This is a genomic window from Arthrobacter sp. efr-133-TYG-120 (assembly GCF_030209785.1).
Classification (GTDB): Bacteria; Actinomycetota; Actinomycetes; order Actinomycetales; family Micrococcaceae; genus Arthrobacter.
In genome coordinates, this window is sequence record NZ_JARVRI010000022.1 from 1 (window position 1) to 51,335 (window position 51,335).

Annotated in this window: 48 protein-coding genes and 1 tRNA gene; 35 read left to right on the forward strand and 14 right to left on the reverse strand. The window is 64.1% G+C overall.

From position 1 onward, the window contains the following. Positions 1-288 precede the first annotated feature (288 nt). The 24 genes from QRN51_RS13580 (at position 289) to QRN51_RS13695 (ending at position 25,716) form a co-directional block, all read left to right on the forward strand. Positions 289-1,395 carry a BMP family lipoprotein gene (locus QRN51_RS13580; protein ID WP_172465512.1) on the forward strand — a complete coding sequence of 369 codons (1,107 nt, stop codon included), beginning with the start codon at positions 289-291 and terminating at the stop codon, positions 1,393-1,395. A gap of 163 nt (positions 1,396-1,558) precedes the next feature. Next, a complete protein-coding gene (locus QRN51_RS13585) occupies positions 1,559-3,109 on the forward strand; it encodes an ABC transporter ATP-binding protein (RefSeq protein ID WP_284990383.1) in 1,551 nt (516 codons plus the stop codon). Further along, positions 3,102-4,475, forward strand: a complete 1,374-nt coding sequence (locus QRN51_RS13590) for an ABC transporter permease (RefSeq protein WP_370872297.1) — start codon at positions 3,102-3,104, stop codon at positions 4,473-4,475. Before QRN51_RS13585 ends, QRN51_RS13590 begins: the two co-directional genes overlap by 8 nt. Further along, positions 4,472-5,983, forward strand: a complete 1,512-nt coding sequence (locus QRN51_RS13595; RefSeq protein WP_284990384.1) for an ABC transporter permease — start codon at positions 4,472-4,474, stop codon at positions 5,981-5,983. Before QRN51_RS13590 ends, QRN51_RS13595 begins: the two co-directional genes overlap by 4 nt. 2 nt (positions 5,984-5,985) lie before the next feature. Continuing rightward, a complete protein-coding gene (locus QRN51_RS13600; RefSeq protein WP_284990385.1) occupies positions 5,986-6,396 on the forward strand; it encodes a cytidine deaminase in 411 nt (136 codons plus the stop codon). Then, positions 6,393-7,703: a thymidine phosphorylase gene (locus QRN51_RS13605; RefSeq protein ID WP_284990386.1), complete on the forward strand. Its 1,311-nt coding sequence runs from the start codon at positions 6,393-6,395 to the stop codon at positions 7,701-7,703. The genes QRN51_RS13600 and QRN51_RS13605 overlap by 4 nt, the downstream gene beginning before the upstream one ends. A 65-nt stretch (positions 7,704-7,768) precedes the next feature. Further along, the gene (locus QRN51_RS13610) at positions 7,769-8,419 is read left to right on the forward strand and encodes a DedA family protein (RefSeq protein ID WP_059387978.1); all 651 of its coding nucleotides are present in this window, start codon (positions 7,769-7,771) and stop codon (positions 8,417-8,419) included. A 234-nt stretch (positions 8,420-8,653) separates the two neighbouring features. Next, a complete protein-coding gene (locus tag QRN51_RS13615) occupies positions 8,654-9,343 on the forward strand; it encodes a DedA family protein (RefSeq protein ID WP_059387979.1) in 690 nt (229 codons plus the stop codon). Positions 9,344-9,371: 28 nt separating this feature from the next. Continuing rightward, on the forward strand, positions 9,372-10,526 hold the full coding sequence (locus QRN51_RS13620; protein ID WP_059387977.1) for an adenosine deaminase: 1,155 nt from the start codon (positions 9,372-9,374) through the stop codon (positions 10,524-10,526). A gap of 88 nt (positions 10,527-10,614) precedes the next feature. Further along, a complete protein-coding gene (locus QRN51_RS13625) occupies positions 10,615-11,253 on the forward strand; it encodes a MazG nucleotide pyrophosphohydrolase domain-containing protein (protein WP_284990389.1) in 639 nt (212 codons plus the stop codon). 93 nt (positions 11,254-11,346) lie between these two features. Then, positions 11,347-12,627, forward strand: coding sequence for a phosphopyruvate hydratase (gene eno / locus QRN51_RS13630; RefSeq protein ID WP_284990390.1), 1,281 nt, complete (start codon positions 11,347-11,349; stop codon positions 12,625-12,627). A gap of 157 nt (positions 12,628-12,784) precedes the next feature. After that, a complete protein-coding gene (locus QRN51_RS13635; protein ID WP_059387976.1) occupies positions 12,785-13,507 on the forward strand; it encodes an FtsB family cell division protein in 723 nt (240 codons plus the stop codon). A 68-nt stretch (positions 13,508-13,575) separates the two neighbouring features. Further along, the gene (locus QRN51_RS13640) at positions 13,576-14,280 is read left to right on the forward strand and encodes a DUF501 domain-containing protein (RefSeq protein ID WP_284990391.1); all 705 of its coding nucleotides are present in this window, start codon (positions 13,576-13,578) and stop codon (positions 14,278-14,280) included. Then, entirely contained in the window at positions 14,277-15,242 is a 966-nt protein-coding gene (locus tag QRN51_RS13645) for a Ppx/GppA phosphatase family protein (protein WP_284990392.1), read from the forward strand. Before QRN51_RS13640 ends, QRN51_RS13645 begins: the two co-directional genes overlap by 4 nt. Before the next feature lie 16 nt (positions 15,243-15,258). Further along, the gene (locus QRN51_RS13650; protein WP_284990393.1) at positions 15,259-16,647 is read left to right on the forward strand and encodes a S8 family serine peptidase; all 1,389 of its coding nucleotides are present in this window, start codon (positions 15,259-15,261) and stop codon (positions 16,645-16,647) included. Between the two features lie 71 nt (positions 16,648-16,718). After that, a complete protein-coding gene (locus QRN51_RS13655; protein ID WP_284990394.1) occupies positions 16,719-18,164 on the forward strand; it encodes an NAD(P)/FAD-dependent oxidoreductase in 1,446 nt (481 codons plus the stop codon). 131 nt (positions 18,165-18,295) lie between these two features. Then, positions 18,296-19,216, forward strand: coding sequence for an N-acetyltransferase (locus QRN51_RS13660; protein WP_284990395.1), 921 nt, complete (start codon positions 18,296-18,298; stop codon positions 19,214-19,216). Positions 19,217-19,258: 42 nt separating this feature from the next. Continuing rightward, positions 19,259-19,332, forward strand: a tRNA-Leu gene (locus QRN51_RS13665). Positions 19,333-19,573: 241 nt separating this feature from the next. Continuing rightward, positions 19,574-20,803 (forward strand): branched-chain amino acid ABC transporter substrate-binding protein, encoded by a 1,230-nt coding sequence (locus tag QRN51_RS13670; RefSeq protein ID WP_059387974.1) that lies wholly within the window; start codon positions 19,574-19,576, stop codon positions 20,801-20,803. A gap of 78 nt (positions 20,804-20,881) precedes the next feature. Next, the gene (locus QRN51_RS13675) at positions 20,882-21,901 is read left to right on the forward strand and encodes a branched-chain amino acid ABC transporter permease (protein WP_059387973.1); all 1,020 of its coding nucleotides are present in this window, start codon (positions 20,882-20,884) and stop codon (positions 21,899-21,901) included. Next, the gene (locus QRN51_RS13680; RefSeq protein ID WP_084784379.1) at positions 21,898-23,097 is read left to right on the forward strand and encodes a branched-chain amino acid ABC transporter permease; all 1,200 of its coding nucleotides are present in this window, start codon (positions 21,898-21,900) and stop codon (positions 23,095-23,097) included. The genes QRN51_RS13675 and QRN51_RS13680 overlap by 4 nt, the downstream gene beginning before the upstream one ends. Continuing rightward, complete coding sequence (locus QRN51_RS13685; protein WP_059387972.1) at positions 23,094-23,981, forward strand: ABC transporter ATP-binding protein; 888 nt, start codon at positions 23,094-23,096, stop codon at positions 23,979-23,981. Before QRN51_RS13680 ends, QRN51_RS13685 begins: the two co-directional genes overlap by 4 nt. After that, positions 23,968-24,681 (forward strand): ABC transporter ATP-binding protein, encoded by a 714-nt coding sequence (locus QRN51_RS13690; RefSeq protein ID WP_284990397.1) that lies wholly within the window; start codon positions 23,968-23,970, stop codon positions 24,679-24,681. The genes QRN51_RS13685 and QRN51_RS13690 overlap by 14 nt, the downstream gene beginning before the upstream one ends. Before the next feature lie 132 nt (positions 24,682-24,813). Next, a complete protein-coding gene (locus QRN51_RS13695; RefSeq protein ID WP_284990398.1) occupies positions 24,814-25,716 on the forward strand; it encodes a Bax inhibitor-1/YccA family protein in 903 nt (300 codons plus the stop codon). 73 nt (positions 25,717-25,789) lie between these two features. On the opposite strand, the gene QRN51_RS13700 is transcribed toward QRN51_RS13695, so the two are convergent. The 3 genes from QRN51_RS13700 to galT are packed head-to-tail and all read right to left on the reverse strand — an operon-like array spanning position 25,790 to position 29,380. Further along, the gene (locus QRN51_RS13700; protein WP_284990399.1) at positions 25,790-27,028 is read right to left on the reverse strand and encodes an acetyl-CoA C-acetyltransferase; all 1,239 of its coding nucleotides are present in this window, start codon (positions 27,026-27,028) and stop codon (positions 25,790-25,792) included. A 52-nt stretch (positions 27,029-27,080) separates the two neighbouring features. Next, complete coding sequence (gene galK / locus QRN51_RS13705) at positions 27,081-28,250, reverse strand: galactokinase (protein ID WP_284990400.1); 1,170 nt, start codon at positions 28,248-28,250, stop codon at positions 27,081-27,083. Further along, the gene (galT, locus tag QRN51_RS13710) at positions 28,247-29,380 is read right to left on the reverse strand and encodes a galactose-1-phosphate uridylyltransferase (protein ID WP_284990401.1); all 1,134 of its coding nucleotides are present in this window, start codon (positions 29,378-29,380) and stop codon (positions 28,247-28,249) included. The genes galK and galT overlap by 4 nt, the downstream gene beginning before the upstream one ends. Before the next feature lie 102 nt (positions 29,381-29,482). Here galT and QRN51_RS13715 point away from each other — a divergent pair, with 102 nt between their 5' ends. From QRN51_RS13715 to ilvA, 3 genes are read left to right on the forward strand one after another with little or no spacing between them, the layout of a single operon-like run. Continuing rightward, a complete protein-coding gene (locus QRN51_RS13715; RefSeq protein ID WP_284990402.1) occupies positions 29,483-30,433 on the forward strand; it encodes an aldose 1-epimerase family protein in 951 nt (316 codons plus the stop codon). Positions 30,434-30,474: 41 nt separating this feature from the next. Continuing rightward, positions 30,475-31,800 (forward strand): AI-2E family transporter, encoded by a 1,326-nt coding sequence (locus QRN51_RS13720; protein ID WP_284990403.1) that lies wholly within the window; start codon positions 30,475-30,477, stop codon positions 31,798-31,800. Between the two features lie 3 nt (positions 31,801-31,803). Continuing rightward, a complete protein-coding gene (gene ilvA, locus QRN51_RS13725; protein ID WP_284990405.1) occupies positions 31,804-33,042 on the forward strand; it encodes a threonine ammonia-lyase in 1,239 nt (412 codons plus the stop codon). Positions 33,043-33,191: 149 nt separating this feature from the next. Here ilvA and greA read toward each other — a convergent pair whose 3' ends face one another. Both greA and QRN51_RS13735 read right to left on the reverse strand, forming a co-directional pair. Continuing rightward, positions 33,192-33,686, reverse strand: a complete 495-nt coding sequence (gene greA, locus QRN51_RS13730; protein WP_184736437.1) for a transcription elongation factor GreA — start codon at positions 33,684-33,686, stop codon at positions 33,192-33,194. Positions 33,687-33,839: 153 nt separating this feature from the next. Further along, positions 33,840-34,298 (reverse strand): DUF4307 domain-containing protein, encoded by a 459-nt coding sequence (locus QRN51_RS13735; protein WP_284990406.1) that lies wholly within the window; start codon positions 34,296-34,298, stop codon positions 33,840-33,842. Between the two features lie 127 nt (positions 34,299-34,425). Between QRN51_RS13735 and mca the strand changes: the two genes are divergently transcribed. The 3 genes from mca (at position 34,426) to QRN51_RS13750 (ending at position 38,000) form a co-directional block, all read left to right on the forward strand. Then, entirely contained in the window at positions 34,426-35,331 is a 906-nt protein-coding gene (mca, locus tag QRN51_RS13740; RefSeq protein WP_284990407.1) for a mycothiol conjugate amidase Mca, read from the forward strand. A 70-nt stretch (positions 35,332-35,401) separates the two neighbouring features. Next, entirely contained in the window at positions 35,402-35,794 is a 393-nt protein-coding gene (locus QRN51_RS13745; protein WP_284990408.1) for a hypothetical protein, read from the forward strand. Next, positions 35,772-38,000 (forward strand): thioredoxin domain-containing protein, encoded by a 2,229-nt coding sequence (locus QRN51_RS13750; protein WP_284990409.1) that lies wholly within the window; start codon positions 35,772-35,774, stop codon positions 37,998-38,000. The genes QRN51_RS13745 and QRN51_RS13750 overlap by 23 nt, the downstream gene beginning before the upstream one ends. Before the next feature lie 14 nt (positions 38,001-38,014). On the opposite strand, the gene trhA is transcribed toward QRN51_RS13750, so the two are convergent. Continuing rightward, positions 38,015-38,656 (reverse strand): PAQR family membrane homeostasis protein TrhA, encoded by a 642-nt coding sequence (trhA, locus tag QRN51_RS13755; protein WP_284990410.1) that lies wholly within the window; start codon positions 38,654-38,656, stop codon positions 38,015-38,017. 243 nt (positions 38,657-38,899) lie between these two features. Between trhA and QRN51_RS13760 the strand changes: the two genes are divergently transcribed. Continuing rightward, positions 38,900-39,661, forward strand: a complete 762-nt coding sequence (locus tag QRN51_RS13760) for an isoprenyl transferase (protein WP_059387964.1) — start codon at positions 38,900-38,902, stop codon at positions 39,659-39,661. Between the two features lie 371 nt (positions 39,662-40,032). Then, entirely contained in the window at positions 40,033-41,307 is a 1,275-nt protein-coding gene (gene phoH2, locus QRN51_RS13765; protein ID WP_370872299.1) for an RNA 5'-3' helicase PhoH2, read from the forward strand. Between the two features lie 191 nt (positions 41,308-41,498). On the opposite strand, the gene QRN51_RS13770 is transcribed toward phoH2, so the two are convergent. Together QRN51_RS13770 and QRN51_RS13775 are read right to left on the reverse strand one after the other, a co-directional pair. After that, positions 41,499-42,143, reverse strand: coding sequence for a GNAT family N-acetyltransferase (locus QRN51_RS13770; protein WP_284990412.1), 645 nt, complete (start codon positions 42,141-42,143; stop codon positions 41,499-41,501). Positions 42,144-42,321: 178 nt separating this feature from the next. Beyond that, a complete protein-coding gene (locus QRN51_RS13775; protein ID WP_284990413.1) occupies positions 42,322-43,092 on the reverse strand; it encodes a hypothetical protein in 771 nt (256 codons plus the stop codon). A gap of 59 nt (positions 43,093-43,151) precedes the next feature. On the opposite strand from QRN51_RS13775, the gene QRN51_RS13780 reads away from it, so the two are divergent. Together QRN51_RS13780 and QRN51_RS13785 are read left to right on the forward strand one after the other, a co-directional pair. Further along, positions 43,152-43,709: a prepilin peptidase gene (locus QRN51_RS13780; RefSeq protein ID WP_284990414.1), complete on the forward strand. Its 558-nt coding sequence runs from the start codon at positions 43,152-43,154 to the stop codon at positions 43,707-43,709. A gap of 164 nt (positions 43,710-43,873) precedes the next feature. After that, positions 43,874-44,347, forward strand: a complete 474-nt coding sequence (locus QRN51_RS13785; RefSeq protein WP_284990415.1) for an NUDIX hydrolase — start codon at positions 43,874-43,876, stop codon at positions 44,345-44,347. Here QRN51_RS13785 and QRN51_RS13790 read toward each other — a convergent pair. From QRN51_RS13790 to QRN51_RS13815, 6 genes are all read right to left on the reverse strand, one after another. Further along, positions 44,335-44,535, reverse strand: a complete 201-nt coding sequence (locus tag QRN51_RS13790) for a hypothetical protein (protein WP_059387958.1) — start codon at positions 44,533-44,535, stop codon at positions 44,335-44,337. The two genes, QRN51_RS13785 and QRN51_RS13790, sit on opposite strands and share 13 nt — an antisense overlap. Positions 44,536-44,652: 117 nt before the next feature. Then, entirely contained in the window at positions 44,653-46,389 is a 1,737-nt protein-coding gene (locus tag QRN51_RS13795; RefSeq protein ID WP_284990416.1) for an MDR family MFS transporter, read from the reverse strand. Then, positions 46,386-47,054, reverse strand: coding sequence for a TetR/AcrR family transcriptional regulator (locus tag QRN51_RS13800; protein WP_284990417.1), 669 nt, complete (start codon positions 47,052-47,054; stop codon positions 46,386-46,388). Before QRN51_RS13800 ends, QRN51_RS13795 begins: the two co-directional genes overlap by 4 nt. A 132-nt stretch (positions 47,055-47,186) precedes the next feature. Next, complete coding sequence (locus QRN51_RS13805) at positions 47,187-48,623, reverse strand: class II fumarate hydratase (RefSeq protein ID WP_284990418.1); 1,437 nt, start codon at positions 48,621-48,623, stop codon at positions 47,187-47,189. A gap of 97 nt (positions 48,624-48,720) precedes the next feature. Beyond that, complete coding sequence (locus tag QRN51_RS13810; protein WP_059387956.1) at positions 48,721-49,335, reverse strand: carbonic anhydrase; 615 nt, start codon at positions 49,333-49,335, stop codon at positions 48,721-48,723. Between the two features lie 9 nt (positions 49,336-49,344). Next, positions 49,345-50,064 (reverse strand): DUF4245 domain-containing protein, encoded by a 720-nt coding sequence (locus tag QRN51_RS13815; RefSeq protein WP_284990419.1) that lies wholly within the window; start codon positions 50,062-50,064, stop codon positions 49,345-49,347. 204 nt (positions 50,065-50,268) lie between these two features. On the opposite strand from QRN51_RS13815, the gene glpX reads away from it, so the two are divergent. After that, on the forward strand, positions 50,269-51,288 hold the full coding sequence (glpX, locus tag QRN51_RS13820) for a class II fructose-bisphosphatase (RefSeq protein ID WP_171983398.1): 1,020 nt from the start codon (positions 50,269-50,271) through the stop codon (positions 51,286-51,288). Positions 51,289-51,335: the final 47 nt, after the last annotated feature.

Sequence of the window (51,335 nt, forward strand, 5' to 3'; positions counted from 1 at the left end):
GCGATTTTTGGGTCATCTGCTGCCAGTTCGCGCGCTTGGGAACGGGCATCCTAGGACCGTTCGCTGGGAGTTCCGCTACTGCTTGGTAACAAAAGCTCAACAATCTTCGGGTTGTTGGGCTTTTGTGTTACCCGGGTGTGTTCAATCCCACTAAAGTTGTGCCATCAGTGCGCCCCAGGCGCAGTGCTGCGAAGCATCAGTGAAAACAGAATTTCAGACTCGAGTTTTCGAAACGGACACTCATTGACCAACTGTCGTAGCATCAATCACTTTCTTCCTGGAGGAAAATTGAAGCAATCACTGCGTGCCACACTAAAGCGCGGTTCATTTGCGGGCGTCGCAACTGCGGGCGCCGCTGCACTTTTGCTGGCAGGCTGCGGTAGCGCACCGTCTGCTTCGAGCTCGGGCAGCGCCACCAAGTCGGACTACACCGCATGCATGGTGTCCGACTCCGGCGGCTTCGATGACAAGTCGTTCAACCAGTCAGGCTTCGAGGGCCTTCAGGCAGCAGCCAAGGACCTGAGCATCCAGGAGAAGCACGTCCAGTCCAAGGCCGACACGGACTACGACCCCAACCTTCGTTCCATGGTCCAACAAGGCTGCAAGCTGACGGTTACGGTCGGCTTCCTGCTTGGCGACGCCACGAAGAACATCGCGACGGCGAACCCCAACAGCCACTTCGCCATCATCGACTACTCGGACCCCACCTTCCCGAAGAACGTCAAGCCGATTGTCTATAACACCGCCCAGGCCGCGTTCCTGGCCGGGTACCTCGCCGCCGGCACGTCCAAAACGGGCAAGGTTGCGACCTTCGGTGGCCTCAACATCCCCACCGTGAGCATCTTCATGGATGGCTTCTCTGACGGCGTGAAGTACTACAACCAGAAGAAGGGCAAGTCCGTCCAGCTGCTTGGCTGGGACAAGGACAAGCAGGACGGAACGTTCGTCGGCGACTTCAAGCAGGTCGACAAGGGCAAGGTCCTCACCCAGGGATTCCTTGACCAGGGGGCGGACGTGGTCCTTCCCGTCGCTGGACCTGTTGGAGCGGGCGCCGGAAGCGCGATCCTTGACGCCAAGGCAAAGGGCACGGACGCAAAGCTGATCTGGGTCGACTCGGACGGCTACCTGACCGCACCCGCCTACAAGTCGGTCATCCTGACGTCGGTCCAGAAAACCATGGCGACGGCCGTGGAGACGGTCATCAAGGCCGACAAGGAAGGCAAGTTCGACCCCAGCCCGTATGTCGGCACCCTCGACAACGGGGGCGTGGCGCTTGCCCCGTTCCACGATCTCGACTCCGCTGTTCCGGCAGACATGAAGAGCGATCTTGACCAGTTGAAGAAGGACATCATCTCCGGCGCAGTCAAGGTCGAATCGAAGTCCAGCCCCAAGTAAAAATCCGGGCTAAACCGCATCGCGCTGCCCTTCAGCCGAGTTTTGGCAGAGGGGCGGCGCGTTCTGCGTTGCCTTCAATTTGCTCTTCGACACTCCTTTGCCGAGCACTATGCTGGGAGCACGGTGATGACGAGGAGCCATCCTTTATAGATGGGTTGGAGTTTTGAAACTCGAACTGAAAGGGATCACGAAACGCTTCGGGTCCCTTGTAGCCAATGACCACATCGATCTGGTGGTTGAACCCGGCCAAGTCCATTGCCTCCTGGGCGAAAACGGTGCCGGTAAATCCACCCTGATGAATGTCCTTTACGGACTCTACGACCCCAGCGACGGCGAAATCCTGGTCGACGGCAAGCCGGTCGTTTTCAAGGGTCCCGGCGATGCCATGGCGGCCGGGATCGGAATGGTCCACCAGCACTTCATGCTGATTCCGGTATTCACCGTCGCCGAAAACGTCGCGTTGGGAAACGAAGCCACCAAGGCAGCCGGTTTCCTGAACTTGGATGAAACCCGCCGGAGAATCTCCGAGATTTCCAAGCAATACGGGTTCCATGTCGACCCCGATGCCCTCGTGGAAGACCTGCCCGTGGGCGTCCAGCAGCGGGTAGAGATCATCAAGGCACTCGTGCGCGACGCCGAAGTCCTGATTCTCGATGAACCGACCGCGGTTCTCACTCCGCAGGAAACCGATGAGCTCCTGGACATCATCCGCCAGCTCAAAGCAGCCGGAAAGTCAATTGTCTTCATTTCGCACAAATTGCGTGAGGTCAAGGAAATTTCGGACATCATCACGGTGATCCGGCGGGGGAAAGTGGTGGGCTCGGCCGATCCTTCGGCGTCCCCTACGGAACTCGCCTCGGCGATGGTTGGCCGCGCGGTCAGCCTGACCCTGGAAAAGAAACCCGCCCAACCGGGTGAAGCGACCTTCAAGGTCCGGGACCTTACGGTTGTGGACCACAATGGCCAGCACGTCGTGGACGGGCTGAGCTTCGACATCGCCAAGGGTGAAGTGCTCGCCATCGCCGGTGTCCAGGGCAACGGCCAGACGGAGCTCACGGAAGCCATCCTCGGCGTCCAGCAGCACGTCACCGGGTCCATCGTCCTCGACGGCGTCGAACTTCTCGGCAAGAGCGTCAAGCAGGTCTTGTCCGCCGGCGTCGGGTTCGTCCCTGAGGACCGCAAGATCGACGGCCTGGTGGGAACGTTCTCCATTTCCGAGAATATGATCCTGGACCTTTACGACAAGGCGCCTTTCGCCCAAGGCATCGGCATGAAACCGGCCTTGATTGCTTCGCACGCGGAGAAGAAGGTCGAGGAGTTCGATGTGCGGACGCCGTCGATCGATGTCGCCGTGGGTACGCTCTCCGGAGGCAACCAGCAAAAGGTGGTCCTGGCCCGGGAGCTTTCCAGGCCGTTGAGGCTCTTCATCGCATCGCAGCCCACCCGAGGGCTCGACGTCGGCTCCATCGAATTCGTGCACAAGCGGGTCATTGCCGAACGAGACAACGGAACTCCCGTGATGATCGTGTCCACCGAGCTCGATGAAGTGCTCGAACTCGCTGACAGGATCGCCGTCCTCTACCGGGGAAAGCTGGTCGGGATTGTTCCGGCCGGTACCTCCCGCGATGTGCTGGGCTTGATGATGGCCGGCGTTCCGGAACATGAGGCAGAACTGACTGCGCACAAGACCCTCGAGGGAGGAACCCATGTCTGAGTCCAATACCCCTCGGCAGGAAAACGAGGCCGAGCCGGAGCGCCCGGAGACTCTGGACGACGAGGTCGTCCTGGATGTCGCGCTGGACACGGCCGACGGCGCAATGGCCCCGTCAGTAATTCCGGCTGCCAGCCAGGGCGGACAGATCCCGCACGCCGCCGGTGGTTCGGTCTTCCGGCAGATCGTGACCGGAAACGCCATGGTCTCGGTGTTGTCCGTGCTCCTCGCGATTGTGCTCGGCGGAATCCTGATGGCCGTGACCAACCCCAAAGTCGCCGAGACAGCAGGTTACTTCTTCGCGCAGCCGGGGGACATGCTTACCGAGGTCTTCAGGCCCTACGTGGCGTTGGTCCAGGGCGCCATATTCAACTGGGCCGGGGCCGACGCCGCAGCCCAGCTGTACCCGATCACTGAGACCCTGACGGTGTCCACGCCCCTGATCCTGGCTGGACTCGGCGTGGCCCTGGCCTTCCGTGCCGGGCTGTTCAATATCGGTGCGCAAGGCCAGATCATCTTCGGTGCCCTGTTCGGCGCCTACGTGGGATTCACCTGGCACCTGCCTTTCCTCGTTCACCTGTTGCTTGTCATCGTTGCCGGATTCATCGGCGGCGCGGTGTGGGGCGGCGTCGTCGGGCTGCTCAAGGCCCGGACCGGTGCCCATGAGGTCATCGTGACCATCATGCTGAACTACATCGCCAACTTCCTGCTCCTGTTCCTGTTGACCACTCCCGCTTTCCAGCGCAAGGGCTCCACCAACCCGATCTCGCCCTTCCTGGACCAATCGGCACTGTTTCCGGAGTTGCTCGGACCCCAGTTCAGGCTCCATGCCGGATTCCTCTTGGCAGTGCTGGCAACGGTTTTCGTCTGGTGGCTCCTGAAGCGCTCCACGCTCGGCTTTGAATTCCGGGCCGTGGGCGCCAACCAGAGCGCGGCACGCACCGCTGGTATCAACGTTCCCCGCGCCGTGATCCTGGTGATGGCGATTGCGGGTGCGCTTGCGGGCCTGGCCGGCATTGCGCAGGTATCCGGGACGGAGAAGTACCTCTCGGGGGGCGTCGCGGCTTCCATTGGCTTCGATGCCATTACGGTCGCATTGCTCGGACGTTCGACGCCGTGGGGAACCTTCTTCGCCGGGCTCCTGTTCGGCGCGTTCCGCGCAGGAGGCGTCGCGATGCAGGCCGAAACCCAGACCCCCATCGACATCGTCCTGGTCATCCAGTCCTTGATCGTCCTGTTCATTGCGGCACCGCCGCTCGTGCGCGCGATCTTTGGACTGAACCCGCGCAAAAAGAAGAAGGCCACCGGCGGCCCCGGCTCCGGAACCATCCCCTCCGGAAAAATCGAGAGCGGAGCTGCAACAGCATGAGCACCACAACAACTCAGCCCGGCGGTGGCACACCCGCCGGCAACGCCCCGGCGAGCCCGAGAAAGACGGGCGCCACGGAGCTGGTGAGCTGGAAGGCCGGCATCGGATTGTCCCTCCTCGCAATCCTGGGAACCGTGCTGTTCGGTTTCATGTCCAATTCGAAATCTGCAGGCTTCGGCATTGCCGAGGCGGCCAATGAAGCGGCCTCAAGTGTCGCCGCTTTGGTCACGTTCGTCCTGGCCCTTCTGCTTTCGGCTGGACTCGGATATCTGTGGTTCGTCCGCCGTCGTTCAGGCCGCGCGTCAGTTTCCGGCACGGTACCCGGTTGGCTGCCCGCCTCCACCGTCGCCGCCGTCGTGGTCCTCGGCCTCGCCGCGCTCGGCGTGGCAAAGGTTTCAAAGGTCACGCTCCCTTCCGCGGCCATCGGCTGGATCGCTGCCGTGATTCTCCTGGGCCTGGCCGGCTACACGGTGTACCTCACCCAGGCGAAGAGGGCCGTACCCCGCTGGGTGGGCGGCACCTTTGCCGCCGTGTTCCTCATCGGGTTCATGGTCTGGATCGTGGCTGGCGGAAATGGCGATGAGCCGTCGATCTCCCTCGCCGGACTGATCGCAGGATCCGTCACCTTGGCCGTGCCGCTGGTCTTCGGATCCCTTTCCGGCGTCCTGTGCGAACGCGTCGGCGTGGTCAACATTGCCATTGAGGGCCAGCTCCTGCTGGGAGCATTCTCCGCAGCCGTCGTTGCCACGGTGACGCGCAACGTCTACGCCGGGCTGGTCGCGGCGGCCGTCGCCGGAACGCTTGTCTCCTTGGTCCTGGCTGTGGTCAGCATCAAGTACCTCGTCAACCAGATCATCGTGGGCGTCGTGCTCAACGTCCTCATCAGCGGACTGACGAGCTTCCTCTTTTCGACGCTGCTGACGGCGGACCCGGATGGACTCAACAAGCCGGGGCGCTTGCCTCCGGTGGACATTCCCTTCCTGTCCGATATCCCCATCATCGGCCCCATCCTGTTCCACCAGTCCCTCGTGGGCTATTTGATGTACATCGCAGTGATCGTCGTTTACCTCGGCCTCTTCCACACGAAGTGGGGGCTGCGCGTGCGGGCCGTTGGCGAGCATCCGCAGGCGGCCGACACCGTGGGCATCAACGTCAACCGGACCCGATTCTGGAACGTGCTCATGGGCGGTGCGATTGCGGGCATTGGCGGCTCGTTCTTCACGCTCGTATCCGTGGATGCGTTCAGCAAGGACATGTCCGGTGGCCGTGGGTATATCGCGTTGGCGGCATTGATCTTCGGGCGCTGGAACCCGATCGGCGCCTTCCTGGCGGCGTTGCTGTTCGGCTTCGCGGACAACCTGCAGAGCGTCATCACCATCATCGGATCGCCTGTGCCGAGCCAGTTCATGGCCATGTTGCCTTACGCCTTGACGGTCTTCGCCGTCGCTGGATTGGTGGGCAGGTCCCGGCCGCCGGCGGCGAGCGGCATACCGTACGTCAAGGGCTGACCGTGGCGCTCAAGGGTACCGAGGTGGACTGGGCGGCCCTCGAAGCCGCCGCGGTCGCCGCCATGGGGAAGGCCTACGCTCCGTATTCGAAGTTCCCGGTGGGGGCGGCTGCCCTCACCGAGGACGGGCGGATCGTCAGCGGATGCAACGTCGAGAACGCCAGCTATGGACTCACGCTGTGCGCCGAGTGCGCCCTGGTGGGGGACCTCCACATGGGTGGCGGCGGCAGATTGCGGGCGTTCTATTGCGTCGACGGCAAAGGCAATGTCCTCATGCCGTGTGGCCGTTGCAGGCAATTGCTGTATGAATTCCGGGCACCCGGCATGCAACTCATGACAACGCAGGGCATCAAGACCATGGACCAAGTGCTGCCAGATGCCTTCGGTCCCGACAACCTGGAGGAGAACCGGTGACACAGACTGAAGCTTTTGATGCCGTACAGATCATCAGCATCAAGCGGGACAAGGGAACCCTAAGCCCGGAGCAGATCGACTGGACCATCGATGCCTACACCCGCGGCGTCATTGCCGACGAGCAAATGGCAGCCCTGAACATGGCGATCCTGCTCAACGGGATGGACCGTGCCGAGATCTCGCGCTGGACCGAGGCGATGATCGCCTCGGGCGAGCGGATGGACTTCTCCAGCCTTCGGCGTCCCGACGGCGGCGTGAAAGCCACCACGGACAAACACTCCACCGGGGGAGTCGGGGACAAAATCACCCTTCCGCTGGCGCCGCTCGTGGCGGTCTTCGGGGTGGCGGTTCCCCAACTTTCCGGGAGGGGACTGGGCCACACGGGTGGCACGCTCGACAAGCTCGAGGCGATCCCCGGATGGCGGGCGAACCTGAGCAACGAGGAAATCCTGGCCCAGCTGCAGGACGTGGGTGCGGTCATTTGCGCCGCCGGCACGGGTTTGGCTCCGGCGGACAAGAAGCTCTATGCCCTGCGCGACGTCACGGGCACCGTGGAAGCCATTCCTCTGATTGCCTCGTCCATCATGAGCAAGAAGATCGCCGAAGGCACCGGCTCCCTGGTGCTCGACGTGAAGGTGGGTTCCGGGGCATTCATGAAGGACGAAGCCCGTGCCCGGGAGCTGGCCGAAACCATGGTGGCCCTGGGCAAGGATGCGGGCGTCAACACAGTGGCGCTCCTGACTAACATGGGGACCCCGCTGGGCCTGACCGCGGGCAATGCCATCGAGGTGGAGGAATCGGTGGAGGTGCTCGCGGGCGGCGGTCCGGAAGACGTCGTCGAGCTGACCGTCAGGCTCGCCGAAGAGATGCTCGCCTGCGCCGGAGTGCACGACGCCGACCCCGCGGCCGCCCTCAAGGATGGCCGCGCGATGGATGTCTGGAACCGCATGATCGAAGCCCAGGGCGGCGATCCGCGCGCGGCCCTGCCCGTGGCCAGGGAATCCGAGGTCATCCCGGCTCCGGCCGACGGCGTCCTGGTGGAGCTCGACGCCTTGGCGGTGGGCGTGGCTGCGTGGCGCCTCGGCGCTGGACGCGCCCGAAAGGAAGACATCGTCCAGGCCGGCGCAGGGGTGCGGATGCACGCCAAACCGGGCGCCTTGGTCCGGGCGGGGGAGCCACTCATGACCCTCCTCACCGACACCCCGGAAAAGTTCGACAGGGCCAAGGAAGCCTTGGACGGGGCTGTGCTCATCGCGCCGGAAGGCTCACGGCCGGCGCAACGGCTCATCATCGACCGGATCTCCTAGGCTGATCTCCCGGGCATTCCGGAATGCCCGGGAGACATTCCCTGCGGCCGTTCGTTAGGAAGACCGTGCAAGCCATCAACGACTTCATCCTCGCCGCGGCTGGGCAGCCTTGGGTCTTGCTCCTGGTTTTTGCCTGCTGCGTGATCGACGGTTTCTTCCCGCCCATTCCCAGCGAGTCGATGGTGGTGGGACTCGCGGCAGTCTCCGTGACCGCAGGGATGCCCAACACGTGGCTGCTGATCCTGGTGGGAGCCCTTGGGGCCTTCACAGGTGACAACATCGCCTACTTGATTGGCCGCAAAGTAGGTGTACGCCGATGGCGGTGGATGCGTTCCCAAAGGATGCAGGGTGCCTTCCGCTGGGCCGGGAGGGAACTACGACGGCGGGCCGCATCACTGATCATGGTGGCCCGGTTCATCCCCATCGGCCGGGTGGCCGTCAACCTCACAGCCGGAGCAACCCACTTCCCGCACGGCATGTTTGTGGCGCTCACGGCTATGTCCGCCGTCCTGTGGGCCAGTTATTCGGTGGCCATCGGTGTGTTCTTCGGCCAATGGTTCGAGCACAACCACCTGCTCGGGGCGGTCATCGCGATCGTCGCTGCCGTCATCCTGGGAATCATCGTGGACCGGATCATCAGCAAAGTCCGCGGGGCCACGCCCGCCACCGTAGAGGACGAAGAAACCGGGGAGCCCGAAGAGGAATCGGTCGTGTAGCAGGCACGGCAGGGGGGAGCCATCTCCTCCCTTGGTACGACGTGCCTGGCACCGGAAGATCCCTCCATGGGGGGATGCTTCCATTTCGACTTTCGAGCTAGCCTTAAATTGTGTTCCACCCGGCCGGGGCGTAGCGAACGACGCCCGGGCCGTGGGACACTGGATAGCGATCTATGTCACGCGACCGTGTGACTTTCCTTGAGGAGCAATGCCTGCGTGGACTTCATGAACCACATGCTCGAGCATGCCGCCGGGCAACCGTGGATCTACCCGGTGCTCCTGGTTTTCTTTTTCATCGACGGCTTTGCCACGATCCTTCCCAGTGAGACCGCGATCGTCGGGCTCTCGGCCCTTGCGATGCACCGGGGTGAGCCCAACCTGTGGCTCCTTGGCGCCACCGCGCTTGTCGGGGCCATGGCCGGCGACAACATGGCCTATATGCTGGGCCGCAAGATCGGCCTGGACCGCTGGAAATGGATGCGCAAGCCGAAGGTCCAGAAGATGTTCGCGTGGGCGCACTACGAGTTGGACAAGCGCGGCGCCGTGCTGATCTTCACCGCCCGGTATATCCCCTGGGGCCGGGTGGCGGTGAACTACGTCGCCGGACAGACCGGCTTCCGCCACAAGACCTTCTTCTTCCTGGACGCCTTCGCCTGCTTCACCTGGGTAGGCTATTCGATCGGCATTGGATCGCTGGCCGGCCACTGGGTGCACAACAACCCGCTCCTCGGCGTGGGGATTGCGGTGGCATTCGCCGTGGTACTCGGCGTCATCGTGGACCACAGCCTGCGTTGGTGGCACAAGCATCTCGAAAAGAAAGACGGCGAGAAGAAGGAAGCGGCCTCCGCGGAAGCAGCCGCAGCAGACGCGGGAACCGCGGTTAACGCGACGGCCGGCGTCGACCGCTCAAACCCTGCTGGCTAAGCTTCTTCCGTCCCCCTAGAGTTGAGACGTGACTGAGCCTATTGTTGATGCCGCCCCTGCCCTTGACTTCGACCTGAAGAGCCTGCCGAAAGTTTCCCTTCACGACCATCTGGACGGGGGACTGCGCCCGGCCACCATCATCGAGCTGGCGGAGGCCGTCGGCCACACCCTGCCTTCCACGGATCCCGTAGCGCTGGGCCAGTGGTTCCGTGAGTCCGCAGACTCCGGTTCTTTGGTCCGCTACCTCGAAACCTTTGACCACACGATTGCCGTCATGCAGACCAAGGAAGGCCTGGCGCGCGTCGCCAAGGAATTCGTCGAAGACTTGGCTGACGACGGCGTCGTGTACGGCGAGATCCGTTGGGCACCTGAGCAGCACCTGCAGAAGGGCCTCACCCTGGACGAGGTTGTGGACGCTGTCCAGGAAGGGCTCGACGCCGGCGTCGACGCCGTTGAGGAGTCAGGCCGCCAGATCCAGGTGGGCCAGCTCATCACGGCGATGCGCCACGCGGACCGCGGCCAGGAGATTGCCGAGCTCGCAGTGCGCCACCGCTACAACGGAGCTGTCGGCTTTGACATCGCCGGAGCCGAAGACGGTTTCCTGCCTTCCCGCTTCAAGGACGCGTTCACCTACCTGGCCGAGCACAACTTCCCGGCCACGGTCCACGCCGGCGAAGCCGCGGGCCTGGAAAGCATCCAGTCCGCCCTTGTGGACGGCCGCGCCCTGAGATTGGGTCACGGCGTGCGCATCGCGGAGGACATCACCGTTGAGTTCGAAGACGCCGAGGGCGAAGAAGCCGACGACGACGCCGAGGACACCGTCGGCATGGTCACCTTGGGTGAAGTGGCCGGCTGGGTCCGTGACCGTGGAATTGCGCTGGAAATCTGCCCTTCCTCCAACCTGCAGACCGGCGCGATCGCGAACTTCGGCGAAGGCATCGAGAACCACCCGCTGGACATGCTCTACCAGTTGGGCTTCAACGTCACGATCAACACGGACAACCGCCTTATGAGCGGTGTGACGCTCACGGACGAGTTCGAGCTCCTCGTGGAGACCTTCGACTACGATCTCGATGACCTCCTCGAACTGACCCTCAACGCCGCCGAGTCGTCGTTCCTGCCGTTGGACGAAAAAGAAGCGTTGGTTGAGTACATCAACGACGCCTACGCCAACCTTGGCTGAACAAACTCCTTCGGGTGCCAGTTCTCCTGAAAGTCCTGTCGTGGAGCTGCTGGGGACGATTGCCTCTTTGCGCGAGCACTGTCCTTGGATGGGGGCGCTGACCCACGAGTCCTTGGTCGAGTACCTGATCGAGGAAGCGTACGAGGTAGTCGATTCGATCGAGGCCGGCGCGTCCGGTTCCGATACATCCGACGAACTCCGCGGCGAGCTGGGCGACGTGCTGCTCCAAGTGGTGCTGCACGCCCGGCTCGCCGAGGAGCAAGGACAATTCACCTTCGACGACGTCGCGCGCGCCATCACGGACAAGATGGTGCGGCGCAATCCCCACGTGTTCAAACCGGACGGGTCCTTGCAGGAATCCTTCCCGGCAACCGTGGAGGAGATCGTCGAAAAGTGGGACGCCGTGAAGAAGGCCGAGAAGCCCGGGCGTTCGAATCCCTTCGAAGGCATTCCACCGCACCTTCCCGCCCTCGCCTTGGCGCAAAAGTCGCTTGACCGCGCAGCCCGCTCAGAGCGCTCGGGCAGTCCTGAACGCGGCGGCCGTCCAGTCGCGGCGGTGGAGGTTCCCGACTCCGAAGCTGCGCTTGGAGACTTGCTGCTCGCCGTCGTCGCGGGCTCGCGGGAGAAGGGCTTCGACGCCGAACGGGCCCTGCGCGGTGCCGTCCGCCGATACCAGGGCCGCGACGGCGAAGCCACAAAACGTGAGGGTTCCGACGCTGTTCCGTAACCTTGGCCGGTCTCGACTAGGCTAGTGGCGACGAGGACGTCGAGAATTTCCCTCAAGATTCCCAGTAAATCGCTTCACCATAAGGAGCAGTCCATGGCGCTTATCGATGCCATCCACGCCCGCGAGATCCTTGATTCCCGCGGAAACCCGACAGTAGAAGTTGAAGTTCTGCTTTCCGATGGCCAGATCGGCCGCGCGGCAGTTCCCTCCGGTGCTTCCACCGGCGAGCACGAAGCCGTCGAACTGCGCGACGGCGACAAGGGCCGTTACCTCGGCAAGGGCGTCCAAAAGGCCGTTGACGCGGTCATCGACGAAATCGCCCCGGCCCTGATCGGCTTCGACGCCACGGACCAGCGCAGCATCGACCAGGCCATGATCGACCTCGACGGCACCCCGAACAAGGGCAAGCTCGGCGCGAACGCCATCCTCGGCGTTTCCCTCGCCGTGGCAAACGCGGCCGCCGCCTCCGCGGACCTGCCCCTGTACAAGTACCTGGGCGGCCCGAACGCCCACGTCCTGCCCGTCCCGCTGATGAACATCCTCAACGGTGGCTCCCACGCCGACTCGGACGTCGACATCCAGGAATTCATGATCGCCCCGATCGGCGCCGAGACCTTCTCCGAAGGCCTGCGCTGGGGCGTTGAGGTCTACCACAACCTCAAGGCGGTCCTGCAGGCCAAAGGCCTCTCCACCGGCCTCGGCGACGAAGGCGGCTTCGCTCCGAACCTGCCGTCCAACCGTGCCGCACTGGACCTGATCCAGGAAGCCATCAAGAACGCCGGCTACACCCCGGGCAAGGACATCGCCCTCGCGCTGGACGTCGCCTCCTCCGAGTTCTACAAGGACGGCGCCTACCAGTTCGAAGGCAAGGCACTCTCAGCCACCGAGATGAGCGCCTACTATGCCGAACTCGTTGCCGATTACCCGCTGGTCTCCATCGAGGACCCGCTGGACGAAAATGACTGGGAAGGCTGGAAGACCCTTACCGACACCATCGGTGACAAGGTCCAGCTAGTTGGCGACGACCTCTTCGTCACCAACCCGATCCGCCTGCAGCAGGGCATCGACTCCGCCACGGCCAACTCCCTGCTCGTCAAGGTCAACCAGATCGGTTCCCTGACGGAAACCCTGGACGCCGTTTCCCTGGCCCAGCGCTCCGGTTACACCACCATCACCTCGCACCGCTCCGGCGAAACCGAGGACACCACCATTGCTGACATCGCCGTTGCCACCAACGCGGGCCAGATCAAGACCGGTGCCCCGGCCCGCTCCGAGCGCGTCGCCAAGTACAACCAGCTGCTGCGCATCGAAGAAGAACTCGACGACGCCGCCCGCTACGCCGGCCGCAGCGCTTTCCCGCGTTTCAAGGGCTAGTATCCGCTGAAACAGCTGACCGGTGGCTATGGTGGAAAGACCATAGCCACCGGTTCTGTTTAACGAAATGTGCGAGCACTTCGGCAAACCGCAGGCTCCGTGAGGAACGCAACGCGCAGCAACCCGCCAGGCAAGCACCAGGCATTACAGGAGTGTCATGGCCACCCGCCGCCCCAAGGTCCCCCGGGCAGATGCCCTCGGCCGCTCGCCCCAAAAGAACCCCGACGGCGGCCATGTCATCCGTGCCGACTTCGGCGAGTCCCGCAAGGCATCCGCCGCCCAGCAAGAGGCACCGGTTCATGCAGGGTCCAGGACGCCGTCCAATGCCAAAGCCGAAGGCGGCACCCAAAGCAAAGCCCCTTCCGGATCCAAGGTTGGTGGTGCTGCGAAACCGGGACGTTCGGGAAACACCCCGGTTGTCGGCAAGGCATCCAGCAAGGCATCCGGTGCCGGATCCTCGCACTCCGACAAGGACCACGGCGCGCGCCCTGTGCCCGCGAAGGCGTTCTCCGGCCGTATGCTTGCCCTCGCTGTGGTGATGATAGCGATCACTATCATGCTCGCTCCCACAGTGAAGATCTGGTTGGAGAAAAAGGCCGAAATCTCCGGCCTGGAAGCCGACATTGCCAGCAAACAGGCCGAGCAGGCCAGCCTCCAGAAGCAGATCACGCGGTGGCAGGACCCCAACTACGTGAAACAACAAGCCCGGGACCGCATTAACATGGTTATGCCGGGTGAAGCTGGCTACTGGGTGTTTGGTGGAGACGTTCCCGCCGGCACACCGGGTGGGAGCACCAGTTCAGGAGCTTCCGGAAGCCCGTCCAACCTGCCATGGGTGGACGGCCTGTGGGAATCCATCAGGCGCTCGGCAACAGACTAGACGCGGTGCCCGCCGCCGTCGCGCCCTGATGGGCGCGGCCAAAAAGGGCAGGAAGGATGGCAGCGCCAGTGGAAGACAACTCGGCACCTGCATCGCAGGAGTCCCGCAAGCCATCAGCACACGATCTCGAAATCCTCAGCCGCCAGCTCGGACGGCCGGTGCGCGACGTCGTCGAAATCCCGGCGCGCTGCGTCTGCGGCAACCCGCTGGTCGCTGCAACCGCTCCGCGCTTGAGCAATGGCACCCCGTTTCCCACAACGTTCTACTTGACGCACCCCGTCATCACCGCCGCCGTGTCGCGGCTGGAAGCCGGCGGGCTCATGAATGAGATGAACGAACGGCTCACCGCGGACGAGCCTTTGGCTGCGGCTTACAGGAGCGCCCACGAAGCCTATCTCCAGGCGCGTGACGAGATTGCCGGACGTGCCGGCACGGGAGACGTTCCGGAAATCGCAGGGGTCTCGGCCGGCGGCATGCCTACCCGCGTCAAGTGCCTGCACGTGCTGGTCGGCCACTCCCTGGCCGCCGGTCCCGGCGTCAATCCGCTCGGCGACGAGGCCATCGGGGCGATTAGCGAATGGTGGACCGCGGACCGCTGCTATTGCGACGGCGCATGGGACAGTGCGGGGGAGGCCCCGTCCAAGGACCTCAGCCGCCACGGACCGCAGGGCCTGCCGAACATCGTGGGCCGTCCCGCCCCCGTCCGCAAATCCAAGTCCTCCCACGCGACAGAGCCATCAGGGGAACCATCCGCAGGGGGGCTCAACGTATGAACCGCGTAGCTGCGATTGACTGCGGGACCAATTCGATTCGCCTCCTGATCGCGGATTCCAACGGCACGGACTCCGGGTCTCCCTTGCGGGACGTTGTCCGCGAGATGCGCGTGGTGCGCCTCGGCCAAGGGGTTGACGCCACCGGCGAACTCGCCCCTGAGGCGCTTGAGCGGACCTTTGCGGCGACCGCCGACTACGCCGAGCTGATCCGCCATCACGGAGCCCGGGGCATCCGTTTCGTGGCGACCTCTGCCAGCCGGGACGCCCGTAACCGGGACGTCTTTGTTGACGGGATACGGGGGCTGCTGGGCGTCGAACCCGAGGTCATCTCCGGTGACGAAGAAGCCTCGCTGTCCTTCGCCGGCGCAAGCAGCGTGCTGCCTTCGCGCGGCAAGGACCCTGTGCTTGTGGTGGACCTTGGCGGTGGAAGCACCGAATTCGTCCTCGGAGACTCCGACGGCGTCATTGCCGCCAAATCCGTCGACATCGGCTGCGTGCGGCTGACCGAGCGGCACCTTCGCAGCGACCCTCCGACGCCGGAGCAGATCGCCGCCGCGGAAGCCGACGTCGACGCAGCCATGGACCTCGTGGCCCGCACGGTCCCGCTGGACCGGGCCACCGCCGTCGTGGGCGTAGCCGGTACCGTCACCACCATCACCGCGCACGCGTTGGGCCTGGACGAGTACGATCCCGCACTCATCCACGGTGCCAGCCTGGACCTGGAGACCATCAGCGACGCGGCCACAAGTTTGTTGGAAATGAGCCGCGAGGAACGTGCCCGGCTACCCTACATGCACCCCGGACGCGTCGACGTCATCGGTGCCGGAGCCCTTGTTTGGCGCCGCATCCTCCAACGCTTGGCTGAGCTCGGAGAGGGCTCCATCACTGCGGCTATCTCCAGCGAACATGACATCCTCGACGGCATCGCGCTGAGTATTCTGAGCATGCCGAGTACTCGGTAAGAGTGGGTATTCGCTGATGACGTTGCCACACGGTTGGCGCCGCCGGACAGCATCGGCCGCGCTGGCGGCCATGTTGGCCGGGGGAAGCCTTGCAGGGGCCCTGCTCACTGCCCCTTCGGCGTTCGCCGACTCTTGGCGGGACAAGGAATACTGGCTCAACGAGTACGGCATTTCCGCAGCCTGGCAGGTATCAAAGGGCGCCGGGGTGAAAGTGGCCATCATCGACAGCGGAGTGGACGGGCAACACCCCGACCTCAACGGCGCGGTGGTCGGAGGAACCGACGCTTCCGGTGCGGGCGACCCCAACGGACAGAAAAGCATCGGGGCCAAACCTGAGCACGGGACCCTCGTCGCCACGCTGCTGGCAGGGCGTGGACACGCTCCGGCCAGCCCATCGGCGTCTCCGTCGCCGGGGCCGTCCCCTTCGCCCGGTTCCGGCGTCGGTCCGGACGGAATCGTCGGCGTCGCGCCCGAGGCCCAGATCCTCTCCGTTTCCGCCTGGCTCGGTTCGCCGAATCCGGCGGGCAAGACGGACCAGGAACAGATTCCCGAAGCTGTCCGATGGGCGGTGGACAACGGCGCCAAGGTCATCAACATTTCCCTCGGCAGCACCTCGCCTGATTGGCCCCAAAGCTGGGATGCGGCGTTCCTCTATGCCGAACAAAAGGACGTGGTGATCGTGGCCGCGGCGGGCAACCGGATCGGCGGAAACGTCCAGGTGGGCGCGCCGGCCACGATTCCGGGTGTACTGACCGTGGCGGGACTCGACCGGAACCGTACGGCCAGTGTCGACGCTTCTTCGCAGGGAATCAGCATCGGCGTCTCGGCGCCCGCGGAGAAGCTGGTGGGCGGACTGCCCGGTGGGAGCTATGAAGATTGGGCCGGCACGTCCGGCTCCGCGCCGATTGTCTCCGGCGTCGCGGCACTTATCCGCTCGAAGTGGCCTGATATGAGCGCCAAGCAGGTCATCAACAGGATTGTGTCGACGGCCGAGGATGCAGGCGCGCCCGGCAAGGACCCCATCTATGGCTACGGCATCCTCAATGCCGAGGCGGCCCTGAAAGCCGATGTACCCGAGGTAGCGAGCAATCCCGTGGGATCCATTGCGGACTGGATCCGGGTCCATCGACGTGGCGACCTCAGCAGCCCGACGCCTCCGTCAACGTCGAAACCAAGCATTCCCGCGGCCACCTTGGCGGATCCCACAGTTCCCGCGGCCAAGGCGCCATCGCAGTCCGACACTGCGGTTCCGGCCGCGGTGGTCATCGGCTTTGGTTCGCTTTTCGTGGCGATCGTCGCGGGCGCCACCGTCCAATTGAGGCGCGCCTACCGGACCTCCCAGGAACTGCCCGACGAGACCTCGACCGGCGTGGTGGACGTCGTGGATCCGAGCCCCCCGAAATAGCCTCCGGCGCCGATCCGTAGCGTCGGGAAATAGTTAGTGAAGATTTTCACAAGGTGCTGTACTCTATTCTTATGGCAACCACCCCTGAGCTCATTGACCGTCCCCGTGTTCTCGTTGTCGGCGGCGGATACGTCGGCCTGTACGTAGCACTCAAGCTGCAGAAGAAGATCGCGAACGCCGGCGGCATCGTCACCGTCGTTGATCCCCTTCCCTACATGACCTACCAGCCCTTCCTCCCCGAAGTGGCCGGCGGCAACATCGAGGCACGCCACGCCGTCGTCTCGCACCGCCAGCACCTCAAGCAGACGGAACTCATCCAGGGCCGCGTCACCAGCATCGACCACAAGAACCGCACCGCCGTTGTTGCTCCGGCCGACGGTGGAGAGCCTTTCGAGATCCCGTACTTCGACGTCGTGGTTGCCGCCGGCGCCATCACCCGGACGTTCCCCATCAAGGGCCTCGCTGACGAAGGCATTGGCCTGAAGACCATCGAAGAAGCGGTCGCCCTGCGCAACAAGGTCCTTGAGCGCATCGAGGTTGCCTCCACCATGACGGACGCCGCCGAACGCGCCAAGGCCCTGACCTTCGTGGTCGTGGGTGGCGGTTTCGCAGGTATCGAGTGCATCACCGAGATGGAAGACCTCGCCCGCGCTGCCGTCAAGAACAACGCGCGCATCCGCCAGGAAGAGGTCCGCTTCGTTCTCGTCGAAGCCATGGGCCGCATCATGCCCGAGGTCACCGCAGCCCAGGCAGAGTGGGTTGTCGAACACCTGCGCAGCCGCGGCATCGAGGTCCTGCTCAACACCTCCCTCGACAACGCAGAGGGAAGCCTCAAGCTCATCAACCTGCCGGACAAGACGCCTGCCCAGGAGTTCGAAGCCGACACCCTCGTGTGGACTGCAGGCGTGCAGGCCAACCCGATGATCCGTTCCACCGACTTCCCGCTCGAGCCGCGCGGACGTGTCCGTGTCCTCCCGGACCTGCGCATTGCGGGCGACGAAGGCATCATCGACAACGCCTGGGCGGCCGGCGACATCGCTGCCGTCCCGGACCTCACGGGCAGCGGCCTGCCGGACGGCACCTGCGTTCCGAACGCCCAGCACGCGCTGCGCCAGGCCAAGCGCCTCGCCAAGAACCTGTGGGCCTCCCGCTGGGACAAGCCCATGGGCGACTACAAGCACAAGAACCTCGGTGCGGTTGCCGGCTTCGGCGAATGGAAGGGCGTTGCCAACATCAACATCCTGGGCCGTATCGGCCTCAAGGGTGGACTCGCCTGGCTGGCCCACCGCGGCTACCACGGCCTGGCCATCCCCACCGGTGAGCGCAAGGTCCGCGTGATCTTCAACTGGATCCTGGGCATGACGATGGGCCGCGACACCACCCAGCTGCTGGACCTCGACAACCCGCGTGGAGCCTTCGTGGCCGCGGCCACCCCGGCTCCCAAGCCGGCCGCCGCACCTGCGCCGGCCGCTGAGCCCGCCGAAGCCAAGGCTCCGGTCACGGCTGACGCCAAGTAGCGAACCCCAAGCAGTCCCGCCGACGGCGGTCGTTTCCCACGCGGGAGCGGCCGCCGTCGTCGTTTAACTCGCGGCCCGTCCGCGACGGCGGTGCAGGCATGGCCGGCGACGGCGGGTCCTAGACTTGCAGCATGGCAGGCGAAAGCGATCTGACGACCCTCCTGGGATCAATGCACCCCGTCCTTCGGGACGGCGACTACGTGTACGCGTTGTGGCCGCACGGCAAAGCGCTTGAGGGCAATATCGAAGCCGCTGTCCGCGAAGCGGAGGGCCTCACGGTGGTCCTGCGCCGGGAGGAAGCCGGACGCCTGGGACTGTCCTACGACTTCGTGGCGGCGTGGATCACTCTTCAAATCCACTCTGCCTTGGACGCCGTGGGGCTCACAGCGGCCGTCAGCTCCGCCCTCACGGCCGCTGGTATCAGTTGCAACGTCCTGGCAGGGTTCCATCACGACCACCTGTTGGTTCCATCCGCCGAGCGCGGGCGCGCCATGGAAGTCCTTAAGCTGCTGGGCCAAGGCGTGGTGCTGCGAACGGAGCGGCAGGATGACCGCGAGTCCGTGCTGGCGCTCACGGCTGCCGCCTTTTCCACCAGTCCGGTCACCGGGCTGCCCGTCGACGGGGTCCCGGCCGAAGTGAAGCTCCTGCGTGAACTCTTCGAGTGCGATGAGTACCTGCCGGAATTCAGCATCGTGGCCGAGATTGCCGGTGAGATCGTGGGCCACGTCATCAGTACCCGCGGCTGGATAGGGGAGCTCCGGCTTTTGGGGCTTGGCCCCATCAGCGTCGAACCGCACCTGCAGCGGCGCGGCATCGGATCTGCCCTCTTGCGGGAAACCGCTCGACGGGCCGACGAAGCGGGCGAACCGGGCATCGCCCTGCTGGGCAGCCCCGAGTACTATCCGCGCTTTGGATTCCTGCCCGCGCGCACGCTGGGCGTGGTGGCCCCCGACGCCGGGTGGGGAGACCATTTCCAACTGTTGCCCCTCAAAGCATGGCCCGACGGCGTCAGTGGAACCTTCCGTTATGCCGCGCCGTTTGAACGGCTCTAGGAGACGAAAGAGGGGAGTGCACTGGGTTACCATTATCCGGGCGCCCCAGTAGCCCAATTGGCAGAGGCAGCGGACTTAAAATCCGCGTGTTGTGGGTTCGAGTCCCACCTGGGGCACGCATGCGAAATGCGAACCCTGCGGCCCCACTTGTTGCGCCAAGCTGTGCCGTGACAGGAATTTAACCCCGCGTTCATGTGAAGGGCCGTCCGGACTGGACAGCGACACACCGTTATTAGATCCTGACCTGCGTATATGTGTTCTAGGACACATATTTGGTAGTACTCTCATGGAACATGTTCGAAGTGAAAGTGACTTCGGGCGAATGACCACGAATCAGACGCACCGCGGAGGCTATTTATGTACAGGAAGAAAGTCATTTCGGCGATTGCAGCAGCAGCCACCCTCGGCATGCTGGTGGCGGGCTGTGCGAATCAGACTGCCCCTAGCGGCACCGAAACCTCGGGTGGCGGCGGCAGGATCAATATCCCTGCGATTTCCAAAGTCGACGTTCCTGCCGGAGCTGTTTTGCCTGCAGGCGATGGCAAGGCAAATTGCCCGTCAACCACCACCCTTGCCTATGCCGGTGCCGAGACAGGACCCAACGCCCAGCTGGGTATCAACATCTTCAACGGCATCCAACTGGCCATCAACCAGCACAACACCGCGAACCCCGGCTGCCAGGTCCAGTTCAAGAAATTCGATACTGAAGGCGATCCGAACAAGGCCACTGGCCCGGTAACGCAGATCGTGTCCGAGCCGGACATCATCGGAGTGGTGGGCTTGCCCTTCTCGGGAGAATCCAAGGCCACCGGCAACATCTTCGAGCAGAAGGGCTTGGTGCACATCACGCCCTCCGCAACCAACCCGAGCCTGACGAAGAACGGCTGGACCACTTTCTTCCGGGCCCTCGGCAATGACGCCGTCCAGGGTCCGGCCGCAGCGAAGTTCCTCACGGACAAGCTGCAGGCCAAGAAGGTCTACCTCGTCCAGGACGACTCTGACTACGGCATCGGTTTGGGAACCACAACCTCCGCGGCCCTGGGCTCCGCGATGGTGGGGTCCGACAAGGTTGTCACAGGCCAGAAGGACTTCTCGGCCGTGATCTCCAAGATCATGAACGCCAAGGCAGACACCGTCTACTACGCGGGCTACTACGCAGAAGGCGCTCCCTTCGACCAGCAGCTGGTTGGAAAGGGATTCACCGGCTCCTTCGTGGGCCCGGATGGCGTGAAGGATGACCAGTTCATCAAGCAGGCCGGCGACGCGTCGTCGAACTCGTACTTCACCTGCCCGTGCATCCCCGGCGAGCTGATCCCGAGCTTCGAGTCCGAGTACAAGAAGCTTGCCAACGCTGAGCCCGGAACCTACTCCATTGAAGGTTACGACGCAGCCACGGTCCTGCTCTCCGGTATCGACAAGGGCAAGCAGTCCCGCGCGGACCTTCTTTCCTGGGTCAAGTCCTACGATGCAGACGGCCTGTCGAAGCACTACAAGTGGGATTCAACCGGCGAACTGGCAACGCCTGATGTTTACGGCTACAAAGTTGAGAACGGCAAGATCGTTCCCATCGGCGTCATCGGAAAATAACACCGAGCCCAGATGAATGCTGGGGGTTAGCATCCATGCCGACCCCCAGCATTTCTTTTGATTACATCAGGAAGTGCCATGATCAGTGAAGTAATTCCCAACCTGCTCCACTCGGTTCCCATGGACGATACGTGGATCACCTTCGACGTAAACTCCTTTACCGAAAATTTCTGGAGTTCAACCTTTGACGGGTTGACCTTCGGGGCAATTTACGCGTTGGTAGCCCTCGGCTATACCCTCGTCTACGGCGTTCTCAACCTCATCAACTTTGCCCACTCCGAAGTGTTCATCACGGGCTGTTACGGGGTGTTCTTTACCCTCAGCGCGCTGAATTTCGGGCCCTCTGCTCCGAGGCTGGCCTTTTGGGCCATCGTGGGAAATCTTGTCCTCGCCCTCGTCGTCGCCATCATCGCCTCAGCCTTGATGGCAGTGATCGTGGAACGGGTGGCCTATAAACCTTTGCGGCAGCGCAAGGCGCCCCGCCTGGCATTCTTGATTACCGCCATCGGTGTTTCCTTCGCCATTCAGTACACCATCTATTGGTGGCGCGGACCGAGCCCGGAGGCTGCGCTGACGATGTTCAGGCCGCTCCCGATTTTCGACGTCTTCGGGACGATCGTCGATTCGCAGCAGGTGGTGATCGTGGTCGCAGCGATTATCCTCATGATCGCCACCGACCAGTTCATCAGGCGGTCCCGGACCGGCCGGGGCATCCGTGCCGTTGCGCAGGACCCGGATACCGCAACTTTGATGGGTGTCAACAAGGAAAAGATCATCGTGACCACCTTCATCATCGGAGGGATCCTGGCCGGCGCAGCCGCCTTGTTCTACGTGATGAAAATCCCGTCCGGCGTGCAATACAACGGCGGATTCATCCTCGGCGTCAAGGCCTTCGCGGCCGCTGTCCTCGGAGGCATCGGCAATGTGCGCGGCGCTTTGCTGGGCGGCCTGCTGATCGGTTTGATCGGCAACTACGGCCAGGTGCTCCTGGGCAGTTCCCAATGGACCGACGTGGTCGCGTTCGTGGTCCTGGTGTTGGTATTGATTGTGCGACCCGAAGGTGTCTTGGGTAGCTCGCTAGGAAAGAGTAAGGCATGAGCACAACAGACGGCCCCACACTTATTCCCGATGATGCTTCGGCACAGGAAATTGCGGACCGCGAAGCAAAAATGCGGCGCCGCAAAGGCTGGTTCCCGGGACTCAGCGACAAATGGAACGCGCTCCCGCGCCAAACCCAATGGCTGATCCTCATCGTCGTCGTGGTCATTGCGTACTTGCTCCCCATCCTCAACCCGCCGTTGATCACGACGGAACCAGGCAACAATTGGCAAATCGCGCTCGCGCAAATGTCTGTTTATGCCCTGGTGGCTGTGGGCTTGAACGTGGTGGTCGGCTATGCGGGCCTCCTCGACTTGGGCTATGTGGCATTTTTCGCCCTGGGTTCCTACACGGCGGCAATGTTTACCAGCCCGGATTCGCCGTATGTGCACATTCCCTACTTGTGGACGCTCCCGCTGGCGATGGCAGTCGCCATGTTCTTCGGAGTGGTCCTCGGTGTGCCTACGCTTCGCCTTCGCGGCGACTACCTGGCTATCGTCACGCTCGGCTTCGGTGAAATCGTGCGCATTTTGGCCACGATTATTCCGGCGATGAAAGGCCAGGTTGGCTTCCAGAACGTTGGCCACCCTCCGGGAACGGATTCAAGCGGGCAAACAATTTTCCAGAACTCGAACGGAACCCCGTGGTACTGGCTGACGCTGTCCATCATCATCGTGGTGCTTTTGGCCGCGGGAAACCTGGAGCGCAGCCGCGTGGGACGCGCCTGGATTGCCATCCGCGAGGATGAAGATGCCGCGGAAATCATGGGCGTCCCGACCTTCAAGTACAAGGTGTGGGCTTTTGCCATCGGCGCTTCCGTTGGCGGGCTCTCGGGTGCCTTGTTTGCCGGGCAAGTGGGCTTTGTGAACAACCAGAAGTTCGATATCGCCACGTCCATCCTGTTCGTCGCTGCCGTTGTCATGGGCGGCACGGGAAACAAGGTCGGTGCGATTCTCGGCGGTGCGTTGGTGGCATATATTCCACTCCGTTTCACCGCGATTGCCGAGTTCAAGTATCTGATCTTTGGCGCGGCGCTGGTGGTCATCATGATCTTCCGCCCCGGTGGCCTTCTGCCCGCACGCCAAAGCCTCCTCGCCTATGGCCGCCTGGCGTACAACAAACTCAAGGGTGCCATGGGCGACATTCCTGCTTCGGGCAAAGTCGTCCTGGAACCGGGAAAGGGGGCTGACAAATGAGTGAAGCGATCGAACCGGATATTGATGTAGAGGCACTCAAGGAACAGGGTGTGGACCTCGAAGTCGCCGAGAAGGTGGCCCCTGAGAGGGACATCGTCACCAAAGTGGGCGAAGCCTTGGTGCAGGTCCAAGACCTCACCATCAAATTCGGCGGCCTGACGGCTCTGGACAATGTCACGTTTGATATCAACAGAGGCGAAATCCTCGGTCTCATCGGCCCCAACGGTGCCGGTAAGACCACTTGTTTCAATGCCATGACGGGTGTCTATAAGCCGACGTCCGGAAAGGTCCTGCTCGAAGGACAATTGCTCAACGGACTGCCGCAGCACCGGATCACCAGGCGTGGCCTGGCGAGGACCTTCCAGAACATCCGCCTTTTTGGTGAGATGACCGCTTTGGAAAACGTGGTTGTCGGCCTCGATGCACGCCACCGCACGAGTGTCGGCGGAGCGCTCTTCCGTCTGCCCACCCATGTCCGGGAAGAGAAAACCGCCATTGAACGCGGCATGGCATTGCTTGAGTTCGTGGGCATCGCCGATCATGCCCACTTCTTGTCACGGCACTTGCCTTACGGTTACCAGCGCCGCCTGGAAATCGCGCGCGCACTTGCGACTGATCCCAAAGTCCTGTGCTTGGACGAGCCCGCAGCAGGGTTCAATCCGGCGGAAAAAGAAGAGCTCATGGCCCTGATCCGGACCATTCGTGACGACGGCTACACGGTCCTGCTCATTGAGCACGACATGAAGTTGGTCATGGGGGTGACCGACCGGATCGTGGTCCTTGAGTTCGGGAAAAAGATCGCGGATGCGGTGCCGAAGATTATCCGCGATGACCCGAAAGTTATTTCCGCCTATCTCGGGGAGCCTGAAGATGACCTTGCTTGAGCTGAAGAACATATCCGTCCACTATGGCCGGATCCAAGCCATTTCCGACATGTCATTCAGCGTGGAGGAAGGCGAAATCGTCTCGCTCATCGGGGCAAATGGTGCCGGCAAGACCACCACCATGAGGACCATCTCCGGATTGCTGGCTCCGTCGGCCGGCTCCATCACGTTCGCCGGCAAGGACATCACCCGGATGAAAGCGCACATCCGAGTCGTCCAGGGCATTTCGCAGGCGCCTGAGGGACGGGGAATTTTCCCCGGCATGACGGTGGAGGAGAACCTTGACATGGGTTCCTACGGCCGCAAGGACCGGACCAAGGTTGCAGACGATTTGGAGCGAGTCTTCGACCTGTTTCCGCGGTTGAAGGAACGTATCAAGCAGTTTGGCGGCACCATGAGCGGTGGCGAACAACAGATGCTCGCGATTGGCCGGGCCCTGATGTCCAACCCCAAGCTGTTGCTCCTGGATGAACCTTCCATGGGGCTGGCTCCGCAGTTCATCCGCCAGATCTTCAAGATTGTCACCGAGATCAACAACCAGGGCACCACGGTGCTTCTGGTGGAGCAAAACGCCAACCAGGCCCTGGCCCGTGCACACCGTGCTTTTGTCCTGGAAACCGGGTCAATTACGCACAGGGGCACCGGCAAGGAACTGCTCGCCAACCCGGCGGTCAAGGAAGCGTACCTCGGCGTCGGATAGCCCCGTGTGCCGGCACCCTCGCAACGCGGAGGGTGCCGGCATCGGCGGCGGTGGAACTTTCGGTGCGGACCAAGCGTGGGAATTGGTAGCGTGAACTATCACTTCGCACCCACAGCAAGAAGGACATCCACCATGGCACTCGGCGGCAACCCGATCTTCAACGGAAAGAATTTCCGTGGAGCCACACAGGCTCCGCCCGTTCCCAGCTACACCCACGGCCAGCCCCAATACGGCCAGCCCCAGTACGGCCAGCCCCAGTACGGCCAGCCTGCCTGGGCGGCACAGCCGCCCATGACGAGCGATCAGCTGCAGGAGATGTACAACCAGCCCGCAGCCGGTCCGGCCGAGACCGGCCGTATGACTTTCGACGACGTCATCGTCAAGACTGCAGCGTGCCTTGCGGTGCTGCTGCTTGGCGCGGCGGGCACGTTGTTCGTTGCTCCGGGAACCGCAAATCTCCTGATGATTGTCGGCGCCTTGGGCGGCTTCGCGTTGGGCATGGTCAACTCCTTCAAGAAGCAGCCGTCCCCGGCACTGATCCTGACGTATGCCGGACTTGAGGGTCTGTTCCTCGGAGGCCTGACCCGCCTCCTGGACGGAATGTTCCCGGGCGTCGGCCTGCAAGCTGTCATTGGCACCCTTGCGGTGTTCGGCGTGACCTTGGCTCTCTTCAAGAGCGGCAAGGTGCGTGCCACCCCCAAGGCTGTTCGCTTCTTCATGATCGCCATGCTCGGCTACCTCGTCTTCGCAGTGATCAATATGGTCCTGGTGTGGACGGGCGCAGTCCAGTCGCCGTTCGGCCTGAGCAGCAGCGTGCACATCTTCGGCATCCCGTTGGGCGTTTTCATCGGCATCCTGGCTATCGGCCTGGCCGCGTTCTCACTGGTCATGGACTTCACGAGCATCGAACAGGGTGTCCGGCAGGGCGCTCCGGAGAAATACTCCTGGACGGCCGCTTTCGGCCTGACCGTGACGCTCGTGTGGCTGTACGTGGAGATCATCCGCCTGCTGGCGATCCTGCGCGGCGACGACTAAGCTCCCAGGATTTGTTGAGCGTAGTGCCCCTGAAGATCCGTCTTCAGGGGCACTACGTGTCTTTCCGGTGCGGTTAGGACAGACGCTCGAAGACCACCGCCATGCCCTGCCCGCCACCGACACACAGGGTCGCCAGTCCCAAGGTGCAGTCCCGTTCCCGGAGGCCATTGAGCAAAGTGGTGGTCATCCGGGCGCCTGTCATGCCAAAGGGATGGCCAAGGGCGATGGCTCCGCCGTGGACGTTAAGTTTCTCCGGATCGATGCCGAGTTCGCGGGCGCTCGCTACCACCTGGACGGCGAAGGCTTCGTTGAGTTCCACGAGGTCAATGTCCGCCATGCTCAGCCCCGCCAGTGCCAAGGCCCGGCGCGACGACTCCACGGGACCCATGCCCATGAGTTCCGGGGAAAGGGCGCTGACTCCCGTCGAGACGATGCGTGCCAGCGGCTCGAGGCCAAGCTCCCGGGCCCGGAAATCGCTCATGACCACCACGGCGGCGGCGCCATCGTTGAGCGGGCAGGCATTCCCGGCGGTCACGGTCCCTTCCTTGCGGAAGACCGGCTCCAAGGCGCTGACCGCTTCAAGGGTGACGCCGGCGCGAGGTGAATCGTCGCGCTCGACGACGGTCCCGTCTTTGCGGGTGTACGGCGTGATCTCGCGGGCGTAGAAACCGGAGGAGATGGCCGCCTCGGCACGGTTCTGGCTCTGTACCGCCCACAGATCCTGCTCGGCCCGGCTGATTCCGTGGCTCGTGGCGACGTTTTCCGCGGTCTGTCCCATCGCGATGTAGACGTCCGGCATCCGTCCTCCCATGCGGGGATCCGTCCACGGGGTGTTGGACGCGGCCCGGGCGGCCGTACGGGCGCGCGCGGCTTCAAACAGGGGGTTGTGCACGCTGGTGTCGGTTTCCCCTGCCCCGACCCAGTTCTGGTAGCGGGACACCGATTCGACCCCCGCCGAGACGAAGGCGTGGCCTTCTCCGGAGCTGATGGCGTGGAAGGCCATCCGCAGAGTTTGCAGGCTCGAGGCGCAGAAGCGGTTGATCGTGGCCGCGGGGACGGTGTCCAGGCCGGCCAGGACGGTCACCACCCTGGCCATGTTCGAGCCGGCCTCGCCGCTGGGCTCGGCGCAGCCAAGGTAGAGGTCATCGAGCCCGCGGCCGTCTAGTGCCCCTGGATCGAAAGCCGGAATCTTCGCCAGCGCGGCAGTCACCATGGCCGCCGCGAGGTCGTCGGGACGTTCGTCCTTGAGTGACCCTTTGAAGGCCCGTCCAATGGGGCTTCTGGCGGTGGAAACGATGACGGCCTCAGTCATGCCCCCAGCTTACGCCGGGGCCGGCCCGCCCAAGGCGGCGGATACTCGGACCTCAGGCGAGTCGTGTGGCCCCGGCGGCCGGGGTCACGGTGAAGATGTCCGGCGTCGTGAAACCGGCCGCCGCGAAGGCGCGTACGACGGCGTCGCGCACCTCCTGCTCGTGGCCCACCGGGGTGAGGGCGATGGCCGAGCCGCCGAAGCCGCCGCCCGTCATCCGGGCGCCGATGGCACCGTGGGCTCGGGAGGTTTCCACCGCGAGATCCAGTTCCGGACAGGAGATCTCGAAGTCATCGCGCATGGACGCATGGCTCGCATCGAGGAGCCTGCCGATGTGGGCGGGGCCCTCCGTGGTGAGGCGCTCCACGGTCTGCAGCACGCGGTCGTTCTCCGTGACGATGTGCCGCACCCGCCGGAACGTGGTGCTGTCCAGGAGGCCGCTGACTTCCTCCAGGTCGCCGATGCCTACGTCGCGCAGGGCCGGGACCCCCAGTACCTGGGCCCCGAGTTCGCAGGAAGCACGACGCGAGGCATAACCGCCGTCGGCATGTGAATGGGAGACCTTGGTGTCGATGACCAGCAGAACGAGTCCGGCCTCCTGGGCGTCGAAGGGGACTAGTTGCACGCTCTGGTCGCGGCAGTCCAGGAAGACCGCATGGCCCTTTGACCCGCGAAGCGACGCCGACTGGTCCATGATTCCGGTAGGGGCGCCCACGAAGTCGTTCTCGGCCCTCTGCGTTGCGAGGACCATGTCTTCGGCGCCCAGTCCCGCGCCCGTTAGCTCGTTGAGGGCGGAGATGACGGCGCATTCGATGGCGTGCGAAGAGGACAGCCCCGCGCCCAGCGGGACATCCGAATCCATGAGGAGGTCGAAGCCCGGGACAAGGACGCCGCGCTGTTGCAAGGCCCAGGCGACGCCGAGCGGATACTTCGTCCAGCCTTTGGCCGCTTCGGGAACCAACGCGTCGACGTCGGCTTCGACGAGGCCTTGCCCGCCGAAGGTAGACAACAGCCGGACGCGTGAGTCATGGCGGATCCGGACTGCAACCTTCGCGGTCTTGTCGATGGCGAAAGGCAACACGAAACCTTCGTTGTAATCGGTGTGCTCGCCGATCAGGTTCACGCGTCCCGGTGCCTGCCACACGCCGTCGGGGGCTGAACCGAAAGTCGACTCGAAAAGCCCGGAGAGGGCGCCCACGGCGGGGGCGTCGGGAGTGGAGGTCATGCTGGGGCCCCTTCCGGAATAGCGCGCTGGGAATCGCTGGCGACGGCGCGCAGCCGTTCGGCCACCGATTCGGGCGTGGTGTCGTTGATGAAGGCTCCCATGGCGGCCTCGGAACCGGCAAGGTACTTGAGCTTGTCGGCAGCACGGCGTGGGGAGGTGAGTTGCAGGTGCAGGTGGCCGGACGGTCTCAAGGCGGGATCCAGGGGTGCCTGGTGCCAAGCGGAAATGTACGGTGTGGGAGTCGGATACAGGGCGTCCATGCGCTTGAGCAACTCAAGGTAGACGTGGGCTAGTTCGTCGCGTTCTTCGCCGCTCAAAGCGGCGAGGTCGGGAACTTGCCGATGGGGGACGAGATGCACCTCCAGCGGCCAGCGGGCGGCGAACGGCACGTAGGCGCTGAAGTGCTCGGCTTCGAGCACCATGCGGCTCCCGTCCTGGCGTTCGGCCTTGAGGATCGAGGACGTGAGCGATTCCCGGCCCTTGGAGTCGTCGAAGTACCGGCCGGCGGCGGCGCCAAGGCTGGCCGCCCGCGGCGTGACGTAGGGGTAGGCGTAGATCTGTCCGTGCGGGTGGTGAAGGGTTACCCCGATGTCAGCGCCCCGGTTTTCGAACGGGAACACCTGCTGGATTCCGGGAAGGGCGCTGAGCGCCTCAGTCCTGTGCGCCCAGGCTTCGACGACCGTGCGTGCCCTGGTTTCGCCAAGCTCGGCAAAGGATCCGGTGTGGCTGGGCGTGAATGAGACAACTTCGCAGCGGCCGTATGCAGGGCCGGAGGTTCCCCAAGCGGGCATGCCCGGGATCATGCCGACCGCCGGCCCCAGTGAGGGGAAGCGGTTCTCGAACACCACGACGTCGTAGTCCGGCGCCGGGATTTCGGAAGGGTTCGCGGGGGTGGTGGGGCAGATGGGACATTGGTCTGCCGGTGGCAGGTGGGTGCGGCTTTGGCGGTGTGCCGCCACGGCGACCCATTCGCCGCTCAGCGCGTCGTAGCGCAACTCGCCCGGATCGGCGCGCTGCGGCAGCTCACGGTGATCCGTCAGCGAGCCGGGATCGCGCTCCGGCGAGCCGGCGTCGTCGAAATAGATCAGCTCCCGGCCATCGGCGAGGCGTGTGCTGGTAAGGCGAGTCATGGATTTATGGTGCCACAGAGTGCTCAAAAAGGCAAAATATCTAACAAAAAAGAACATTGAGGGTGAAGCCAAGCAACACATGGGATGCAGTACGGTGGTGCCATGCCTCCCACAACACCGTCTTCGACACCGGGCGAAGAGACCGTATCCCGACGCTTTGCCAGCGGACGCCAATTCGAGATCCGCCGCGGTGACGCACTCGCCGTCGTCACCGAGCTCGCCGCGGGCTTGCGGTTGTTCAGCCGCGACGGCGTCCAGCTCACCGAGAGCTACGGCGACGCGCAACTTCCGCCCGGTGCCACCGGAATTACCCTCGCCCCGTGGGCCAACCGGATCGAGGACGGGATCTGGTACCTCGACGGCAAAAAGCAGCAACTGGACATCACGGAGGTGTCCCGCAACAACGCCAGCCACGGGCTCCTGCGCAACTCGTCCTACGCCCTCGTGGCGGAAGACGAATTCTCCGTGACCCTCGAAGCCGTGATCTTCCCGCAGCACGGCTACCCCTTCCTGGCCCGGCATCAGGTCCACTACGAGATCGACGCCGGGCTGGCGCTTCGGGTCTCCCAGAGTTTCATCAATGATTCGGCGGCCCCCGCGCCCTTCGTCCTCGGGGCGCACCCGTATTTGCGTGTAGGGGACGTTCCGCCGGAAGAGATGGTCCTGACTGTCCACGCCGGTACGCGACTCGTGGCCGACGAGCGGCTGATCCCGCGTAGTTCGGTGCCTGTCGACGGTGATTTTGATTTTGGCGCCGGCCGGAGTGTGGGTGGCCTGGATGTCGACGTGGCGTTCACGGATTTGGGGTTCGACGGCGGCATCGCCCGCCAAACGCTGTCGGCGCCGGATGGCCGAAGCGTCTCCTTGGAGCAGGACGAAAGCTGCGCCTACGTCCACATCTTCGTCACGGATACTTTTCCGGGCCGCTCGAAAGCGGTGGCGATTGAGCCCATGACCGGTCCGGCGAACGCGTTCAACTCGGGCGATGGCCTCCGGTGGCTCGAACCGGGGGAGACCTTCACTATGAGGTGGGGAATCGTGGGCGCGCTGTAGATGGGTTTCCTATCGGGCGCTCCCTGCGGAATTATGGGTGAATGACGCCAGCACAGGACGCCACGCCATCGAGTGAGCCCGTTTCGGCCGCGCCCAGGCAGGTGTCGGAGCATCACATTGCGCAGGACATCCCGTACGGAGTCCGGATTGCTGCCGCGTGGGCATGGCGGGTGGGCCTCATATTGGTGGTCGTTGGAGCCCTTATTTGGCTGTTGGGGAAGGTCAGCTTCCTGATCATCCCGCTCATGGTCGCCTCCCTCCTGGCAGGCTTGCTCTACCCGGTCACGGGGTGGCTCAGGAAGCTCAAGATGCCCCAAGGAGCGGCCGTTGCCATCACAGTGGTGGGGTTTCTCGGGGTCATCGCGGGAGCCCTGGCGTTGGTGGGACGGCAACTCGCTGTGGGATTCGGCGAGCTGTGGCAGGAAGCGCTCACGGGCATCCAGCAAATCCAGGCCTGGCTCGCTGACGGCCCGCTGCACCTGACCGCGGACCAGATCGACACCTACATCCAGAGCGCCACCTCGGCCCTGCAGAACAACAGCAGCAGCATCCTCAGCGGTGCCCTGTCCTTCGGTAGTACCGCCGGGCATTTTGCCGCGGGCATGGTCCTGGCCCTCTTCATCCTGATCTTTTTCCTCCTCGAGGGGTCCAGGATCTGGCGGTTCATCGTCGGGCTCCTGCCCCGGACCGCACGCGCAGCGGCCTATGGCGCGGGCCGGCGCGGTTGGTCGTCCATGGTCAGCTACGTGCGCATCCAGATGTTCGTTGCGTTCGTGGACGCGGTGGGGATCGGCGTCGGCGCAGCGATTATCCAGGTTCCCCTCGCCCTGCCCCTGGGTGTGTTGGTGTTCATCGGCTCGTTCATCCCGGTGGTCGGTGCCCTCGTGACGGGAGCCATCGCGGTGCTCCTGGCCTTGGTGGCGAATGGTCCCGTCAACGCGCTCGTCATGTTGGCCATCGTCCTGTTCGTGCAGCAGCTTGAAAGCCATATCCTCCAGCCGCTCATCATGGGCAAGGCCGTATCGCTGCACCCGGTCGCCGTCATCTTGTCGGTCGCCGCCGGTTCCTACCTGGCCGGAATCCCGGGAGCGCTCTTTGCCGTCCCGCTCCTCGCCGTAGCAAATACGGCGGTTCGCTATATTGCAGCGCGGACGTGGGAACATGATGAAGGACTGATGACGGCGTACGCCGGCGCAGGGATTGCACCACCGGACTCCGATGAGGAACCCACCATCAAGGAAATCCACGGTCCCGGCGCCAACGCGGGCGCACGGTCCAACAGCGGCGAAGGCGCCGCAGGTCAGCACGCGGCTGCGGAACGGACATTCGCCAAGGATGCCGCACAGCACACCAACAAAGGAGATTAACCCGTGAATACCCTCGATACCCTGCCCGTCACCCTGGACGATGTCCTTAAGGCGCAGGAGCTGCTCGAGGGCATTATTACCAAGACCCCCATCGAGTCCTCACGGGCCCTGGGAGCGATGGTAGGCGGAGAGGTCTTCTTCAAATGCGAGAACCTCCAGCGGGCAGGTTCCTTCAAGGTCCGCGGTGCCTACGTGCGGATGGCACGCCTGTCTCCCGAGGAAAAGAAGCGCGGCGTGGTGGCGGCTTCGGCAGGCAACCACGCGCAAGGCGTTGCGGTGGCGGCGAAGAGCCTCGGAATCAAGGCACGCATCTACATGCCGCTCGGTGTGGCGCTTCCGAAGCTTGCCGCAACCCGCAGCCACGGAGCCGAAGTCGTCCTGCACGGACACAACGTGGATGAGGCCCTGGCCGAGGCGCAGCGCTACGCGAACGAAACTGGCGCGGTCTTCGTCCACCCCTTCGACAACGTCGACGTCGTGGCGGGCCAGGGCACCGTCGGGCTTGAAATCCTGGATCAGGTCCCTAACGTCGACACGGTCCTGATGGGCGTCGGTGGCGGTGGCCTGCTGGCCGGAGTCGCCGTCGCGATCAAAGCGAGGGCCAGGGAGCTGGGACGCGAGATCCGGATCATCGGCGTGCAGGCCGAGAACGCGGCCGCCTACCCGCCGTCGCTCGCCGCTGACGCCTTGGTGCCGCTCAAGAAGGTTTCCACCATGGCGGACGGCATCGCCGTCGGACGCCCCGGCCAGCTGCCGTTCAGCATCATCCGCGAACTCGTGGACGACGTCGTGACGGTGAGCGAAGACTCTTTGGCCCGGGCCCTCATCTTCCTGCTCGAGCGCGCCAAGATGGTGGTCGAGCCGGCCGGTGCTGTCGGCGTCGCAGCCCTCATGGACGGCAAGATCGAGAACCCGGGGACCACCGCCGTCATCCTGTCCGGCGGCAACATCGACCCCATGCTGATGCTCAAGGTGATCCAGCGCGGCCTCTCGGCTGCGGGACGCTATATGACCGTGCGCATGATGCTGGATGACCGTCCCGGTTCCTTGGCGACCATTGCCCGCATCATCGCCGAAAACGATGCCAACGTGACCGGCCTGGACCACACCCGGGTGGGCGGCGCGATCAGCATGGGCGACGTCTCCATCACCGTCAACCTGGAAACCAAGGGCCACGAACACAGCGAGCAGGTCCTGGCAGCCCTTCGAGCCGAGGGCTTCCACCCGATCGTGGTGCACTGACGCCGTAGCCCACCCCAACTGACTCGCAGTTGTTGTCGTTACGAGCCCTCAAAACGACAACAACTGCGAGCTAGTTGGGGGGGAACCCAAAGCAAAACGCCGGCCCGCCCCGGGAAGGGGTGGGCCGGCGTCGTTGTTTCGCGGAACAATCAGCCGGCGAACGGCTTGGCGGAAACAATCTCCACCGGAATTTCCTTGCCGTTGGGGGCGACGTAGCTGATCTTGTCGCCTTCCTTGTGGCCCATGATCGCCACGCCGAGCGGGGACTTCTCGCTGAAGACGTTGAGATCGGAATCGCCGGCGATTTCACGGGATCCGAGCAGGAAGGTCTCTTCGTCACCGGCGATGCGTGCGACGACGAGCATGCCGGGCTCGACGATTCCATCATCGGCCGGAGCTTCGCCCACCTGGGCGTCGCGCAGGAGCACGGTAAGCTGGCGGATGCGGGCCTCGATCTTGCCCTGCTCTTCCTTGGCGGCATGGTATCCACCGTTTTCCTTGAGGTCGCCTTCCTGACGGGCGGCTTCGATCTTCTGTACGATCTCCGCACGGCCAGGGCCGGAAAGGTGGTCCAGCTCTGCCTTCAGGCGGTCAAATGCGTCCTGGGTAAGCCAAGCTGCAGGCGCGCTGTTGGTGGTCGACACGGACTTCTCCTTATGGATCTGACAAGCAAAGACCCCGCCGGTGCAGGCCACTCGTGGAACTCAGCAACCAACTCAGCGGGGTTAAGGTATTGATCCAGTGTAGTCAATCCTGTGGACAAACCCAAGCTCACTGAGTCGCGGGTCACACCGTTGCTATTTGCTGCCGTCGACAATCCAGCAGTTGTCCACGACGGCGGACACGGCCTCGGACTCCGTGCGAAGGATGGCCCTTTGGGCGGTTGTCTGGCCACCGTCGGCCCCTGCCTTCGGGGCATTCGGGCCGATCTCAACGACTTTCCAGCCGACCACCGCGAACTTGGCATCCATGGCCTTGACCGCGCATTTTGCGGTGGCATCCGGGTTCTTTGTGACCTGGAAATCGACCGACAGCTGGGTGGCATCAGTGGCGCTGTAACCGATGTCCTTGAAAGACACAGACGATTGCGAGGAAGACATAGTGACCCAAAACAAGAGCCCAATGACCACGAGGAGGACGGCGATGACGATGTTCCGTTTGGTTTTCCCTCCGAAGGCGCGCTTTTGGCTGCCGTAGCGATTGGCTAGGCTGGTAGTTGCTGGCAGCGCCGTGCCCGATGGGTCTTCCGAAGTCACCCACCCAGTTTAGTGGGCTTCCGGCGCCTCTTCGCCCACAGCGGAGTCGCACGCGTTAGAAAGATCTGATCAGTACAGCCACCAGCAAACCCAGAACAGCATGACCCGGAAAGAGGAACCGTACCGGATGAGCACATCCACCAGCCCCGACACGCAGCTCCGGCTGCTCGCCGTCCACGCACACCCGGACGACGAGTCAAGCAAGGGCGCGGCAACCATGGCGATGTATGCGGCTTCCGGCGTGGAGGTCATGGTGGCTACCTGCACCGACGGTTCCCGCGGGGACATCCAGAACCCGGCCATGGAGTCCGCCCCGCACCCGAAGCGCGACATGGCAGGCGCGCGCCGTTTGGAAATGAAGCAAGCTGCCGCGGTCCTCGGAATCAAGCAGCGTTGGTTGGGCTTCGTGGATTCCGGACTGCCCGACGGCGATCCGTTGCCACCCCTGCCCGCCGGCTGCTTTGCGCTTCAGCCCCTTGAGCGGGCCTCGGCACCGCTCGTCCGCTTGGTCCGCGACTTCAAGCCGCACGTCATGGTGAGCTACGACGAAAACGGCGGCTACCCGCATCCTGACCACATCATGGCCCACAAGGTTGCCGTCGAAGCCTTCCACGCAGCCGGTGACCCGGAACGCTACCCAGGGACAGGCGAAAGCTGGGCGCCCAGCAAGCTGTACTACGACCGCGCCTTCAGCCCCGACCGCTTCCGGGCCTTGCATTTCGCGCTCGAAGAGGCGGGCCTGCAATCGCCCTACGCCGAACGCCTGGCCTCCTGGCTTGAAGCCGACGCGGAAGGACATACTCCGCCGAGGCCTATGCACCAGACCACCACGCAAGTGGATTGCGGTGACTACTTTGAGGCCCGTGACGACGCACTCAGGGCGCATCGGACGCAGATTGACCCCCTCGGCTTCTTCTTCGCAGTATCCCCGGAGATGCAGCGCAGGGCCTGGCCGTGGGAGGACTACACGCTGGTCGACTCCCGTATCCCGGCCGAACTGCCGGAAAAGGACCTGTTCGCAGGGCTAAGATAGGATCGCCGGCGATTTCTATCAAGCGTAGAAGTCGCCACCCGGCTGGAAACTCCCATAGAAGGTTTGAACCGTGCACCACTTTCTCATCGCCCTGGCCACGACCCCGTCGCCTACCCCGACCCCGTCGCTGCGCCCCGGCTTGTCGGAAGACCAGGTGACCCCGGGAACCTGGGGATTCGTCCTGACTGCCTTCATCGTGGTGCTCACGACCTTCCTGATCGTCGACATGGTCCGCCGGATCCGGCGGGTCCGCTACCGCGCCCAGGTTGAAGAAGCCCTGGTCGGGGGTCCCGACGCGGCTGAGGCGGACGGTTCCGGGACTGACGGTTCCGTGACCGGCTCTGGGACCGGCGGCGCTGGGACCGGCACTGCTGGGACCGGCACTGCTGAGACCGGCGGCGCTGTTGCGGGCAAGCCGCGCGCAGAAGACTCCGACGGCGATGCCGGCTCCGGAGCCCGCTGACCCGGGCATCACCCGGGAATGGCCGGGGGCGTCCAACGCCCTCGGCTCGGAACCGTCCGCCTATCTCCGCCAGCATGCGGACAATCCGGTGTACTGGCGGCCGTTCGGCGACGAGGCCTTTGCATTCGCGGCGGCCCGCGATGTTCCCGTCTTTCTCTCCATCGGCTATGCCGCGTGCCACTGGTGCCACGTCATGGCCCACGAGTCATTCGAAGACCAGGACACCGCCGAGTATCTGAACGCCCACTTCGTGGCCATCAAGGTGGACCGCGAAGAACGCCCCGACGTGGACTCGATCTACATGGCAGCCACGCAGGCCATCAGCGGCGAGGGCGGCTGGCCGATGTCGGTGTTCCTGACGCCCGACGGCTTGGCCTTCCATGCGGGCACCTATTTCCCGCCGAAGCCACAACCCGGAAGGCCGTCCTTCCGCCAGGTGCTTGAAGCGGTCCATGAGGCTTGGCTGGAACGCCGCGACGCCGTCGAGCAAAACGCGCGAGGGCTCGCCGTCGGCATGGCCGATGCCCAGCTCGCCTCAGCCGTGTTCCTCGACAGGCCGTCCGAAAGCCTGGACAGAAGCCTGTTATCGGAAGCCGTGCGTCTTCTCGCCCGTTCGGAGGACCCCGACGGCGGTGGCTTCGGCGGCGCTCCCAAGTTCCCGCCGTCGGCCGTTCTTGAGTTCCTGATCCGGCACGCTGCCGTACCGTCGGATACCTCGGACGCCGCCCGCGACATGGCGGGCCGCACGCTCGCCGCCATGGCCCGTTCCGCACTGTGCGACCAGCTCGACGGCGGCTTCGCCCGGTATTCCGTGACCGCGGATTGGGCCGTGCCGCATTTCGAGAAGATGCTCTACGACAATGCCCAGCTCCTCCGTGCCTACGTCCACTGGGTCCGGCTTCGGGGCGACTGGGTCTTGCCGGCCGGCGAGGCCGCAAGTGTGGCGTCGCGGGTGGCGGACTGGATGCTCGGCTCGCTCGGCGTGGGTGATCCCGCGGCGCCGGACGGACTCGCTTCCTCGCTCGACGCCGATACCGTGGTGGACGGAGTGCATCACGAAGGGGCGTCCTACCTGTGGACTCCTGCGAGCCTCGAAGCCGTGCTTGGCCCCGGGGACGGCGCCGCAGTGGCCCGGCTCATGAACGTGGGACCGTCCGGGACGGTCTCGGAACTCGGATCTCCGCTCCATCCCGGGCGCCAGCTCTCCGGTGCGGAATCGCGGTTGTGGAACCGAGTCAGGCCCGCCTTGCGCGCCGCGCGCTCGGCGCGGCCCCAACCGGCCCGGGACGACAAGGTCGTGGCGGGCTGGAACGGCCTGGCCATCGCGGCGCTTGCCGAAGCCGGCGCTGTCCTGGACAGGCCTGAACTGGTGACCGCCGCGGAAAGCGTGGCCGAGTACCTGGTGCGCGCGCACTGGCGTCCGGCCGCCGGCACCTCAAAGCCCGGGGCGAGGGTGCTGATGAGGGTCTCGCACGACGGCGTTGCGCGCGGCATCAGCGGCTTGTTGGAAGACTACGCATTTTGCGCCGAAGGCTTCCTGGCCCTCTACGCGGTGACTGGCCAGCAGCGCTGGTACCGGTTCGCGGAGGAGCTGATCAGCGGAGCCTGCGCGCGATTCGTGGTGGACGGCAGGTTGTCGGACTCCGTAGGGGAGTCGGCCCAGGTATTCAACGCGCAGGGCCAGCACGCGGGCCTGGACCCCTTCGACAACGCGGCGCCCAGCGGGGCAGCTGCGTTTGCCGGAGTGTTGCTGAGCTACGCGGCCTACTCCGGTTCGCACGAGCACAGGGCCATGGCGAGCAACATCCTCTCGCTCCTGCCGCCCATAGCCGGGCGGGCTCCACGGGTAGCGGGATGGCTGCTTGCGACCGCCCAGGCAGCCGCGGTTGGTCCCGTAGAGGCCGCAGTATCCGGCCCGCCATGCGCCAAACAACGGGAACTCCACCGCGCGCTGTTGGCCTCGCCGAGCCCGGGGATGGTGGTTGCGGTCCAGCTCCGTGTGGCCGGCGAACAAGCGCCCGACGACGGCGCCCTGCCCGGGGCCCGGGCAGCGGAACCTGAGGTGCCGCTGCTCGAAGCCCGTACGGCTGCCGCGGACGGCTCACCGCTGGTGTATCTATGCCGGGGGATGGTGTGTGACCTGCCGCTTGGATCGGTCGAGGAACTCGCGCAGCGCCTCGACGCGATGGCGGAAGCCGCCGGCTAGCCCAGGATCGCCAATTAACTCAGCACGGCAATCATGATCGCGGCGAAATGTGCGGCGAACGCCAGCACGGTGAGGGCGTGGAAGAGCTCGTGGAAGCCGAAGTTCAACGGACTGAAGTTGGGCCTCTTGATTCCGTAGAAAACCGCGCCCGCGATGTAGAGGACCCCGCCCACGCAGATCAGGATCGCCGCTGGAACGTTCGCCGTGAAGAACTCCGGCAGGTAGAACAATGCCCCGCAGCCCAGCGCGACGTAGGTGGGCACGTAGAGCCAACGTGGAGCGCCGGTCCAGAGAACCCGGAAAAGCACTCCCAGCAGTGCACCGGACCAGATCACCCACAGCAGGAGGACGGCCTTGGGACGCTCCAGCAGCGACCATGCGAGGGGCGTGTAGCTGCCCGCGATCACCAGCATGATGTTGGTGTGGTCCAGGCGCTTGAGGACCATCCTGGTCTTCGGCTCCCAATTGCCGCGGTGGTAGACCGCGGACACGCCGAAGAGCAGCACACCCGTCAAGGCGTAGATGGCGGAGGCGATTTTGCGATCCGTCGTTGGCGCCAATGTCACCAGGACGATCCCTGCCGCGACGGCGAAAGGCGTGGCCACAGCATGGATCCAGCCGCGCCACCTCGGCTTGGTTGTGAGCAGCTCCGACATCGTTAAAGCGTAACCCGCGCCTGGATAAGTTACTGCCGAGTAGCGCCCTTTGCGATCGCTTTCCGCTGTTCAGGTGTGCCGGCTGCCCGCCTTGGGAAGGTAGCCTTGGTGGTGCGCCTACGGCAGCGGTCCGGAGGTGTCGATAGTTGTTTGGCTGGGGGCCGGCTGCCAAGCGGACCGGCCGCCGTCGTCGTTTGTTTCGCTTTTAACGTGCTGTTCATAGGAAGTCAGGTGAGTGTCCGGATGGAGTGGCCCGGCTTCCTCTACGGCTTCTACGAGCGCAAACTGCTCCGTTCGCTCGAGCGGGAGAAGATTCCCCGGCACATCGGCGTCATGGTGGATGGCAACCGCCGCTGGGCGCGGCAGTTCAACGCTCCGACCAGCGAAGGCCATCAGGCAGGCGCGGACAAGATCCACGAATTCCTCGGCTGGTGCCAGGAACTCGGTGTCAAAGTCGTCACTCTCTACATGCTCTCGACGGACAACATGAACCGTTCCGGCGAAGAGCTCGAACTGCTGATGGGAATCATCGCCAATACCCTCGACCGCTTGGATGACGACGCCGATATCTCGGTCCACGCCATGGGCGCGCCGGAGCTCCTTCCGGACTACCTCGCCGAGCGGCTCAACAAGCTCACGGCCCGCACGCCGATCCGCGAGCGGCTCCATGTGAACGTGGCCGTCGGGTACGGCGGACGGCGCGAGATCGTTGACGCCGTACGGGAACTGCTGCACGACGCCGTCGCGCACGGCCGCGACATCACCGAGCTGGCCGATGAGCTCTCAGTGGACGACATCTCGCGTTTCCTTTACACGCGAGGCCAGCCGGACCCGGATCTGGTGATCCGCACGTCAGGTGAACAGCGTTTGTCAGGTTTCCTCATGTGGCAAAGCGCCTACAGCGAGTTCTACTTTTGCGAGGCACTCTGGCCCGCGTTCCGCAAGGTTGATTTCCTGCGGGCCCTGCGGGACTACGCCGGCCGCCAACGCCGCTTCGGTTCCTGACTCGGTGACTTCCGGTGCGCTCCCGTTTACGGGAAGTTCACATGTTGTCTACACGAATCGCCGTTTGGGCTAACCGGAAATGTAATCGCACGGGAATACGTTAATCCCATCAGTAGGCAAACCGCCTGCTGATCGGGGAGGCCAGTAGATGGAGCGAATCATCGCACCAGTTACGTGGGGGGCCGCGCCCGGCCTTCCGGCCGAGCCGCCTCACGAATAAGCCGGGTTCGCCCGGGGCTGGAGTCGATGTGGCTATTTCTGAGCAACTGCCCGTAGTCGTTTCAGACGGGGAAAGTTCAGCTACCTCTCGCACCAAGCGGGCCAACAGCGGGCGGACTGCACAGTCCGGGACCCCGACTGGCCGGAGCTATGTGATTGACACTTCCGTCTTGCTTTCCGATCCGCACGCCCTGTTGCGCTTCGCGGAGCACGAAGTCATTGTCCCGATCGTGGTCATCACCGAATTGGAGGGCAAACGCCACGATCCCGAGTTGGGCTACTTCGCCCGCAAGGCCCTCAGGCTCCTGGATGACCTGCGCATCGAGCATGGCGGATTGAATCAAGCCATCCCGATCGGAACCGACGGCGGCACGCTGCGCGTTGAGATGAACCATGTGTCCACCGAAGTGCTTCCGGCAGGATTCCGTGGCCCGGACAACGACAGCCGCATCCTGGCAGTCGCCAAGAACCTCGCCAACGAAGGCCGCAACGTCACGGTCGTCTCCAAGGACCTTCCGATGCGCGTCAAAGCCTCCGCGATGGGGCTGTTCGCGGACGAATACCGCAATGAACTCGTCAAGGACTCCGGCTGGACCGGCATGGCGGAGATCGAAGCCAGCGAGGACGAAATCACCACCCTGTACGGGCATGAACCGGTGTTCATCCCGGCGGCGGCGGAGCTGCCCGTCAACACGGGACTGGTGCTGCTTTCCAACCGGGGCTCCGCCTTGGGACGCGTCGGCGCGGACAAGCAAGTGCGGCTGGTCAAGGGGGACCGCGATGTCTTCGGACTGCACGGCCGCTCGGCGGAGCAACGGCTTGCGATCGATCTGCTCATGGATCCCAGCGTCGGAATCGTCTCGATCGGAGGCCGCGCGGGTACGGGAAAGTCGGCCCTGGCCCTGTGCGCCGGACTCGAGGCCGTCCTGGAGCGCCGGGAGCACCGCAAAGTGATCGTCTTCCGCCCCCTGTATGCGGTGGGTGGACAGGAACTTGGCTACCTTCCCGGTTCCGAGGCGGAGAAGATGAACCCCTGGGCGCAGGCGGTCTTCGACACTCTCGGTGCGCTCGTCAGCCAGGAAGTCGTGGAAGAAGTCATGGACCGGGGCATGCTGGAAGTCATGCCGCTGACCCACATCCGCGGACGTTCGCTCCATGACGCCTTCGTGATCGTGGACGAGGCACAGTCGCTCGAAAAGAACGTGCTCCTCACGGTCATGAGCCGTATCGGCCAGAACTCCAAGATCGTCCTGACCCACGACGTCGCCCAGCGGGACAACCTCCGCGTCGGCCGGCACGACGGCGTTGCCGCCGTCGTCGAGACCCTCAAGGGGCACCCGCTCTTCGGCCACATCACCCTGACCCGCTCCGAGCGCTCGCCGATCGCAGCCCTCGTGACGGAGCTGCTTGAAGGGGCCGAAATCTAAGGCTCGGCCTCTGTTGTCCGGAGGGCCGTGGCCAGGTTCGCCTGGCCACGGCCCTCCGCGCGTCGATCGTTGTCGCTCTCTCACCGACGCTCGCTCACGTATGTCGGGTTTTCCCCCCGACGCTCGCTCACGTATGTGGCGTTTTCCCCCGACGCTCGCTCACGTATGTCGGGTTTTCCCCCGACGCTCGCTCACAAACCCAGGAACTGTGCTGCGGCTTCATGGCCTTCCACCTTTAGCTTCCAATCGGGTCGGGTGAAGGAGCCCGAGGTGAGTCGAACTCGTTGGACCTGCACGACGTCGGTGCCCCATTGGTCGCGGTAAATGCCGTTGGGTTCATAGCCGAGGCTGGCGGAAACGCCCAAGGATTCCTTGTTCCAAATGGCAGCTTCGGATGTCGCTACTTCGGCGTTCAGGTAGTCGAAGGCGTAGCTGAGGGCGGCCGCGCGCATCTCCTTGCCAAGGCCTAGGCCTTGGGCGCCTTTCTTGAGCCAGGAGCCGGTGGAGACGGTCTTCAACGATGCGAAGTTCTTCGCCTCGATATCCTGGCAGCCAATGAACTCGTCGTTATGCCAGATGCCGAGGAGGAGCGTCCATGATTCCGCAGCCATTCCCGCACGGCAGCGCCAATACCACCCGGCCATGTTGGCACCCAACTCATCCTTGGGCAGTTCCGTCCAGGGGTTGCTGAAGGGGGACTTCCCAGGCTCGTGAATGCCGCTGAGGGCGGCCTTGACGGCTGCGGGGATGTCGGCGTCCTGTATGGGGCGCAACTCCAAGCGGGGTGTGGTCAGGATGAGGCCGAAGAAGGGCCAGATGGCGCTTAGCTCATTCATCCGGGAAGCCTAGCGGACATGTGAGCGGGCGTCGGCCGGAAACCCGATATATGTGAGCGGGCGTCGGCCGGAAACCGGATACATGTGAGCGGGCGTCGGCCGGAAACCGGATATAGGTGAGCGGGCGTCGGCCGGAAACCCGATATACGTGAGCTAGCGTTCCAGGGCGGGGCCGCGCTCATGCACGGGGACCGATGTCCCAACTGATGTGCTTGCGGACGTCGGTGAGGTTCATCGATTCGGCGAGGAACAGATCGTCCAGCATGTATTCGTCCACCCCCAGGATCCGCATCCAATGCCCGTGGCCGGTGGTATCGCCGTCGAGCGATTGGCTGGAAACGCACACACCCGTTCCCGAGTCCACCCGCAACAGCGTGCGCCCAGGGAAACAGAGCGGCGTTGCCGCATCAGCAGCCACGTAGCTGGATCCCGGCGTCGCGATGGTTTCGAGCGCCGGACGCCCCTCGTGCTCCACTTCCCGAATGGCGCCGAACGACACCCTGTTGGACTCGGGAAACTCCATCGGCACTGGCGCATTACCGGCGAGCTCGACAGGATCAAGGGCTGCAGCGAGCCGACCGTTCCCGAACGACGGTTCGCCGTAGGCCGCTTCGGGGCGTCGGCGGACCAAGCCCGCGGAGTCATAAACGGGGGTGACCAAGTGGGCCGGCAATAGCCAGGACTTGCGCTTGGAACCAAGGTAAAGCCCGTCTCGGGAGTCGTTGATGCCCGTGGTGCTATGCAGTAACGCACCGTCGACGGTTTCGAGCCGAAGCGCTCCCGGCCGGCGCAACCAGGCGCGCACTGTGGCATCCGCCTTGCCCGGCCTGTCCAGGTATTCGAACCTGAGGCTTGTCCATTTCCACGGGGAGGAGCGGCAGAGGTTTCGGAAGGTGGAGGACATGTCGGCATCCGGACTGCCCTGGATTTCTGCACTGTAACGCCCCATATCCACAGTCTAAGCGTGCGTAACCGGCGAAGGTTTGAGAAAACCGATAGCATCCGAGGGTGATCCGACGACTCGGCGAATTATGGGGGACCAGTTTCCCGGCCTTCTGGCTGCTGCTCGCAGCTTGTGTGTACTTTGCTGTCATGGCTGCCCGGCTCACGGTCATCGACGTCCGTCACCACCTCTTGCCCAACCGGATCGTCTTCCCCTCCTATGCCATCGCCGGTGCGTTGCTGCTCGGCGCTGCGGTGGCCGTCACCTTGGCGGGGGGAGCGGCTGGACCAGCGCCCGACGGCGGTGCCCCCTTCCTCGGGGTGCCTGCCTTGGGAATCGTGGCCGGGGGAGCCGTGCTGTGGGTGTTCTATTTCATCCTGCGCTTGGTCTACCCGCCGGGGATGGGCTTCGGCGACGTCAAATTGGCCGGCGTCCTCGGCCTTTACCTTGGCTATCTGGGTTGGGCGCATGTTTTTGCCGGAACATTTGCGGCGTTCCTCTTCGGTGGGCTGTGGAGCCTGGGAGTCCTTGCTGCCCGGCGGGGAACCTTGAAATCTTCGATACCGTTCGGGCCGTTCATGCTGGCCGGTGCCGCTGCGGCCATGTTTGCCCTGCCGGCGTGAGGAGAGCTGTGGGCAAACGGAGCGAGAAGCGACCGTTTGAGCCGCCTTGCCCGCTGTCATTCGGGCATCGCCGGTGGGATACTCGCCCTACTGGCGGATCCGATCCGGAAGCGGAGGCAGAGCTCGTGTTGGTTATGGCTGATTCAACGGAAGCGGGCTAGGCCGTGCCGGTCCCGGAATTCATCCGAGAAATCCGCGAGAAGATCGGCAACGATCCGCTGTGGCTACCCGGCGTCCGGGGCGTGGTCCTGGACGACGAGAACCGGGTCCTGCTGTGCCAACGGGCCGACAATGGCCGGTGGACCCTGATCACCGGAATGCTGGAACCCGGGGAGCATCCGGCCCCCGGTTTGCTCCGCGAGATCTTCGAGGAGACTGCAGTTGTGGCCGAAACCGAGCGCATCCTGGCGGTGGGCGTGATCGGCCCGGTCACGTATCCCAACGGAGACGTGTGCGACTTCCTGGATATTGCCTTCAAATGCCGCTATGTCTCGGGAGAGGCCCGCGTCAACGACGACGAGTCAATCGCCGTCGGCTGGTTTGCCCTCGACGAGTTGCCTGAGATCAGTGCCGGCCACCGCGAAACCATCCGGCTTGCGCTGGAGCCAGGCTCCGCCGTCGCATTTCAGCGGGATTGACGAGCCGCGAGGATCGCGCGGGCAGCGAAGAGGCATGCGGCGGCACCACAGGCAATAGCGCCGACGATGGTCCACCATTCGCCCTTGGCGGAGGCTATCGAGACGGCCAGGAGGCCGAAAAGGACTGCCCCGAGTCCCCATCGAACGGCCGGGCTGATGTTCGCGGATTCTTCGGGCTCTGAACTCATGCGTTCCAGCCTAAGCCAGATGCTCGGCCCGGAGGACATGCCCGGCCTTGCGTCCCGGCAGTGGACAGATTCCCCATATGTCCACTGGTCCGAGCCAAGGGCGGGCATGTCCCGGGCTCAGCGCCGGGCGAGCTCGCCGTCTTTGTCCCCCAGCGGGCCGGACTCCGGAACAGCGTCTACGGCGCGAGACCCCTCGCCGGACCCCTCGGCGGAACCCTCGCCGGAACCCTCGGCGGAACCCTCGGGGGTTCCTCCGAGGCGTTCGGCTTCAAGGCGTTCGGCCTCGGCGCCCCCGACAGCCTCGCCCCGGGCCACCATTCCGGCGGTGTCGGAGAGCGGGATCTGCTTGAGGGTGATCGCGAGGAGGAGGGCGATGGCGATGAACGGGATGAGATACCAAAACACGGGTGCCAGTGAATCGGCGTAGGCGTTGACGATGGCGTCCTTGACCTGGACCGGCAGTTGGGCCAGCGTCTGAGGGTCAAGCTTGCTGGTGGACTGTGCGGCCTGTGAGGCTGAAGCACCCGCGCCTGTGAATGCCTTGGTGAGGGACTCGGCCAGCCGCGTGGTGAAGATCGAGCCGAAGACGGCGACGCCCAACGAAGCCCCGACTTCGCGGAAGTAGTTGTTGGTGCTCGTTGCCGTGCCGATCTGCTCGGCTGGAACGGCGTTCTGCACCACGAGGACGATGACCTGCATGATCAAGCCGAGGCCCGCGCCGAAGATGAACAGCTGGATGCAGATGACCCAGATCGGAGTTGCCGCCGCGAGGGTCGTGAGCCACAACATGGCAACGATCGTGAGGCTCGCTCCGAGGATCGGGAACATCTTGTACTTGCCGGTCTTGGAGATGCGGATACCGGAGTAGATCGACGTACCCATGAGTCCAACCATCATCGGCAGCATAAGCAGGCCGGAGACGGCGGCCGAGGTGCCGGAGGACATCTGCAGGAACGTCGGCACGAAGGCGATAGCGGCGAACATGCCCAAGCCCAGGGTGAAGCCGATGGCCGTTGCGTTGATGAAGATCCGGTTCTTGAACAGGCTCAACGGAATGATGGGATCTTCGGCTTTACGCTCCACAAGGACGAAGAGGAAGGCAGCAAGCACCATGCCGGCGCCGAAGGCCCAGGTCAGCGGGGAGTCCCAGCCTTGGTCCTTCTTGCCGCCGAAGTCGGTGAAGAAGATCAGGCAGGCCGTGGCAGCGGACAGCAGCAGCACGCCCAGGATGTCGATGCGCTTTTCGGCCTTCTTGTTCGGCAGCGTGAGCGTGAACCAGGCGATCGTGAACGCCGCAATGCCGACGGGGATGTTGATGTAGAAAGCCCATTCCCACGTCAGGTGATCGACGAAGAAGCCGCCCAGGAGCGGGCCGGCCACGGCGGAGAGGCCGAAGATGGCACCGAGGGGACCCATGTACTTGCCGCGTTCCTTGGCAGGCACGATGTCCGCGATGATGGCCTGCGACAGGATCATCAGGCCGCCGCCGCCCAGGCCCTGGATGGCGCGGAAGATCACGAAACCCCAGAAGTCGGTGGCGAAGGCGCAACCGATGGAAGCTGCGGTGAACAAGCCGATGGCAATGAGGAAGAGGTTCCGCCGGCCCAGGATGTCACCGAATTTGCCGTAGATCGGCATGACGATGGTGGTGGCCAGCAAGTAGGCCGTGGTGATCCAGGCCTGGTTCTCCACGCCGCCGAGCTTGCCGACGATCGTGGGCATGGCCGTGGACACGATGGTCTGGTCCAGGCTCGAGAGCAGCATTCCGGCGATGAGCGCCGAGAAAATGATCCAGATCCTTCTCTGGGTCAAGAGCAGCGGTGCGGCCGCTTTGGTCTTGAGGGTGGTACTCACGGTTGGTCCTTCTGGGGTTCGACGGGGTGGGTGTCCAGCGCTTGGGCGAAGAGAGTACGGGCTGCGTGGAGGTTCCGGTCCAGCAGTTCGCGGTAGGGCTCGGTGTTCTCTTCGGAAAAGAACTGTTGGCTTGTCTTCTTGGTGACGGCGCCGAAGACCGCCGCGGCCATGACGATCTCGGCATGGTCCGCGGCGAGGCCTTCACGGGATGCGATGAGCTCTGCGAATTGGCGCTCGCGGACTTCGCCTTCACGGGTCAACCGGCCAAGGAGCTGGGGCTCGGCCTTGACTGCGGCGATGAGCTGGCGGATCTCCGAAGGGCTGACGGTGGACCGCTCGAGGACCGCCAGGGTGAAGTGCCGCAGGGCGGACAGCAGCGAGCCGGAGATCGTGCCGGCTGCACGATCGGGATTGCGGTTAAAGGCTTCCAGCGCGTCCTCGGGAAGCTCGTCGGAGAACGAGCCGATCACTGCGTCTTCCTTGGTGTGGAAATAGTTGAAGAAGGTCCGCCGCGATATGCCGGCCTGCTCGCAGGCTTCCTCGACAGTGAAGCCGTTGAGTCCGTGCTGGGCCGTCAAGGACCGCGCGACGGCGGAGATCGCCGAGCGGGTCTGAGCGCGCTTGCGCTCCCGGAGTCCACCGTCGTTAATTGCACTATTTTCCACAGAGTAAAGTTTTGCACTTTTGATTGGAAAGTGCAAGAAATCCTATGCGGGCAGAAACGACGACGGCGGCCGGCGCCTTCCGTGGGGAAGGTGCCGGCCGCCGTCGGGCTGGCCAGTCGGGCTGGCGAGAAACTAGGCCTTGTGGGCCGGGCGGGTCATGGTGGTGACGTCGAGGGCCTTGTCGAGCTGCTCTTCAGTCAGTTCGCCGCGCTCGAGGTAACCCAGGGAGACCACGGCTTCGCGGATGGTCAAACCCTCCGCAACGGCCTTCTTGGCGATCTTTGCCGCTGCTTCGTAACCGATGAACTTGTTCAGCGGGGTCACGATGGACGGGGAAGCCTCGGCCAGGAAGCGGGCGCGCTCGACGTTCGCGGTGATGCCGTCGATCATCTTGTCGGCCATGACGCGGCTGGTGTTGGCCAGGAGGCGGATGGATTCGAGCAGGTTGGCAGCCATGACGGGGATGCCGACGTTGAGCTCGAAGGCGCCGTTGGTACCGGACCAGGCGATGGCGGTGTCGTTGCCGATGACCTGGGCACAGACCATGATCGAGGCTTCGCAGATGACCGGGTTGACCTTGCCCGGCATGATCGACGAACCCGGCTGGAGGTCCGGGATGGAGATCTCGCCGAGTCCCGTGTTGGGGCCGGAGCCCATCCAGCGGAGGTCGTTGTTGATCTTCATGAAGGAAATGGCGATGTTGCGCAGCTGGCTGGAGCCCTCGATGAGGCCGTCGCGGTTGGCCTGCGCTTCGAAGTGGTCGCGTGCCTCGGTCAGCGGCAGGCCGGTGTCGGCTGCGAGCAGCTCGATGACGCGCTCCGGGAAGCCTTCTGGGGTGTTGATGCCGGTGCCGACCGCGGTGCCGCCCAGGGGGACCTCGGCGACGCGGGGGAGGGCGGCGTTGATGCGCTCGACGCCGTAACGGACCTGCGCTGCGTAGCCGCCGAACTCCTGGCCAAGGGTCACCGGGGTGGCGTCCATAAGGTGGGTACGGCCGGACTTGACGACGTCCTTGAACTCCACGGCCTTGCGGTCCAGGGAAGCAGCCAGGTACTCGAGGGCCGGGATCAGGTCGTTGATCAGGGCCGACGTCGCGGCGACGTGGACCGACGTCGGGAAGACATCGTTGGAGGACTGCGAAGCGTTGACGTGGTCGTTCGGGTGGACAACTTTGTCGCTCCCGGCGGCCGCGAGGGCGCGCGTCGCCAGCTCGGCGATGACCTCGTTGGTGTTCATGTTGGAGGACGTGCCCGAACCGGTCTGGAAGACGTCGATGGGGAAATCGCCGTCGTACTTTCCGGCGGCAACCTCATCGGCAGCGTTGGCAATGGCCTCGGCGAGCTCGCCGTCGAGCACCCCAAGTTCAGCGTTCGCCAGGGCCGCGGCCTTCTTGACGCGGGCCAGGGCCTCGATGTGCGCGCGCTCAAGCGTCTTGCCGGAGATCGGGAAGTTCTCCACGGCGCGCTGCGTCTGGGCGCGGTACAAGGCGTTCACAGGAACGCGAACTTCGCCCATCGTGTCATGTTCAATACGGAACTCGGCCGTGTTGGATTCTTGAGTGGAAGTCATGGGGCTAGCTTATGGCGAGCAGCCGCTTGACCGAAAACCGGTGGAACAAAGCTACGGCCGCCGCTTGCCGCCCCTTCGGGGCGGCCCGGCATCCGGCCTAGAGCTTGCCGATCCCGGAAACAAGCGCCGCGCGGCCTTCGTCCAGTTTGTAGGAAAGCCCGACGACGGCGGCCCGGCCGTCGTCGATCGCGTCGGAAATCACACGGGAACTGTCGGCAAGGCGGCGGGCCGTCTGCTTCACGTGCTCCACCACCATCTCGTTGACGTCCGTCTGCTCGTTGCGCATTGCGGTGAGGACGGAAGGCGTGATGCGCTCCACGAGGGAACGGATGAAACCTGCCGGCATTTCACCGGTCTCGACGGCACTCTTCGTCGCGGTCACCGCGCCGCAGCTGTCGTGGCCAAGGATCACGATGAGCGGAACATGCAGTTGGGAGATGCTGTACTCCAGCGAACCGAGGACCGCGTCGTCGATCACCTGACCGGCGGTGCGGACCACGAAGGCATCGCCCAGGCCGAGGTCGAAGATGATTTCGGCGGCCAGGCGGGAATCAGAACAACCGAAGATCACGGCAAAGGGGTGCTGGTCCTCCACCAGGGAATGCCGGCGGGAAGCGTCCTGGTTGGGGTGCATGGACTCCCCGGCGACGAAGCGTTCGTTTCCTTCGCGCAGACGGCGCCAGGCAAGTGCAGGAGTCAGATAGGTAGCCACGGCGCTACTTTACGGCTTTGTGGTGCCAGGCTGCGAAACTGTGTCGCCCGGCTTCGTGCTCGCGTCCGCCGAAGCGACCGGAGCTGCGTCCATCGCCTTGACCACTGCGGTGGCCAAGGTGGAGAACTCGTCCAGGCCGGCGCCGCCGCTCAGGATGATCGTGGTGCCGCGGTAGTTCAGGACCATGCTGCGGTTGCCCTTGGCCGTGTCGTGGAGCTCCCAGTCGTGGCCGCCGGCGCTGCGCGTTCCGGTAACCGGAGCACTGCCGGTCTGCTGGAAGATCCAGGTTGGGTTGGCCTTGCGGGTCTGGACAATGCCGATGAAGGCCTGCTTGGGAGTGACGTATCCGACCTCCCACGTGGGCACGCCATCGCCGGTTCCGGATGACCAGCGGGCGTAGTTCGGACTAAATGTGTCGCCGGTATCCGGCGCCACCGGTGTGAAACCGGCCACATCTTTCGCATTGGCGGCGGTTGCCGCCACATCGACGTTGGGCTTGTAACCATTGCTCTTTGGCGCCGGATTCATGAGCACAATCGGCAGGAACGCCAGCACGCAGAGGAGCAACGCGATGAGCATGCCAATCACCGAGGCATTGGCCCTTTTGGCTGCTTTCGCCGGGATAACGGGCTTCACCGCAGGCTGACCGGCGTCGTCGGCGCCAGCTGCGCCCGTGCCTCCGCCGTCGGAGGGGGCGGCGGCAATTGCTTTGTCTTGCGTTTCACTCACGCTTCAATAGTCTCCTATCCAAGCGGCTAATACACATCGGCCGGTCCGCGCAAGGGGCGTTCCGGGAGTTGGTCATCCGATGACCGCGCCACCCCGCCCCGACTATGATCTCTTCTAGAGGAATCATTCAGGCCGCCAAGCCCAGCCATTCCTGGTCCCACGAATCGCGTCATCGAAGAAGAGGTTCACGTGTCTCCAGCGCCAATGTCCCAGAAGTATTCCACGATTTCGCCGGCGCTCGCCGTCGGGACCGATGAGCCGGACCGCAACCTGGCCCTCGAACTTGTCCGGGTTACCGAAGCTGCCGCCATTGCGGGCGGCCACTGGGTTGGATTCGGCGACAAGAACAAGGCAGACGGCGCCGCCGTCGACGCCATGCGCTCCTTCCTCCACACCGTCCATTTCAACGGCGTCGTTGTCATTGGCGAGGGTGAAAAGGACGAAGCCCCCATGCTCTTCAACGGCGAGCACGTCGGTGACGGCACCGGACCCGAGTGCGACGTCGCCGTCGACCCCATCGACGGAACCCGCCTGACCGCGCTGGGCATCAACAACGCCCTCGCCGTGTTGGCAGTTGCCGAGCGCGGCACCATGTTCGATCCCTCCGCCGTGTTCTACATGGAGAAGCTCGTCACGGGTCCCGAAGCAGCCGACATGGTGGACCTGCGCCTCCCGGTGAAGCAGAACCTGCACTTGATCGCCAAGGCCAAGGGCGTCAAGGTCAACCAGCTCAACGTCATGATCCTGGACCGCGACCGCCACCGCCCGCTGGTGGAGGAAATCCGCGAAGCCGGTGCCCGCACCAAGTTCATCATGGACGGCGACGTCGCAGGCGCCATTGCCGCTGCACGTTCCGGCACCGGCGTCGACGCCCTGATGGGCATCGGCGGCACCCCCGAAGGCATCGTTGCCGCTTGTGCCATCAAGTCCCTCGGCGGTGTCATCCAGGGCCGCCTGTGGCCCACCAGCGACGACGAGAAGCAGAAGGCCATCGACGCCGGACACGACCTCGAGCGCGTCCTCTCCACGAACGACCTCGTCACGAGCGACAACTGCTACTTCGCCGCTACCGGCATCACCGATGGCGACCTCCTCAAGGGCGTGCGCTACTCCAAGGACAAGGTCCTGACCCAGTCCATCGTGATGCGCTCCAAGTCCGGCACCATCCGCTTCGTCGACGGCGAGCACCAGGCCAGCAAGTGGGAGGGCTACGCCCGCAAGTAGGACCCACCCCCCCAGCGCGAACTGGCAGCAAATGCCCTCTGAATCGA

What these genes read in the sequence shown, in the direction of transcription:
- QRN51_RS13590 (WP_370872297.1), top strand. Translation starts at nt 3,102, where the DNA reads ATGTCTGAGTCCAATACCCCTCGGCAGGAAAACGAGGCCGAGCCGGAG.
- QRN51_RS13720 (WP_284990403.1), top strand. Translation starts at nt 30,475, where the DNA reads ATGACGCCAGCACAGGACGCCACGCCATCGAGTGAGCCCGTTTCGGCC.
- QRN51_RS13760 (WP_059387964.1), top strand. Translation starts at nt 38,900, where the DNA reads ATGGAGTGGCCCGGCTTCCTCTACGGCTTCTACGAGCGCAAACTGCTC.
- QRN51_RS13660 (WP_284990395.1), top strand. Translation starts at nt 18,296, where the DNA reads ATGGCAGGCGAAAGCGATCTGACGACCCTCCTGGGATCAATGCACCCC.
- QRN51_RS13695 (WP_284990398.1), top strand. Translation starts at nt 24,814, where the DNA reads ATGGCACTCGGCGGCAACCCGATCTTCAACGGAAAGAATTTCCGTGGA.
- QRN51_RS13595 (WP_284990384.1), top strand. Translation starts at nt 4,472, where the DNA reads ATGAGCACCACAACAACTCAGCCCGGCGGTGGCACACCCGCCGGCAAC.
- QRN51_RS13790 (WP_059387958.1), bottom strand. Translation starts at nt 44,535, where the DNA reads ATGAGTTCAGAGCCCGAAGAATCCGCGAACATCAGCCCGGCCGTTCGA.
- QRN51_RS13775 (WP_284990413.1), bottom strand. Translation starts at nt 43,092, where the DNA reads ATGGGGCGTTACAGTGCAGAAATCCAGGGCAGTCCGGATGCCGACATG.
- QRN51_RS13625 (WP_284990389.1), top strand. Translation starts at nt 10,615, where the DNA reads ATGGGGGCGCTGACCCACGAGTCCTTGGTCGAGTACCTGATCGAGGAA.
- QRN51_RS13655 (WP_284990394.1), top strand. Translation starts at nt 16,719, where the DNA reads ATGGCAACCACCCCTGAGCTCATTGACCGTCCCCGTGTTCTCGTTGTC.
- QRN51_RS13680 (WP_084784379.1), top strand. Translation starts at nt 21,898, where the DNA reads ATGAGCACAACAGACGGCCCCACACTTATTCCCGATGATGCTTCGGCA.
- QRN51_RS13645 (WP_284990392.1), top strand. Translation starts at nt 14,277, where the DNA reads ATGAACCGCGTAGCTGCGATTGACTGCGGGACCAATTCGATTCGCCTC.
- glpX (WP_171983398.1), top strand. Translation starts at nt 50,269, where the DNA reads ATGTCCCAGAAGTATTCCACGATTTCGCCGGCGCTCGCCGTCGGGACC.
- galT (WP_284990401.1), bottom strand. Translation starts at nt 29,380, where the DNA reads ATGACTCGCCTTACCAGCACACGCCTCGCCGATGGCCGGGAGCTGATC.
- QRN51_RS13700 (WP_284990399.1), bottom strand. Translation starts at nt 27,028, where the DNA reads ATGACTGAGGCCGTCATCGTTTCCACCGCCAGAAGCCCCATTGGACGG.
- eno (WP_284990390.1), top strand. Translation starts at nt 11,347, where the DNA reads ATGGCGCTTATCGATGCCATCCACGCCCGCGAGATCCTTGATTCCCGC.
- QRN51_RS13615 (WP_059387979.1), top strand. Translation starts at nt 8,654, where the DNA reads ATGCTCGAGCATGCCGCCGGGCAACCGTGGATCTACCCGGTGCTCCTG.
- QRN51_RS13650 (WP_284990393.1), top strand. Translation starts at nt 15,259, where the DNA reads ATGACGTTGCCACACGGTTGGCGCCGCCGGACAGCATCGGCCGCGCTG.
- trhA (WP_284990410.1), bottom strand. Translation starts at nt 38,656, where the DNA reads ATGTCGGAGCTGCTCACAACCAAGCCGAGGTGGCGCGGCTGGATCCAT.
- QRN51_RS13685 (WP_059387972.1), top strand. Translation starts at nt 23,094, where the DNA reads ATGAGTGAAGCGATCGAACCGGATATTGATGTAGAGGCACTCAAGGAA.
- QRN51_RS13635 (WP_059387976.1), top strand. Translation starts at nt 12,785, where the DNA reads ATGGCCACCCGCCGCCCCAAGGTCCCCCGGGCAGATGCCCTCGGCCGC.
- galK (WP_284990400.1), bottom strand. Translation starts at nt 28,250, where the DNA reads ATGACCTCCACTCCCGACGCCCCCGCCGTGGGCGCCCTCTCCGGGCTT.
- QRN51_RS13675 (WP_059387973.1), top strand. Translation starts at nt 20,882, where the DNA reads ATGATCAGTGAAGTAATTCCCAACCTGCTCCACTCGGTTCCCATGGAC.
- mca (WP_284990407.1), top strand. Translation starts at nt 34,426, where the DNA reads ATGAGCACATCCACCAGCCCCGACACGCAGCTCCGGCTGCTCGCCGTC.
- QRN51_RS13715 (WP_284990402.1), top strand. Translation starts at nt 29,483, where the DNA reads ATGCCTCCCACAACACCGTCTTCGACACCGGGCGAAGAGACCGTATCC.
- QRN51_RS13805 (WP_284990418.1), bottom strand. Translation starts at nt 48,623, where the DNA reads ATGACTTCCACTCAAGAATCCAACACGGCCGAGTTCCGTATTGAACAT.
- QRN51_RS13750 (WP_284990409.1), top strand. Translation starts at nt 35,772, where the DNA reads ATGCCGGCTCCGGAGCCCGCTGACCCGGGCATCACCCGGGAATGGCCG.
- QRN51_RS13670 (WP_059387974.1), top strand. Translation starts at nt 19,574, where the DNA reads ATGTACAGGAAGAAAGTCATTTCGGCGATTGCAGCAGCAGCCACCCTC.
- QRN51_RS13690 (WP_284990397.1), top strand. Translation starts at nt 23,968, where the DNA reads ATGACCTTGCTTGAGCTGAAGAACATATCCGTCCACTATGGCCGGATC.
- QRN51_RS13770 (WP_284990412.1), bottom strand. Translation starts at nt 42,143, where the DNA reads ATGAATGAGCTAAGCGCCATCTGGCCCTTCTTCGGCCTCATCCTGACC.